This is a genomic window from Rhodococcus sp. AH-ZY2, assembly GCF_030916465.1.
Lineage (GTDB): Bacteria > Actinomycetota > Actinomycetes > Mycobacteriales > Mycobacteriaceae > Rhodococcus > Rhodococcus ruber.
Map to the genome: position 1 here is coordinate 2,857,067 of NZ_CP126458.1, position 56,166 is coordinate 2,913,232.

A 56,166-nucleotide genomic window follows, 5' to 3' on the forward strand; every position below is an offset into this window, starting at 1 on the left:
CAGCAGCGGCCCGGTCGACGTCTTCGCCGCCGGGGCGTGGCCGGGGCGGTACGCCGACGCCCGCAACAGCAGCACCGCGCAGGCCGACGGGCTGCGCGACGTCGCGCCCGCGTGGTCGCGCCCGCTCGGCGGCGCCGTCACCTCCCCTGCGAGCGTCGCCGCCAACGGGCAGATCTTCGTCACGGGCGCGACCACCGTGGGCTGCAACCTCGTCTCGTTCCAGATCGACACCGGCCGCAAGCGGTGGTGCACCCGCCTTGCGCCGGGGGTCGCCGGGGTGACTCCCGCCGTCGACGGTATGGCCAACATCTACGTCGGCGAAGAGGGCGCGATGGTGTCGTTCAACGAGCACGGCCAGCGGCGCTGGCGCATTCCGGTGAGCGGCACGCCGGGAACCGCACAGTTCACCGGTGACGGAAACCTGTTGTTCGTCACACATTTCGGGCAGGTCAACGTTCTCGACCCACAGACCGGCAAGCACGCGGCGCCGATCTTCGACCTCGTGCCCACGCCCGCGGCGACGGACGGGACGAACGTGCCTCGATTGCCGAACGACCACGGTCTGGTCGCCTGCTTCGGCGGATCGGAGGACTGCCCGGTGGCCACCACCCCGGCGGTCGATCTCGGTACCGGCCGGATTCTGGTGACCCTGTGGCGGCCCGGCGCCGATCGGGCCGCCGTCGTGTCGATGCGCTACACCGGCGGCGACGATGCGCGCGTGGTCGAGGAATGGTCGCAGACGGAACTGCCGGGCGGCGCGGCCACCAGTCCCGTGCTGTCCGCGGACGGCGCAACGGTGTACGTGCACGACGGCGAGGGGGCCCTGTGGGCACTCGACGCCGGGACCGGGGCACCCCGGTGGAGTCACGGCCTCGGGTACGTGGCCTCCGCCGGCCCCGCGGTGTCCGCCGAGGGACTGCTGGTCCTCGCGCCGGGGGGCCGGACCGGGGACCTGGTCGCGCTGCGCGACACCGGCGAGGCCGCCGAAATCGTGTGGCGCCGCGACGACGTGCGCCAGTTGGGGGTGCCGGCCCTGACCGCCGACGGCCTCGGGTACACGGTGGCCCGCGCCGACGACGGGTTGGCCGCGCTCGTGTTCGACGCCGCGAGCGGGGAGACGCTCGACGCGGAAACCCTGCCCGGCGCGGCCGGCTTCTCGGTCGGCACCGCGGTCGGGCCGTCCGGTGAGTTCGTCACGACGACCCTGCCGGGCGAGGTGTACGTGCTCCGCTGACCCGAATCGCCGCGCGCGGCGATTCGGGTCAGCCGGCGATCTGGATGAGATTGCCGCAGGTGTCGTCGAATACGGCGGTGGTGACACCGCCCATCTCGAGGGGCTCCTGGGTGAACCGCACCCCGAGGCCGCGCAGCCGCTCGTACTCGGCGTGCACGTCGTCGACCGCGAACGAGGTGAACGGGATGCCGTCGGCGACGAGGGCCTCCTTGAAGGGGCGGACGGCGGGATGCCCGTCGGGTTCGAGCACCACCTCCGGCCCGTCCGGTTGCTGCGGCGAGACGACGGTGAGCCACCGCGCCTCGCCCAGGGGGACCTCGGTCTTCTTCACGAAGCCCAGGACTTCGGTGTAGAAGGCGAGCGCCTTGTCCTGGTCGTCGACCAACACACTGGTGAGGGTGACCTTCACTGCGACTCCTTTCGCTGCGCGACCGTCCATCGGTCGGCGAGGCCGTGCAGTGGTGCAACGTCCACGTGGTGGAACTTCGACCGCCCCTCGCGGCGGGTCCGGACCAGACCGGCCTCCTCGAGGATTGCCAGGTGCTGCGAGATCGCCTGCCGGGACGAACCCAGGCCGTGCCGCGAGATCAGCCGGGTGCACAGCTCGAACAGCGTCTGGCCGTCCCGCTCGACGAGCTCGTCGAGGATGGCCCGGCGGGTCGGATCCGCCAGCGCTTTGAAGACGTCGACCACACCACCCATGATACGCAAGTGTTTGCTTGCATATCAATGGTCGCACGGGATCGGGCCCGGCACGCTCAGCGACTGGGCTCGCAGACGAATGCCGTCGGGGTGCGGCCGATCCGCGTCAGCACGACGCTCAGCGACCGCGAACCGCGGAGCTTGAGCCGCGGCCGGAGCACCGCCGGATCGACGTCGACCCCCCGAACGAGGATCTCCGCCACCCCGCAGCCCATCGACGAAAGGGTTTGCCGCAGAGACTTTTCCGAGTACTTCAACCGGTCGAGGATGCGAAATCCACGCAGTCCCGCGGGGAGTGCGTCGCCGGTGAGATACGCGATGCGCGGATCGAGTTGCCACAGACCGTGTGCCGCCGCGTAGTGCCGCACCAGTCCCGCACGCACGATCGCCCCGTCCGGATCGACGATCCACTCCCCCGGTTCCCGCTCGGGCAGCTCGTCCGGCTGCGCGTCGGTGATCTCGAACCCGGCACCGTCCGAACGCAACACGCTCGCCCGTCGCCGCACACCCGGCGCCGCGAGACCCGGGGAGTACAGGCACGCCTCACGGACACCCCCGTCGAGCGAGACGACCTCGACCTCCCCCGGCCAGTCCAGCGCATCGAAATCCAGCCCCGGGGCACACTTGACGGCCAGGTCGCGCCCGGCATAGGCGTCGAGCAGGTCGGGCAGTGGCGGCATCAGTGCTGCCGGATCGTGGGTGCGCCGGCCCTCGGAACGACGGGCCGGATCGGCGATCACGGTGGTACCACGGGTGACCGGCCGCAGCGCGTCGGCACGGACCAGCGCCACTCCGGGAACGTTGTGCTCGGCCATCGCGAGACGAACCGGGTCGAGGTCGCTGCCGACCACCATCTCGGCGACCCCGGTCAGGGCCGCGAGTTCCGCCCCGATCGAGCACGTCACGTCGTGGACCCGCCGACCGGAGAGCCGGCGTGCCCGGTGCGCGGCGACGGGCGCCGGCGTCGCCTGTTGCAGAGCGTCGTCGGTCGACAGCCAACCGCCCGCGGCGGGCAGCTTCGCGACCGCCTTGCGGCGCACCAGCACCGTCTCGATCAGCGGAGCGGCCCGGTCGCCGAAACGCGTACGCGCCCAGCCGATGTCGACCAGGCGCGTGCGCGTGGACAGCTCCCGGGCGGCCACCTCCGCGAGATCGGCCGCCCCCTGCGCCGAACGCAGGTACGCGACGTCGGCGAGGGTGAACGCGTAACCCACCCTACGGCTTCACGCCGGTGATCATGACGTTGTAGAAGAAGCTGCGCGGGACGACGTGCCGGAGGACCTTCTCGTCCACCCAGCTGAGCGTCCGCCACCCACCGAACGCGAAGCGCGCCCAGCCCCAGCCCAGCTTCTCCGCGGGCACCGCGGCCTCGAAGGTGCGGACCGGCCAGCCCAGCAGCGCGGCCGCGAACTCCTCGCTGCTGGCCTTCACCTGCACCGCGCCGGCCGAGGCCGCCATCCGTTCCAGGTCCGACGGGTCGAAGGTGTGCAGATCGACGACCGCCTCGAGCGCCGCGGCGCGCGAGGATTCGTCGAGTTCGGCCTGCGGCCGCCGCCAGTCCCGCAGGAACGGCAGCTTGGTGACGGTGGTGGTGGCCTCCCACGTGAGCCGGCCGAGCCAGCGCGCGTAGAAGTTTCCGACCGTGCTGGGCTCACCGGCGAACACGAACCGGCCACCCGGCTTCAGCACCCGCAGCACTTCGCGCAACGACTGCTCGACGTCCGGGATGTGGTGCAGCACCGCGTGCCCGACGACGAGGTCGAAGGTGTCGTCGTCGTACGGGATCGTCTCGGCGTCGGCCACCCGGCCGTCCACCTCGAGACCGAGATGTTCGGCGTTGCGCAGCGCCACCTTGACCATGCCGGGCGACAGGTCGGTGACCGAGCCGGTCCGCGCGACTCCGGCCTGCATGAGGTTCAGCAGGAAGAAACCGGTGCCGCAACCGAGTTCGAGGGCCCGCCCGTACGGGAGGGGCTGCTCGCCCGCGGCCGCATCGAAACGGCCCCTCGCGTAGTCGATGCAGCGCTCGTCGTAGGAGATCGACCACTTCTCGTCGTAGGTCTCGGCCTCCCAGTCGTGGTAGAGCACCTGCGCGAGCTTGGTGTCCTGAAGGGCGGCCGCAACCTCCTCGGCAGTGGCGTGCGGGTTCGGCGCGGGGTCGACCCCGTCGGTCCTGCTTGCAGTCATGAAGGGCATCCTACCCATCGGTAAGCTGTGAACAAGTTCCAGTTCCGGGGTGCCTACTCCCCCACGAACTCCGCCTTTCCCGGACCGTTGGCCACGAACGACTCCATGCCGATCGTGCGGTCCTTCGTGGCGAACAGGCCCGCGAAGACGTGCTGCTCGATCTTCAGGCCCGTGTCCAGGTCGGTATCGAGACCCTGATCGATCGCTGCCTTCGCCGCCGCCAGCGCGCGGGTGGCGCCCCGGGGGAACTGCGATGCCCACGTGCGCGCCGCGGCATATACCTCGTCCGGGGCGACGACCTCGTCGACCAGCCCCATCTGCAGAGCCTCGTCTGCCGCGACGAAACGGCCCGTGAACACGAGATCCTTGGCCTTCGACGGGCCGATCAGGCGAGCCAGGCGCTGGGTTCCGCCGCCGCCCGGGATGATGCCGAGCAGGATCTCCGGCACTCCGACCTTCGCGTTGTCGCCGGCGATCCGCCGATCCGCACCCAGCGCGAGCTCGAGACCGCCGCCCAGCGCATAGCCGGTGATCGCAGCGACCGTGGGCTTCGGGATGTCCGCCACCGACCCGAGCGCCGACTGCAGGTCCGCGATGATCTCGCTCATCTGCACGTAGCTCAGCTCCGCCATCTCCTTGATGTCCGCGCCGGCAGCGAACACCTTCTCCCCGCCGTAGACGATCACGGCCTTGACGTCGGAGTTCACGGTCGCCTCGCGAGCAGCGGCCCGGATCTCCTCCTGAACCTGCCGGTTGAGTGCGTTCATCGGCGGCCGGTCGAGCCGGATGGTGCCGATACCGTCGGAGACCTCGAGCGTCACGAATTCAGCCATGAGGCACAGGCTAGTTGGCACCCCGGGCGGCCCACGGATGCGGCCCCGCCTCGTAGTAGCCGTCCTGCTCGGGGAACTCCACCCGAAGCTCCTCGTCTCCCGTGATCAGGGTCGGCAGAATCGGCGTGATCTGCGGCTCCGCAGCGAGGATCTCCGCGACCGAACCGAACCGCGACAATGCCGTCAACTGGCTCCAGGTCGGGGGCAGCAGCACACTTCCACCCTCCTGCCAGTGCGCGATCGCCTCCTGTGGAGTCTGCCACCGCACCGCGTCGGCCTCGCTCGTGTCACCGTCGGCAATCTGCCCCTCCGGGGCCGCCGCCACGAAGAACCTGGTGTCGTAACGACGGCCCTCCCCGACCGGCGTGATCCAGTTCGACCACGGCCGCAGCAGGTCCGCCCGCAGCACCAGACCCTCGCGCTCGAGGAACTCACCGAAGGTGAACTCCCGGGCCTCGAGCTGCCTGCGTGCCGGAGCGAACGCGGTCGTGTCCGCCACCACGGTGTCCGGCGTCGGCCCGGCGAGAAGGACACCGCACTCCTCGAACGTCTCGCGCACCGCCGCGAGAACGAGCGCCTGCGCCAGGTTCTCGGATGTGCCGAACCGCTCCGACCACCACTGCACGGGCGGGCCGGCCCACGCCACCGCTGCAGCGCTGTCCGACGGATCGACGCCGCCTCCGGGGAACACCGTCATCCCGCCCGCGAACGCCATGCCGCGCACGCGCTGCAGCAGGAACACCTCGACGCCACGGTCGCCGTCCCGGACGAGGATCACCGTCGAGGCATCCTTGAGCGGCACCGCCGCCGCGAGTTCTCCCGAACGTTCGATAGCCATACGCACAAGTTACGGCATGACGTGACCCACGACTCATCCACCTGCCGGCGCCACCCCACGACGCGCGGCCGTGCTTTCGGCCGCGGCTCCGCCCCGCTACGCGCGGCTGTGCCGCCTGGCCACGGCTCCGCCCCGCTACGCGCGGCGGTGCCGCCTGGCCACGGCTCCGCTCCGCTACGCGCGGCGGTGCCGCCTGGCCACGGCTCCGCTCCGCTACGCGCGGCGGTGCCGCCTGGCCACGGCTCCGCTCCGCTACGCGCGGCGGTGCCGCCCGGGCTGGTACCTGCGGCGGGCGAAGAACCGGCCGTCCACCTTGTCCAGGGCGATCGCCTGACTGAACGCCTCGCTGAGGTTCTCGCCCGTGATCACGTCGTCGAGAAGGCCCTGCGCGACCACCTGCCCCTCCTTGAGGAGCATCGCGTGGGTGAAGCCCGGCGGGATCTCCTCCACGTGATGGGTGATCAGCACAATGGCCGGAGCGTCCGGATCGGCCGCCAGTACTCCGAGCCGAGCCACGAGTTCCTCACGCCCCCCGAGATCCAGGCCGGCCGCAGGCTCGTCGAGCAACAGCAGTTCCGGGTCTGTCATCAACGCGCGGGCAATGAGGACACGCTTGCGCTCCCCCTCGGAGAGGGTGCCGTAGGTGCGGTCGGCCAGATGCTCGGCGCCGAGGCTCTCGAGCATCTCCACGGCACGCGCACTGTCCACCTCGTCGTACCGCTCGCGCCAGCGCCCGAGCACGCCGTACCCCGCGGAGATCACCAGGTCCACGACCTTCTCGTCGGACGGGACACGGTTCGCCAGCGCCGACGACGACATCCCGATCCGCGGTCGCAGCTCGGACAGGTCGGTCTTCCCGAACGTCTCCGCCAGCACGTGCGCCGTCCCCGATGTGGGGAACGTCTCAGCCGCAGCGATCCTCAGCAGCGACGTCTTGCCCGCTCCGTTCGGCCCGAGGATCACCCAACGTTCGTCGAGTTCCACCTTCCAGGACACGGGACCGACGAGGACGTTGCCGCCCCGCCGTACGAGCACGTCGTCGAATTCGATGAGCAGATCGGGATCAGGTTTGGCCACGCCGACCATCTTTGCGTACGCGCGAGCCCGGTTCACGGCAGGATCACTTCCGTGTCGTACCCCTCGCCCCCTCCGCACCCTTCACCGGTACCCGGCGAGCCGCCGGCGGGTCCTGCCGTCGCCCGGTCCGGCGCCGGTCCTTTTCCTCTGGGCGCCTTCCCCGGCGACGACGGGACCCGGTTCGCGGTGCACGCACCCCACGGCAGCCGCGTCCAGCTCTGCCTGATCGACGACACGGGTCGCGAGGACCGCATCGACCTGCCGGACAAGACGTACGGCGTCTGGCACGGTGAGGTGCCGGGAGTCCGCCCGGGCCAGCGCTACGGATACCGCGTGCACGGCGCGTGGCAGCCCCGGACCGGGCTCCGCGCCAACCCGCACAAGCTGCTGCTCGACCCGTGGGGTCGGCAGCTGACCGGCGACATCGGCGACATGAGCCGCCTCCTCGGCTACGAACGCACCCCGTTCGGTGAGGCGTCGACCGTGGACTCGCTGGGCCACACACCGCTGTCGGTGGTGACCGACACCCCCGCCGGGTCCCGGTACCACCGGCCGGGCACGCCGTGGGAGCAGACGGTGATCTACGAACTGCACGTCGGCTCCTACACCGCCCGCCATCCCGACGTCCCCGAACAGTGGCGTGGCACCTATCTGGGGCTGACGGCGCCCGCCGTCCTCGACCACCTGGTCGGCCTCGGTGTCACCGCCGTCGAACTGCTGCCCGTGCACGCCTTCCTCACCGAGCCACCAGTACGGGTCCGCGGCATGCGCAACCACTGGGGTTACTCCACCGCGTCGTACTTCGCACCGCACCCCGGCTACGCGACCACTCCCGGCAACGAGATCGCGGAGTTCCGGACGATGGTCGACACGCTGCACGAGGCGGGACTGGAAGTGATCCTCGACGTGGTCTACAACCACACCTGCGAATGGTCGGTGGACGGCCCGCACGTGTCCTGGCGGGGCTTCGACGCACCCGGCTACTACCTCCTCGATGCCACCGGCCACGACATCGATCTGACGGGCTGCGGCAACACCGTCGACGGCAGTTCCCCGGTGGCGGTGCGGATGATCTGCGACAGCCTGCGGTACTGGGCGACGGAAATGGGCGTGGACGGCTTCCGGTTCGACCTCGCCAGTGCACTGGCCCGCCCTCGGGGCGGCGACTTCGACGCGCGCGCGGCAGTGTTCACCGCGATCACCACCGACCCTGTCCTCACCCGGCTCAAGCTGATCGCCGAACCCTGGGACGCGACCCTGCCCGGCTACCAGCTCGGCAACATCGGTCCCCAGTGGTCGGAGTGGAACGACCGCTACCGCGACTCGGTACGGCGCTTCTGGGCACGCGGGGCGGGAATTCGGGAGGTCGCCTCCCGGCTCGCGGGCTCGGAGGACCTCTACGGCCGGCACACCCGCCGACCGTGGATGTCGATCAACTTCGTCACGGCGCACGACGGCTTCACGATGTCCGACCTCGTCAGCTATCGCCGCAAGCACAACGAGGCCAACGGCGAGCAGGGCCGTGACGGGAGTGACAACAACGAATCCGTCGACCACGGCGTCGAAGGACCCACGGACGACCCCCTCGTCGTGGCTGCTCGCGCCCGGCACGTGCGTGCGCTCCTCGCGACTCTGCTGCTGTCGACCGGTACCCCGATGCTGCTCGCCGGGGACGAGTTCGGGCACTCCCAGGGTGGCAACAACAATGCCTACTGTGTGCCTGCCGACGTCCCGGTCCGCGACGCCTGGCCCCTCGACTGGGAGCACGCGGACCGGGACCTGGTGGAGTTCGTGCGGCAGGCGCTGCGTCTGCGCAAGGTGGTCCCGGTGCTGCGGCAGGGCCGCTTCTTCGACGGTCGGGCCCGTCAGGTCGGTTACCCCGATCTGGTGTGGTTCGGCGCGGACGGGCGAGAACTGCAGGACGCGGACTGGCTCGACGAAGACCGGCGGACGCTGCAGGCGTGGGTGGACGGCTCGCAGCTGGGCACGGTCACCCGCGCGGGCGTTCCGCTGGCGGACAGCAGCGGTCTGCTCGTGCTCCACGCGGGCGGACCCGCCGCCGTCACACTCGGCCGGGCCGAGTGGTATCGCGGCGATATGGTGTGTGTCTTCGACTCGAGCTCCGTCGACGGCGAACCGGCGGACCTCACACCGCTGCCCGCCGGCACGACGCTGCCCCTGACGGGGCCGACCCTGCTCGTGTTCCGGATCACGAAGTGATCAGCCCGGGACGGCGATCACCGTCACCGACCCCGGAGCCACTTCGGTGAATCCGGCGTCGCGCACCGCCACGGCCGTGCCGTCCGCGACCCGCTTCGTCAGGTGCCGCCACCGGACGGGGTCGGCATCACGCACGGCACACACGAAACCGGATTCGGCCCAGGCGCCGGCATGCTCGGCGTCGAGGGCGCCGGCGAACAGCATCGCGGCGTGGCCGACCTGCGCCGCGGCCTTCCCGACCGTCATGTCGAGCGCGGCATCGATCCACAGCACCGGAACGCCGGCGGGCGGATCGTCCGGAGTGTCGTGTGGCAGGTCCGTGCCCCCGATCTGCAACCGCGAGATGCGCGGATCCAGGTGTCCCACGGGTCCGGGGACCAGCGCCCGGGCCTGCGCACCGCGGTGTTCGACGGTGATTCCGTCGACCTCCTGCGCGGCGCGCCACTGAGCGCCGCGGGCGCGGCGGCTGACCTTGCGGATTCGCGCGTCGGTCCACGCGAGATAGGGCTCGCGCCACGGTCCCGGTTCGCCTTCCGGTCCGGTCCCGACGCGCGGATCCAGGCACAACGCGACCGTCGCCATCGCAGCGGCCTCGAGGAGTGCGCTGCGGGCAGGCGGGTCCTGCTTGGGGATGTGCAGCACGATCGGCATCGCGAGCACCGCCCCCGGGTCGTCCGGGTCGGGTCGATGCCCGTAGCCCCGGGCGAGGACACCGTGGCGAGCCACGAAATCGGCACCGTGGCGAGCCACGACATCGGCACCGGGGCGAGCCACGACATCGGCACCGTGGCGAGCCACGAAATCGGCACCGTGGCGAGCCACGACATCGGCACCGTGCGGTGCGGTGGTTTCAGGCACCGGTGTCGAGGGGCACGCGGCGCAGGGTGCCGTCGACCCGGTCGGCGGCCTCGACCTCGTCGCGGGTGACGCCGAGGACGAACAGCACCGCGTCCAGGTACGGGTGGGACAGAGCCGTGTCTGCGACCTCACGCAGCGCCGGCTTGGCGTTGAACGCGATGCCGAGTCCGGCCGCTCCGAGCATGTCGATGTCGTTGGCGCCGTCGCCGACGGCGACGGTCTGCTCGATCGGCACGCCGGCCTCGGCGGCGAACTCCCGCAGGGCGCGCGCCTTGGCGGCCCGGTCCACCACCTCACCGACGACGCGGCCGGTGAGCTTGCCGTCGACGATCTCGAGGGTGTTGGCCCGGACGAAATCCAGTTCGAGTTCGTGGGCGAGACCGTCGATGACCTGGCGGAAGCCCCCGGAGACGACGCCGCAGCGGAACCCGAGACGCCGCAGTGTGCGGATGGTGGTCCGGGCACCGGGGGTGAGTTCGAGGTTCTCGGCGACCTCGTCGATGACCGATGCGGGCAAGCCGGCAAGGGTGGCGACCCGCTGGTTCAGCGACTCGGTGAAGTCGATCTCGCCGCGCATGGCTGCCTCGGTGACAGCGCGGACCTTGTCCTCCACGCCGGCGTGTGCGGCAAGCATCTCGATCACCTCGCCCTGGACGAGGGTGGAGTCGACATCGAACACGATCAGCCGCTTCGAGCGACGGGCGAGACCGGCGCGTTCCACGGCGATGTCGACCTCGAGGCCGGCGGCCAGCTCGGCGAGCCCGGCCCGCAGTCGGGCGTCGGCCTCGGAACCGGGGTCGGCGGCGGTGACCATGAGTTCGAGTCCGGTCACCGGGTAGTCGGCGATTCCCCGGATGGAGTCGATGTTGGCGCCCTGCCGTGCAAGTTCGCGGCCCACCGAGCGCAGGGCCCGGGCGCTGACGGGGCTGCCGAGGACCACGAGGGCGTGTGTGGACACGGACGAGCCGATACCCGGCTCGACACCGGTCTGGACCTGGGCGTGCATGCCGATGGTCGCCATGGCGGCCTCGATCTCGTCCTGCAGCGCGTCGGGATCTGCGGGGCAGGAGACGAGCACCCCGAGGGTGAGCCGGCCGCGGATCACGACCTGCTCGACGTCGAGCAGATCGACGTCGTGCCGGGTGAGCGCCGCGAAGAGCACCGAGGTCACGCCGGGATGGTCCGGCCCCGTCACAGTCACCAGCATCGCGGTGTCAGACGCCACCTACGTCTCCGATCCTTCGTCAGTCGCGGCACTTGCCCACTCATTGTGGCAGGTGAACGGGGTGCCGAGTGAGCAGGGGTCCCCTCGGCAGAACGCGCGAGGCCCCGCCCGTCGGGGACGGGCGGGGCCTCGGGAGGCGTCGATCCGGGGTACGGATCAGCGGTCGGCGGGGGTCCTTTCGGCACCCTCGCTCAGCGCCACATGGTTGTGCTTGTTGCTGCCCGGGCCGACATGGGCCTCGGCACGCATGCGGTCCACCATGTGCGGGTAGTGCAGCTCGAACGCGGGGCGCTCGGAGCGGATGCGCGGCAGCTCGTAGAAGTTGTGCCGCGGCGGCGGGCAGGTGGTAGCCCACTCGAGGGAGTTGCCGTAGCCCCACGGGTCGTCGACCGTGACGACCTGCCCGTACCGGTAGCTCTTGAACACGTTCCACAGGAACGGCAGCGTCGAGGCGCCGAGGACGAAGGCACCGACGGTCGAGACGATGTTCAAGGTGGTGAACCCGTCCGACGGCAGGTAGTCGGCGTAGCGGCGCGGCATGCCCTCGTTGCCCACCCAGTGCTGCACCAGGAACGTGGTGTGGAAGCCGACGAAGGTCAGCCAGAAGTGCCACTTGGCGAGGCGCTCGTCGAGCATGCGCCCGGTCATCTTCGGGAACCAGAAGTAGATGCCGGCGTAGGTGGCGAACACGATGGTGCCGAAGAGCACGTAGTGGAAGTGCGCGACGACGAAGTACGAGTCGTGGACATGGAAGTCGAGCGGCGGGCTGGCGAGGATGACGCCGGACAGGCCGCCGAACAGGAAGGTGACGATGAACCCGACCGAGAACAGCATCGGCGACTCGAACGTCAGCTGCCCCTTCCACATGGTGCCGATCCAGTTGAAGAACTTCACGCCGGTGGGCACCGCGATCAGGAACGTCATGAACGAGAAGTACGGCAGCAGCACGGCGCCGGTGGCGTACATGTGGTGCGCCCACACCGCGATGGAGAGCGCCGCGATCGCCAGGGTCGCGTAGACCAGGCCGGTGTAGCCGAAGATCGGCTTGCGGGAGAAGACCGGGAAGATCTCCGAGACGATGCCGAAGAACGGCAGCGCGATGATGTACACCTCGGGGTGACCGAAGAACCAGAACAGGTGCTGCCACAGCATGACACCGCCGTTGGCGGGGTCGAAGATGTGCCCACCGAGGTGGCGGTCGACGAAGAGGCCGAAGAACGCAGCGGTCAGCAGCGGGAACGCCAGGAGGATCAGCACGCTGGTGATGAGGATGTTCCAGGTGAAGATCGGCATCCGGAACATGGTCATGCCGGGGGCGCGCAGGCACACCACGGTGGTGATGAAGTTGACCGCACCGAGGATGGTGCCCAGACCCATCACACCGAGGCCGAGGACCCAGAAGTCACCGCCGACGCCGGGCGAGTGCAGCTCGCTGGTGAGCGGGCTGTACGCGGTCCAGCCGAAGTCGGCCGCACCACCGGGGGTGATGAAGCCGGCGGTCACGATCGTGGCGCCGAACAGGTACAGCCAGTAGCTGAAGGAGTTCAGGCGCGGGAACGCGACGTCGGGGGCGCCGATCTGCAGCGGCAGGATGTAGTTCGCGAAGGCGAACACGACCGGGGTCGCGTACATCAGCAGCATGATCGTGCCGTGCATGGTGAACAGCTGGTTGTACTGCTCGTTCGACAGGAACTGCAGACCCGGAACCGCGAGTTCGGTGCGGATGAGCAGAGCCATCACGCCGCCGATGAGGAAGAACGCGAACGAGGTGACCATGTACATGATCCCGAGCATCTTGGGATCCGTGGTCGTGATCATCTTGTAGAAGAACGAGCCCTTGGGTCCCTGCCGCGGCGGGTACGGCCTCGCTGCAGCTATCTCCGGGACTGGCTGGGGCGCTACGGCAGTCACTAATCCTCCTGATTGCGCGCTCGACTCGCAGTGCGAGGCGAACGTTCTCTGGCTTGCGCTGATCGAATCGTAGACGGTGCGACCACCGCACGCTCACCGGGTCCTACTCAGTGTCGTACTCGGCCCTCGAGCATACCCACGGGGGTCTGTGACCCACGCAACCCGGGGGCCGTCCACCACCCCCCGCACCTCCCGTTTCCTCCAGGACATAAGGTAAGCGTCTCCTAAGTATGAAGGTCCCGAGAGACGAGGTTCACCGTGCACCCCCTCCCCCTGCGCCGCGGCATCGCCGCGCTCGCGACGACCCTCACGGCCGTGCTGCTCGCCGGCTGCTCCTCCGGCGAGACGGCCGAGCAGGCCCCGGCCACCGCGGGCTTCCCCCGTACCGTCGAGCACTTCCGCGGAACGACCACTCTCGACTCCCCGCCGCTTCGGGTCGTCGCGCTCGACACCAGCTATGCGGATGCGACGCTGCTCCTCGAATCCGAACTCGTCGGTTACGTCGACTACCGCACCGAGGGCCTGCCCGACTACCTCGGTGACACGCGCGAGCAGTTCGCCGCGGACGCGACGTCGGTCGGCGCGGTGTCCGATGCGAGTCTCGAGAAGGTCGCCGCTCTGCAGCCCGATCTGATCCTGTCCGCGGACGTGCGCGACGGCGAGAACTACGACAAGCTGTCCGCCATCGCACCGACGGTGTTCTCCCAGAGCACCGGACCGACCTGGAAGGACAACATCCGGCTCGCCGCGCGAGCCCTCGGCAAGGAGGACCTCGCCGAGCAGAAGATCGCCGACTACGAGGCCCGGGCGAAAGCCATCGGCGACGAGATCAACGCCACGGCCGGCAACCCCACCGTCTCGGTGGTCCGCTTCGCCGGCGAGCCCACCGCCCGCCTCTACCGCACCACGTCGTTCAGCGGCATCGTCCTCGAGGATGCCGGCCTGGCCCGGCCCGCGAGCCAGGGACCCGATCCGGCCGATCCGAGCAGCATCATGAATGCGATCAGCCCCGAACTCATCGGCGAGGCGGATGCGGATGTGATCTTCGTCAGCATGTACCGCGACGGGGAGGGCAAGTCCGAGGCGGCGGCGCAGCCGTTCCTGTCCAATCCGCTGTGGCAGAACCTGCGCGGCCGGAAGGTCGACGTGGACGACAGCCTCTGGATGACGCCGGTGTCCGTCCAGGGCGCGCACAAGATCCTCGACGACCTCGCCGAGGCTTTCGGGGTCGATCCGCACACCAGTTAACCTGGACCGTCCCCTAGACAGGAGTGGTCGTATGCCCGCAGCGTCCCGGTCCCGCGCCGTCACGTGCACCGTCGCCCTCACTGCCGTGGCGGCACTCGGCCTGGCGGGATGCGCGGAGACGACCGACGATCCGGCGAGCAGCATCGTGCGCACGACCACCCGCATCGCCGGGGCTGCCGTCGTCGGCATCGAACGCGACACCACGACCGCGTGCGCGCTACCCAGTCCCCTCGATCCGGGCCAGCCCGCCGGCGGCACCCGATCGGTGATCCACACCGGCGGCATCTCCGAGGTGCCCGTCGACCCGCAGCGGATCGTCGTCCTCGACGCTGCCGCGATGGACGCGGTGTGCGCACTGGGCCTGTGGGAGCGCGTGGTCGGCACGACCACCGACGTCGCCCGTGCCGAGTACCTCGGCACCGGCATCGCCGAACTGCCCTCGGTGGGCGCGACGTCGGCGCCCGACGTCGCGCTCATCGACGGTGCGGAGCCCGATCTGATCCTCGGCTCCTCGGCCGACCCGGAGCTCTACCGCCGCCTCGGCGACGTCGCTCCGACGGTGCTCGTCGGCTCCGATCCGGTGTTCTGGCGGCAGCAGTTCCTCCGCGCCGCAGAGACACTCGGGCGCTCACAGGCGGCCGGCCGAGTGCTCGACGACTACCGCGCCACCGCAACGGACGTGGGCACGGCGACGACCGCGTCACAGACCCAGGCGTCGATCGTGCGGTTCACCGGTGACGGCGCGGTCGTCGAGGGCACCGCGTCGTTCGCCGGCCAGGTCCTCGCCGACACCGGCGTCGCGCGCCCGCCCGCACAGCGGTTCGGTGTGCAGGACGGGAGTGCCGCCGCCCCGCTCGACGAGGACGACCCGGCCGCCGCGGAGGGCGACCTGATCTACGTCCGATTCGCCGGCGAGGACGGCGTCGCACACGGCAGTGAGGTGATGGACTCCGAGGCCTGGCTCGACCTCGGGGCGGTCACCGACGGCCGGCTGTTCGCAGTGGACGACCTCGTGTGGTCCACGCCCGGCCCGGTGGCCGCGAAAGCCGTTCTGACGGACGTACGCAACACCCTCAACGGCTACTCGAACTGAGCCCGACGACCGAATGTCACATGGGTTCGATCACATCGAACCCATGTGACATTCGGTCACAGCGGGTGGGGGATCAGAAGTCCCAGTCCTCGTCCTCGGTGACGACTGCCTTACCGATCACGTACGAGCTGCCCGACCCGGAGAAGAAGTCGTGGTTCTCGTCGGCGTTCGGCGACAGCGCGGACAGGATCGCCGGGTTGACGTCGGTCTCGTCCTTGGGGAACAGCGCCTCGTAGCCGAGGTTCATCAGGGCCTTGTTGGCGTTGTACCGCAGGAACTTCTTGACGTCCTCGGTGAGGCCGGCCTCGTCGTAGAGGTCTGCGGTGTACTGGGTTTCGTTGTCGTACAACTCGAAGAGCAGCTCGAAGACCCAGTCCTTGAGCTCGTCGCGCTCGGCCTGGGTGATCTGCTCGAGTCCGCGTTGGTACTTGTAGCCGATGTAGTAGCCGTGCACCGCCTCGTCGCGGATGATCAGCCGGATCATGTCCGCCGTGTTGGTCAGTTTCGCCCGCGACGACCAGTACATCGGCAGGTAGAAGCCCGAGTAGAACAGGAACGACTCGAGCAGGGTCGAAGCGGCCTTGCGCTTGAGCGGACTGTCGCCCTGGTAGTAGTCGAGGACGATCTGAGCCTTGCGCTGCAGGTTCTCGTTCTCCTCCGACCAGCGGAACGCGTCGTCGATCTGGCGGGTGGAGCACAGCGTCGAGAAGATGCTCGAGTACGACTTGGCGTGCACCGACTCCATGAACGCGATGTTGGTGAGCACCGCCTCCTCGTGCGGGGTCACCGCGTCCGGGATCAGCGACACGGCGCCGACGGTGCCCTGGATCGTGTCGAGCAGGGTCAGACCGGTGAACACCCGCATGGTCAGTTCCTGCTCGTACTCGGTGAGCGTGCCCCACGACGGGATGTCGTTGGACACCGGAACCTTCTCGGGCAACCAGAAGTTGCCGGTGAGACGGTCCCACACCTCCGAGTCCTTCTCGTCCGGAACGCGGTTCCAGTTGATCGCCGAGACACGGTCGACGAGTTTGACGTGGGCGCCGTGGGACGGCGAATGCGCGCGGGGTGCGGAGGTCATCTGTCTTTCCCTACCTGAGTTTCGATGTGTACCGGCAAGATTCGTCACAGCATGCAGGACACGCAGTTCTCCACCTCGGTGCCCTCGAGCGCCATCTGCCGCAGCCGGATGTAGTACAGCGTCTTGATTCCCTTGCGCCAGGCGTAGATCTGCGCCTTGTTCACGTCGCGGGTGGTGACGGTGTCCTTGAAGAACAACGTCAGCGACAGGCCCTGGTCGACGTGCTGGGTGGCCGCCGCGTAGGTGTCGATGATCTTCTCGTACCCGATCTCGTACGCGTCCTGGAAGTACTCCAGGTTGTCGTTGGTCAGGTAGGGAGCCGGGTAGTAGACGCGACCGATCTTGCCTTCCTTGCGGATTTCGATCTTCGACGCCACCGGGTGGATGCTGCTGGTGGAGTTGTTGATGTACGAGATCGACCCGGTGGGCGGCACGGCCTGCAGGTTCTGGTTGTAGATGCCGTGCTCCTGGACCGACGCCTTCAGCGCGCGCCAGTCGTCCTGCGTGGGAATCGCCACGCCGGCGTCGGCGAAGAGCTGCCGCACGCGGGCGGTGGCCGGCTCCCATACCTGGTCGGTGTACTTGTCGAAGAACTCGCCCGAGGCGTACTTCGACTCGGGGAAGCCCTTGAAGTACGCACCCCGCTCGATGGCGAGCCGGTTCGACGCGCGCAGCGCGTGGTAGAGCACGGTGTAGAAGTAGATGTTCGTGAAGTCGACGCCCTCTTCGGAGCCGTAGAAGATGCGCTCGCGGGCGAGATAGCCGTGCAGGTTCATCTGCCCGAGCCCGATCGCGTGGGAGTCGTTGTTGCCCTGCTCGATCGACGGCACCGAGTAGATGTGGGTCTGGTCCGACACGGCGGTCAGCGCCCGGATCGCCACCTCGATGGTGTGCGCGAAGTCCGGCGAGTCCATCGCCTTGGCGATGTTGAGCGATCCCAGGTTGCACGAGATGTCCTTGCCCACATGGCTGTAGGACAGGTCCTCGTTGAAGGTGGAGGGTGTGGAGACCTGCAGGATCTCCGAGCACAGGTTCGAGTGGGTGATCTTGCCCTTGACGGGATTGGCCCGATTGACGGTGTCCTCGAACATGATGTACGGGTAGCCGGACTCGAACTGCAGTTCCGCGACGGTCTGGAAGAACTCGCGCGCCTTGATCTTCGACTTGCGGATGCGCTTGTCGTCGACCATCTCGTAGTACTTCTCGGTGACGTCGATGTCGGCGAACGGCACTCCGTAGATGCGCTCGACGTCGTACGGCGAGAACAGGTACATGTCCTCGTTGCGCTTCGCGAGCTCGAACGTGATGTCGGGGACGACGATGCCCAGCGAGAGGGTCTTGATGCGGATCTTCTCGTCCGCGTTCTCGCGCTTGGTGTCGAGGAATCGGTAGATGTCGGGGTGGTGCGCGTGCAGGTACACCGCGCCGGCGCCCTGGCGGGCCCCGAGCTGGTTGGCGTAGGAGAAGGAGTCCTCGAGCAGTTTCATGATGGGGATGACGCCGGAGGACTGGTTCTCGATCTGCTTGATCGGCGCGCCGTGCTCGCGGATGTTGCTGAGCAGCAATGCGACTCCGCCGCCGCGCTTGGACAGCTGCAGCGCCGAGTTGATCGAGCGGCCGATCGACTCCATGTTGTCCTCGATCCGCAGCAGGAAGCAGGAGACGGGCTCGCCGCGCTGCTTCTTGCCGGAGTTGAGGAACGTCGGGGTCGCGGGCTGGAACCGGCCCGAGATGATCTCGTCGACCAGGTGGGTCGCGAGCTGCTCGTCGCCGGCGGCCAGGGTCAGCGCGACCATGCAGACGCGGTCCTCGAACCGCTCGAGGTAGCGCTTGCCGTCGAACGTCTTGAGCGTGTACGAGGTGTAGTACTTGAACGCGCCCAGGAACGTCGGGAAACGGAACTTCTTCGAGTAGGCGTGTTCGAAGAGCTGCTTGACGAACGGCCGGGAGTACTGCTCGAGCACCTCGGGTTCGTAGTAGTTCTCCTCCACGAGATAGTCGAGCTTCTCGTCGAGGTTGTGGAAGAACACCGTGTTCTGGTTGACGTGCTGCAGGAAGTACTGGCGGGCGGCGGCGACATCCTTGTCGAACTGGATCTCGCCGTCGGGTCCGTACAGGTTCAACATCGCGTTGAGCGCGTGGTAGTCGAGGCCCTTGAGGGACTCGTCGATCTTGGCGCTCGCTGCCGGCGCGGCATCGGTGACGGTCACGGTGCTTGCTCCCACTGTGAGTAGACGGGTTCGCCGCGCCCGTAGCCCGACGGCGGCGCAGCGTTGATGGAGTGGACGGGTGGGGTCGCGGTCAGGCCGACTGCAACGACTGCGCCCAGAACTGCGTCAGGCCCTCCCGGACGCGCTCGACGTCCTCGGCGGTACCCATGAGTTCGAACCGGTAGAGGTACGGAACCTTGCACTTCTGGGAAACCACATCCCCGGCGTAACAATAGGATTCGCCGAAGTTGGTGTTGCCGGCGGCGATGACCCCGCGAATCAGCGCACGGTTGTGCGGATTGTTGAGGAACCGGATCACCTGCTTGGGCACGAAATTCGTGTCCCGGCCAGTTGCGGTGGTGCCACCGCCGTAGGTCGGCAGGATCAGCACGTACGGTTCGTGCACCTCGAAGGCGCCGTCCCGGTCGTGCAACGGGATCCGGGTGGCCGGCAACCCCAGTCGCCGGACGAATCGGTGCGTGTTCTCCGATGCGCTCGAGAAGTACACCAACGAGGTCATGGATGTCTCACATCACTTCGCTCGGGTCCGGCGACCGGCCGCAGGGGCGGTGGGTCGGCTCGCGACGGGGTCAGGCAGCGACGGCGAGGGCCTTGATCCGGTCCGGGCGGAAGCCCGACCAGTGCTCGTCGCCGGCGACCACCACGGGGGCCTGCAGGTAACCGAGGGCCATCACGTAGTCCCGCGCTTCGGGGTTCTCCGAGATGTCGACGACGGAGTACTCGATACCGGCCTTGTCGAGGGCCCGGTAGGTGGCATTGCACTGAACGCAGGCAGGCTTGGTGTAGACGGTGATGTTCATGGCTTCCCCTTTTCGGCAACCTGACGACTGACTGCACAGCAGTGCCTCGAGGCCCGTCGTACCACTGCGATCCCGCTTCCCCGAGGGACCGGAAACGATCAAGCCTTCCAGCGCTCTAGACACTACACCTAGTGGCCGACAGAATCATAGAACGCGAGATGTTGTGAGTTACAGCCTTGATATTCCCAGGTCGTCACTCGCCCGCAGCGCTGTCGGGCAGGTGCGGGAGCACGTCCTCGAGGCGCGCCGGCAGCCGTCGTACCCGCGCCCCGGTGGCGTGCCACAGGGCGTTGACGACCGCCGCCGCGCTACCGACGATCCCGATCTCCCCGACCCCGCGCGACCCCATCGGTGTCGCGTGCAGGTCGTCCTCGTCGAGCCAGGTCGCGTCCACGTCACCGATGTCGGCATGGGTGGGGATGTGGTACTCCGCCAGATCGTGGTTGACCACGTGCCCGGTGCGGGCATCGCGGATGCTCTCCTCGTGCAGCGCCATGGAGATGCCGAAGCACATCCCGCCGATCAGCTGCGAACGTGCGGTGCGGGGGTTGACCACCCGCCCCACCGAGAACACACCGTGCATCCTCGGCACCCGGATCTCGCCGGTGTCGACGTCCACCCGCACCTCGGCGAAATGCGCGCCGAACGACTGGATTCGGTAGTGCTCGAGGGCGGGGTTCTCCTCGGCCGTCGCCGAGGCCTCGGCGCCCGGATCCGGCCGGTCACCGTGCCGCTTGCGAAAGGCGTGGGCCGCGGCGACGATCGCGGTGCCCCACGACGAGGTGCCGGAGGACCCGCCGGCGACCGTGGCGTTCGGCAGGGCCGAGTCACCGATCTCGAGGTGGATGTCCTCGGGTCCGCATCCGAGCGCATCGGCCGCGATGAGCGTGAGCGCGGTCCACGCACCGGTCCCGATGTCCGCGGCGCCCGTGCGCACGGTGTAGCGACCGTCACCGTCGTGGCGGACCGCGACCTCGGTGCCGGGGTTGAGCAGGTGCGGATAGCTCGCTGCCGCGACTCCGGTGCCGACGAGCCACCGGCCGTCGCGGCGGGTGCCGGGGGTGCGGTCGGCCGGATCCCAGCCGAACACCCGCGCACCTTCACGCAGGCACTCCACCAGCCGTCGCGACGACCACGGACGTCCGGACTCGGGGTCGACGGGCGGGTCGTTGCGCACGCGCAGTTCGATCGGGTCCAGCCCGCACGCCACCGCGAGCTCGTCCATCGCGACCTCCCCCGCGAACATCCCCGGCGCCTCCCCCGGTGCCCGCATCCAGTAGGGAGCAGGCACGTCGAGGGCGACGATGCGGTGCGAGGTACGCCGATACGGCGCGGCGTACATCCCCCGCGACGACACCGCCGTCTGCTCCGCGTACTCACGCACGTGCGAGGACTGCGAGAAGGCCTCGTGTACCACCGCCTCGAGCCGCCCCTCCCGGCTCGCGACCAACCGGACGTGCGAGACGGTGGGCGGGCGGTACCCGACGTAGCCGAACATGTCCTGCCGGGACACCGCGAACTTGACCGCCCGGCCGGGCAGCAGGCGCGCCGCCATCGCCGCCACGACGTCGTGGGCGTGCGGCGCCCCCTTCGAGCCGAAACCGCCCCCCACGTAGGGACTGATCACCCGCATCTGCTCGGGGCGCAGACCCAGCACGGGCGCCAGGGTGGAGACGACGCCGTGGGTGCTCTGCGTGGAGTCGTACAGCGTCAACGACTCCCCGGACCACACCGCGACGACGGTGTGCGGTTCGAGCGGGTTGTTGTGCTCCTCGGGTGTGGAGTACCAGCCGTCGACCACGACGCCGTCGCGCTCCGCGACCTCGGCCGCCGCGGCGTCGCCCTGCTCCGAGTCGGTGGGATAGCCGCCGTTGGCCTGTTCGGGGGCATAACTGCGCGGATGATCGGGCCGGAACGCGACGTCGTGTGGTGCGGACTCGTACTCGACCTGCACCAGTTCGCTGGCGTGTCGGGCGATCTCGGGTGTCTCGGCCACCACGGCGGCGACGATCTCCCCCCGGAAGGCGACGGCCGGGTCCTGCAGGACCGCGTACTCGGCCTCCGAGGTGTCCGCCAGCCGGGGCGCATCCCACGGGGTGAGAACGGCGAGTACGCCGGGCAGGGCCAGCGCCTGGGCGGTCTCGACGCGGGTCACCGTTCCCCGCGCGACGGTCGCCGTGACCGGGACGAGGTAGGCGGGGTCGTCGAACGGATGCTCGTACGCGTAGGGCGCGGCGCCGGCCACCTTGAGCGGGCCGTCCACCCGCGCCGTCGACGTGCCGATCGGGCGCTGGGCCGAGGGGGTCATGCGACTGCCTCCGAGGTGAGTTCGCGCAGCACCGAGACGAGGGTGCGGCGCAGCAGCGGCACCTTGAACTCGTTGCCGTCGAGGGGCCGGGCATCGGCGAGTTCCGCGTCGGCGGCCGCGGCGAAGACAGCGTCGCCGGGGGCGCTGCCCAGCAGGACGTGCTCGGCGCGGTGGGCGCGCCACGGCCGGTGCGCGACGCCGCCGAGAGCGACGCGGCATCCCGTGATCAGCCCGTCGACGATCGTCAGATCCGCCGCCACCGAGACGAGTGCGAACGCGTACGACGCCCGGTCGCGCACCTTGCGGTACGTCGAGACGGCGCCCTCGGGGGCGGGGATCTCGACGTGCAGGATCAGCTCCTCGCGCTCGAGCACCGTGTCGCGCTCGGGGCTGTCGCCGGGAAGCCGGTAGAGCTGCTCGACGGGAACGCACCGCTCCCCCTGCGCGCCGAGCACCGTCACCTCGGCGTCGAGCGCGAGCAGCGCGACCGCCATGTCCGACGGATGGGTGGCGACGCAGTGTTCGGAGGCGCCGAGGACGGCGTGGTAGCGGGTGTAGCCGCCGAGTGCGGTGCAGCCGCTGCCCGGGGCGCGCTTGTTGCACGGGGTCGACGGGTCCCGGAAGTACACGCAGCGGGTGCGCTGGAGCAGATTGCCGGCGGTGGTGGCCATGTTGCGCAGCTGCGGGGACGCCCCGGCCAGCAGGGCCCGGGCCAGGACCGGGTACCGACGGCGGACGATCGGGTGGGCGGCCAGGTCGCTGTTGCGCACGTTGGCGCCCACCCGCAGCCCGCCCTCTGCGGTCTCCGCGACGACGTCGAGCGGCAGACGGGAGACGTCGACGAGCACGTCGGGCGCGGTGACCCCGAGTTTGAGGTGGTCCACCAGGTTCGTGCCGCCGGCGAGGTAGGCGGCGCCCGGGTGGCCGGCGACCGCGGCAACCGCGGCGGCGGGATCGGCGGGCGTCTCGTAGCGGAACGTCTTCACGAGCAGTGTCCTTCCCCGCGCGCGACGTGCCGGAGCGCTTCGACGATGTTCGGGTAGGCCGCGCAGCGGCACAGGTTTCCGCTCATGCGTTCGCGGATCTCGTCGTCGGTCGGCTCGGGATCCTGGGTGAGGTCCGCGGTGACGTGGCTCGGGGCACCCTTGGCCATCTCGTCGAACATGCCGACAGCGGAGCAGATCTGGCCCGGCGTGCAGTAGCCGCACTGGAACGCGTCGCATTCGACGAACGCCTGGGGCAGGTGCGACGGCCCGTCGTCCGAGATCCCGGCGGCGGTGACGACGTCGGCGCCGTCGTGGGCGACTGCGAGCGACAGGCAGCTCACGATGCGCCGGGAGTCGAGCAGGACCGTGCACGCGCCGCACTGACCGTGGTCGCAGCCCTTCTTCGGAGAGTAGATCCCGAGCCGGTCGCGCAGGGCGTCGAGGATCGTGGTGCGCACGTCGACGGTGCAGCGGCGCTCACGGCCGTCGACGCGCAGGGTGATCGTGTGCTCGTGTTCGCCGGGACTGTCGCTCTCGTGCGCCATGGGCTCCTCCGTCGCGATGGGGACTGGCGAGGTATTCCCCGCAGCATGCCCCGGCAATCACGGCCGCGGACGGGAATCGGGCACAGACACCGACGGCCCCGGACCGCGCGCGGTCCGGGGCCGTCCGAGGCGTGATCGGGTCAGGCGTCGACGAGCTCGCGACGCGCGGCGGCAAGCTCGGAGAGCAGCGCGGAGATCTGCCCGGCGACCTCGGCGTTCTCCTTCGGGTGGGCGTCGCCGAACTTGTCGAGGGTGCCGGCGATGGACAGCTGCAGGCCGGTCCGGCCGCCGGCGATGCCGAGCGCCTTGACGGTCTCCTCGAGCGCCCACTTGGCGCCGTTGCCGCTGGGCGAGGCGCTGATCACGGCGACGGGCTTGCCGGCCAGGGCACCGGCGCCGTACGGGCGGGAGAGCCAGTCGATGGCGTTCTTGAGGACGGCGGGGATGGTGCCGTTGTACTCGGGGGTGACGAGCAGGAGGGCGTCGGCCTCGTTCGCCGCGACGCGCAGCGCTTCGGCGGCGGTGGGCGCGCCCGGCTCGCCGTCGAGGTCCTCGTTGTAGAAGGGCACCTCGGCGAGGCCTTCGTACACGGCGACCTCGACACCCTGCGGCGCGACGGCGGCCGCGGTCTCGGCGAGGCGGCGATTGACGGAGGCGGAGCGCAGGCTGCCGACGAGAGCGAGAACGCGGGTCTGGGACATGGGAGTGTTCCTTCGATTCGGGTGTCCGGGTCTGACGCCACTATAAACGGACTGCGGTCCACTTATGTTCCCGGGCGGTACTGTGACGTGGTGGACATTCCGCTACTGCCGCTCGCCGGGGACGAGAGCGTCGAACGATGCGACGCCGCCCGCAACCGGCGCCGGCTCCTCGAGGCGGCCTCGCTCCTCGTCGCCGAACGCGGCGTCGACGCGGTCACGATGGATGCCGTCGCCGCCCGCGCCGGGGTCGGCAAGGGCACCGTCTTCCGGCGCTTCGGCTCCCGCGCGGGACTCATGCGTGCCCTGCTCGACCACTCCGAACAGGCACTGCAGCGGCAGTTCCTCACCGGTCCCCCGCCCCTGGGCCCCGGCGCCGATCCCGTCGACCGGCTCGTCGCGTTCGGCCGGGCCCGCATCCGCCTCGTGGAGGTGCAGGGCGAGGTGCTGCGGGCCGCCGAGAGCTCCGCCGAAGCCCGGTTCAACGCCCCGGCGCGCGCGGTGAGCCTGACCCACATCGAGTTCCTGCTGCGCACCGCGGGGGTCGACGGCGACCTGCCGCTGCTGGCCCAGTCCCTGTTCGCCCCCCTCGAGGCCACCCTGGTCCTGCATCAGTGGCGCGATCTCGGGTATTCGCTCGACCGGCTCGCCGACGGGTGGGCGGACCTCGCGCGCCGTGTCGTCACGGCACCGGCCGCCGCCGGGCGGACGGTACGGTGACCGGCATGCTGCGGACGCTCGGGCTCTCGGTGCTCCTCACCCTGGCGGCGACGACGGCCGCCTGCGCGGGCGACGGCGCCGCCACCGCGCCCCAGGACCCCGCCGTGCTCACGGGACGCGCCTTCGTCTCCACCGCGGTGTCGGGCCCACCGATTCCCGGCGGCGGACCCCTCGTCGTGGAGTTCCCCGAGTCGGGCCGGATCGCCGCGACCGCCGGCTGCAACCGGTCGGTGGGCGCGGTCGATCTCGCCGACGGGGTGCTGCGCGCCGATCGGCTCGCCAGCACCCTCATGTCGTGCCCGCCGCCGATCGACGGCGCCGACACCTGGCTGTCCGACCTGTTCGCCGCGCAGCCGCGCTGGCACCTCGACGGCGACGTGCTGACCCTCGACGGCGGCGACGTGTCCGTCTCACTGCTCGACCGCACGGTCGCCGACCCGGACCGTCCCGTCGTGGGCACGCAGTGGGTGCTCACCGAGCTCGTCACGGCCACCGCGGTCTCGACCTCCCGGGTCCTCGAGAAGGCCGCGCCCACGCTGACCGTCGCCGCCGACGGCACGGTCTCGGGCAGCACCGGCTGCAACCGGTTCACGGGCAACGCCGCCGTCGGAGACACCGCGTTGACGTTCGGGCCGCTGGCCACCACCCGCGCGGCGTGCCCCGACCCGGAGCTCGCAGACATCGAGTCGGCCGTCCTGGCCGTGCTGTCGGGCGAGGTGCGCTACACGGTCGAGGGCGCGCAGATGCGACTGACCGCCGCGGACGGCGTCACCGGTCTCGGGTACACCGCGCGCTGACGAGCCGGTTCAGTACCGCTCCACCAGCCACTGCGCGAGTTCGCGGGCGCTGGCGTCGACCCTGGCCGGCCAGTCCAGCGCGGTCTCGTCCGCGTGGTCGCTGACGTGCTTGACCAGCCGGCACGGCGCGCCCATGCGGGACGCGGCGAGAGCGATCGCGAAACCCTCCATGTCGACGAGGTCGGCGCGGGCGGCGAGCGCGTCACGCACCTGCGCGTCCGAGACGAAGGAATCGCCCGTGGCGAGCACCGTCCCGTCGCCGTCGTCGAGTTCGAGTACGTCCTCGACCGGATAGCCGAGGCTGCGCAGCACCTCGCTGCTGATGTCGTGGTTGATCACCGCCGACGGCAGGTAGAGCCCGCCGTGGTGCACGTGCAGCGCGCCGGCGGTCCCGATGTTGACCACCGTCGGCGGGGTCCCGAGCCGGTGCCGGGCCAGCGCCTCGGTCACCGCGACGGCTGCGTGCACCTTGCCGATGCCGGTGATCACCGTCTCGTAGCGCGCCGGGACGTGCGCTGCCTCGGACTTCGTGGCGGCGACGACGAGGATCTCGGTCAACTCTTCTCTCCCAGCGCGAGGGTCGCGAGCGCCGCCCGGTGCAGCGCCCGCCCGTACCCTGCACCGTAGCCCGCCGCGTGCACCGCCAGCGGATGCAGCTGATGCATCGGCACGCGCTCGCGCCACCCCTCGCGCAGCGGGCACGTGGCGTCGTAGGCCGCGACGATCTCGTCGAAGTGGGGGCAGCCGAACAACTCCAGCATCGCCAGATCCGTCTCCCGGTGACCGCCGTGCGCCGCCGGGTCGATCAGCACCACACCCGCGGCGGTCCACAGCACATTGCCGTTCCACAGGTCACCGTGCAGGCGGGCGGGCGACTCGTCGTCGTCGAACTCGCCGGCGGCGACGCGCGCGCAGGCCTGCTCGATGTCCGGCAGCTGCGCCGCGGTGACGCTGCCGGCGTCGACCGCGATCCGCAGGAACGGCGCGACCCGTTCCGCCACGTAGAACTCGCCCCAGCTCGCGTGGACGGTGCTGCTCATCGGGCGCTTGCCGATGAACAGCCGGCCGTCGAATCCGTCCGGTGGGCAACCGAACCCGCCGGCGCCCGCAGCGTGCATGCGGGCGAGGCGCGCACCGAACCCCCGGGCCGCGGCGACGCTGGGGGCCACCTCGGTCAACCGCTCGAGATCGATGTGGTCCGCCGCGACCTCGCGGACGGCGACGACGGACATGCCCGCGGCCGCGAGCCAGGCCAGCCCTGCGGCCTCTGCCCGGAAGAAGTCGGGGTGGGCCCCGGCCCGGTGCTTGCGGAAGAGGTCGCTGCTCATCGTCACGAGTGTGCCCGCCGCGCGCCGCGCATGTCACCCGAGCACACCGCCGGACGTCCCGCTAGGGTTCGAACGATGACGAACCTTCGCGCGCAGATCATCGAGGAACTCGGCGTCCGGCCGACGATCGACCCCCAGGCGGAGATCCGGTCCCGCGTGCAGTTCCTGAAGGACTACGTCGTGTCGAGTTCCGCCAAGGGATTCGTTCTCGGCATCAGCGGCGGCCAGGACAGCACACTCGCCGGCCGCCTCGCCCAGCTCGCCGCGGAGGAACTGCGCGCGGAGGGCCACGAGGCCGAGTTCGTCGCCGTGCGACTGCCCTACGGCGAACAGTCCGACGAGCACGACGCGCAGGTCGCGATGGAATTCATCGGCCCCGACCGCTCGTTGCGGATCAACGTCAAGCCCGGTGCCGATGCCTCCGCCGCCGAGGCCGGGCAGGCCATGCACGAGATCTACGGCAACGGGTCGCAGCTGAGCGACTTCGTGCGGGGCAACATCAAGGCCCGTGAGCGGATGATCCTGCAGTACGCGATCGCCGGTCAGCTCGGGCTTCTGGTCGTCGGGACCGATCATGCAGCCGAGGCGGTGACCGGGTTCTTCACCAAGCACGGCGACGGCGGGGTGGACCTGACCCCGCTCACCGGCCTGACGAAGCGGCAGGGCGCGGCCCTGCTCCGCGAACTCGGGGCTCCCGACAGCACGTGGCAGAAGGTCCCGACCGCGGATCTCGAGGAGGATCGGCCCGCCCTTCCGGACGAGGTGGCCCTGGGTATGACCTATGCGGAGATCGACGACTACCTCGAGGGCAAGGACGTCACCCCGGCGCTCGCCGAGAAGCTCGAACGGACGTACCTGAACACCCGCCACAAGCGGACCGTGCCGGTGTCGCCGCTCGACACCTGGTGGCGCTGACGGGCACCCGGCACCGGGCGGGCGATCCCGTCAGCCGCCGGCGAACGGGGGCAGCACGTCGACCGCCGGGCCGGCGGCGCGTCCGAGGTCACGGGTGAGTTCGGAGTCGACCAGGAACGCCGCCACCGACAGCACGCGCGCCATCTCGGCGCCGTGCCGGTCGACCAGCGCCGCCTTCAGCGCGCCCAGGTCCGCCGTCGGCGGCAACGCCACCGTCTCCTTCTCCACCCCGGCCGCATCCGCCGCCGCGGCGAAATACCGCACCTCGATACCCGTCGTCGTCTCAGCCACCGATTGCTCCCATGCTGCGCTGCGGCGGCGTGAAGTCCGCCGCGTCGATGCCGTGCCCGGCCCACTTGTTCCACATCGCGCCGCGCCACAGCGCGGCGAGTTCGTCGTCGCCCGCCCCGCCGCGCAGCGCCGCCCGCAGATCGGTCTCCCGGTCGCTGAACAGGCACGAGCGCACGGTGCCCTCCGAGGTCAGGCGGGTGCGGTCGCAGTCGGAGCAGAACGACCGGGTCACCGACGCGATGATGCCGACCGTCGCGGGCCCGCCGTCGACCGCCCAGCGTTCGGCCGGCGCGGACGGATCCTCGCGCCCCACCTCGGTGAGGGAGAAACGGGCGGCCAGCACGTCGAGCAGCCGCTGCGCGGGGACCATGTTCGCGCGGGCCCACTCGTGGTCGGCGTCGAGCGGCATCTGCTCGATGAACCGCAGCTGCACGCCCTCGTCGAGGCACCAGGCCAGCAGGTCCGTAGCCCCGTCCAGGGTCTGCGGCATCAGCACGGCATTGACCTTCACCGGCGCGAACCCCGCCGCCTTGGCGGCGCGGATCCCGTCCAGCACCGAATCGAGCCGGTCACGCCGGGTCAGCTGCGCGAACCGCGCGCGGTCGACCGAATCGAGGGAGATGTTGACCCGGGTCAGGCCCGCCTCCGCCAGCGCCTGGGCACGATGGGCGAGACCGACCGCGTTGGTCGTCACCGCCAGCGGGATGCCGGGGACGGCACGGGCACACCCGGCGACGATCCGCTCGAGGTCCCGCCGCATGAGCGGTTCGCCGCCGGTGAAGCGGACCTCCCGGATACCGAGCCGGTGCACCGCGACGGCCACGAGACGGACGATCTCCTCGGCGCTGAGCAGCCGCTCCCGCGGGATCGCCGGCAAACCCTCCTCGGGCATGCAGTACGTGCACCGCAGCGAGCACTTCTCGGTGATCGACACCCGCAGGTCGCGGGCGACGCGCCCGAACCGGTCCAGCAGCACGGGGGTGTCGGGCCGGTCGGAGACGTCGTCGGCCGCGGCAGGGCGCACCGCCGGGATCCCCACGTGCACCGCCGTCATCGGGCCTCCGTCCTCATGACCCTCAGTATGCCGTCGCGCGCCCCGTCGCGTGGGAGGAGCACGGACACGACCCGGACGAGGCCGCACGGCGCCGTGACCGATGTGCCTAGGATTGGTCCATGGCGGGCGGCAGGCGGTCGGTGGAGGAGCATGCGCGACACGTGGCGACGTTGCTCTCCCCGTTGCTGATCCGCGGCACCGAGCCGGTCCCGCTGCTCGAGGCGCTCGGCCGGGTACTGGCCGAGGACCTCGTCGCTCCGATCGACCTGCCCACCTTCCGGAACTCCCAGATGGACGGCTACGCGGTCGACACGGCGTCGGTCACCACCGCACCGGTGACCCTGCCCGTTCGTGCCGTCCTGGCAGCCGGTGACGGCGAGTCGACGCACGTGCCGGGAACTGCGACGAAGATCATGACCGGGGCGCCGCTGCCCGTCGGCGCCGATGCCGTCGTCCCGGTCGAAGACACCGTGACCGACGGCGGAGGTCACGTCACCGTGCGCACAGCGCCCGCCCCGGGCGCGTTCGTGCGCGAACGCGGCAGCGACATCGGTCGCGGCCGCCCCCTGCTGCCGGCGGGGACCGTCGTCGCCGCCCGGCACGTCGCGGCCCTCGCCGCCGTCGGTCTCACCCACGTGCCCGTCCGCACCCGGCCGCGCGTGGCGGTGATCTCGACCGGCAGCGAACTGGTGCCCGGCGGCAGCGTTCTCGCGACGGGCAGGATCCACGACTCGAACGGGCCGGCCCTGGCCGCCGGCGCGGCCGCCAACGGCGCGCTGGTGGTCTCGGTGGATCGCAGCGGCGACGACGCGGAGGTGTTCGCAGCGAAACTCGCGCACGCTGCCTCCGTGGCCGAGGTGGTGTTCACCTCGGGTGGGGTGTCGAAAGGCGACTTCGAAGTCGTCAAGGACGTGCTCGGCCCGCGCGGTGCCGAGTTCGTCTCCGTGGCGATGCAACCGGGCGGACCGCAGGGCACGGCGCTCGTGGATGCGGTACCGGTGCTGACCTTTCCCGGCAATCCGGTCAGCGCACTGGTCTCGTTCGAGGTGTTCGCGAGGCCGGTGCTGCGCTCCGCCGCGGGCCTGCCCGCGATCGACCCCGAGAAGCGCCCTCTGGCAACGAGTCTCGCCTCCGTTCCCGGCAAGCGTCAGTTCCTGCGCGGACGGCGCGACGGCGACGCCGTGGTGGCGATCCCCGGTGCCGGGTCCCACCTGATCGCCGCGATGGCCACCGCGGATGTGCTGCTCGACATCCCCGCCGACACCACGGGCCTCGAACCCGGAGAACTCGTAAGGGTGCTGCCTCTATGACCGAACCGCACGACGTCACCACGCCCGACAGCGGGCCGCTGAGCCACCTCGACGACCGTGGCCGCGCCCGGATGGTCGACGTGTCCGGCAAGTCCGACACCGCCCGCGTCGCGGTCGCCGCCGGCGAGCTCGTCACCACCGCGGAGGTGGTGTCGCTGGTGCGGGCCGACGACATGCCCAAGGCGGACGTGCTCGCCACCGCGCGGATCGCCGGGATCGCTGCGGCGAAGCGCACGTGGGAGCTGATTCCGCTGTGTCACCAGCTCGCGTTGTCGTCGGTGCAGGTCACCTTCGGGTTCACCGGCAACGCGATCACGATCGAAGCCACGGCAAAGACGAAGGGCCCCACGGGCGTCGAGATGGAAGCCCTCACCGCCGTCGCGGTGGCCGGGCTGACGCTGCACGACATGGTCAAGGCCGTCGACCCCGCCGCGGCGCTGAACGGGGTGCGGCTGCTCTCGAAGGACGGCGGCAAACGCGGGCACTGGCGTCGTCGCGAGGAGGAGACCACCACTGCCGGGGAGGCCGGGACCGTCGCGCCGGAGGACGCCGAGTTCGTCGAGCAGACGGGCGCACCGGCGACGGTGCTCGTCGCGTCCACGGGTGTGGCCGCCGGTACGCGGGAGGACAGGACGGGCCCGCTGATCGCGGAATTCCTCGAGACGCGCGGCTTCACGGTGCGCGGTCCGCTGGTGTACGCCGACGCGGACATCGCGTGGGGACTCGAGGATGCGCTCGCCGGCGATCCCGCACTCGTGATCTCCACCGGTGGGACCGGTGCTTCCCCGACGGATGCGACGCCGGAAGCGACGCTGGCACTGCTGGACCGCGAGCTGCCGGGGGTCGCCGAGGCCATCCGCCTGCGCGGCCTGCAGGTCACCCCGCACGCGTCGCTGTCGCGCGGTGTGGCCGGACTCGTGGGCCGCACGGTCGTGGTCAATCTGCCCGGCTCGCCGGGCGGCGTGAAGGACGGGCTGGCGGTGCTCGAGCCGATTCTCGGCCACCTGCTGGCTCAGGTCGCCGGAGGAGGAGCGCATGAGTGAACTGCTGGCGCGGATCTCGAGCGAACCGCTCGATCCGGGAACCGTGGACGCCGCCGTGGCCGGCCCGGAGCACGGCGCGGTCGTGGTGTTCAGCGGCGTGGTGCGCAACCACGACGGGGGGCGCTCGGTCGAGGCGCTGGAGTACCAGGCCCATCCCGAGGCGGAGCACTTCCTGCGCCGCTGCTGCGAACAGGTGGCTGCCGATTCGGGACTGCCGGTCGCCGCGGTCCACAGAGTGGGCGATCTCACCATCGGCGATCTCGCGCTGGTAGCGGCGGCGGCGGCACCGCACCGGGCCGAAGCCTTCGCCGTGTGCGCCGAACTGGTCGAACGCATCAAACGCGAGGTCCCCATCTGGAAGCGGCAGCGATTCGACGACGGTCTGTCCGAGTGGGTGGGTCTCGACGCGTGCGCCGACGAGCATCCCGGCGTGGGGTAGGCTGCGGTAGTTCGGGCATCACGACGATGCCCACCGTCGTGGGATACCGGCGGGCCGGGATCGTGCCCGGCTCCGCATGCAACACCGGCATCGGCTTTCCTTGCGGCGATCCACTGCGCCCTCCGAGATCGTCTCGGAGTGCGTGCACGCTGCATCGAAAGGCAGTTCTGTACCTATGACCGTTTCCTTCTCCGACCTCGGCGTTCCCCGGACCCTGGTGGCGTCCCTGAACGACAACGGCATCACCAGCCCGTTCCCGATCCAGGTCGACACGCTGCCCGACACGCTGGCCGGCCGTGACGTGCTCGGCCGCGGCCGCACGGGCAGTGGCAAGACGCTGGCGTTCTCCATCCCGCTCACCGCGCGCCTGGCCGGCGGCGCCACCCGCGCCGCGGGCCGCCCGCGTGGACTGGTGCTGGCCCCTACCCGCGAGCTGGCCACGCAGATCGCCGCGGTCGTCGAACCCCTTGCGCGGGTCGCCGGGCTGCGGGTGACCACCATCTTCGGCGGGGTCTCGCAGAACCGTCAGGTCGACGCGCTGCGCCGCGGCGTGGACATCGTGATCGCCTGCCCGGGCCGGCTCGAGGACCTGATGCGGCAGAAGTTCGTCACACTCGACGCGGTGGAGATCACCGTGCTCGACGAGGCCGACCACATGGCCGATCTCGGCTTCCTTCCCGGCGTGACGCGGATCATGAACGCGACACCGAAGGGCGGTCAGCGCCTGCTGTTCTCGGCCACGCTGGACAACGGGGTCGACAAGCTCGTCACGCGGTTCCTGCGCAACGAGGTGCTGCACTCGGTCGACGAGGCGCACTCCCCGGTCGCGGCGATGACGCACCACGTGTTCGACGTCGACAACGCCGACACGAAGAAGGACCTCGTGCGGACCCTGGCCTCCGGCACGGGCCGGCGAATCCTGTTCATGCGCACCAAGCATCAGGCCCGCAAGCTTGCCCGTCAGCTCACCGAGTCCGGCATTCCCGCCGTCGATCTGCACGGCAACCTGTCGCAGAACGCACGCGACCGCAACCTCGCGGCGTTCTCCTCCGGGGAGGCGCGGGTGCTCGTGGCCACCGACGTCGCGGCCCGCGGCGTGCACGTCGACGACGTGGAACTGGTGGTGCACGTGGACCCGCCGGCCGAACACAAGGCGTACCTGCACCGCTCGGGTCGTACGGCCCGCGCCGGGAGCACCGGCGACGTCGTGACCGTGGTCCTGCCGGAACAGCGCAAGGATCTCGCCGTCATCATGCGCAAGGCTGCGATCAAGGTCACCCCGGTACGGGTGACGGCGAAGTCGGAGCACGTGCTGGACCTGGTCGGCGAGATCGCCCCGCACGTGGCACCGTCGGCCAAGCAGGCCGCGGCTCCCTCGGGTGGCGCATCGCGACGGCCGGCCCGACGCGGCGGCAGCGGGGCGACCGCTCAGCGCGGTGCCCGGCAGCACGGCGGCGGTGCCGCCCGACAGCACGGCGGCGGTGCCGCCCGGCAGCACGGCGGCGGTGCCGCCCGGCAGCAGAGCTCGTCGCGGCAGGAGCAGCCGGCGGCACGGCAGGAACGCGGCGCACAGCCGGGCAGCCGCCGTCGTCGCCCGAACCGCACGTCGGCGACCGTCGCGCGGGGGTAGACAAACCCCGGTAGGGGGTCCACGCACCTTCGCTCAGCGCGGCGTGAACCGGTGCACGGCCAGCATTGCATCGGCCGGCACCGGTTCGGTGGGTACGCACGCGGCGAGCCGGGCGCGTACCGCATCGGGGTCCAGGTCGGCACCGATCACGACGAGCCGGGTGGTGGCAGGGATGTCGCCCGTACGCCGCACCGGGTCGAAGCGGATGTGGTCGCCCACGGTGTGCAGCAGATAGGTGCGCGTTCGACCACCGGCGACGACGTGGACGTACCCCTTGATTCGGAACACCCCGGCCGGCTGGTCCTCGAGGAAGCCGACGAGGGCGCGGGGATGCAGCGGTACCGGCGAATCGAAGTCCACGGCGTCGTAACCGTCGTGCAGATGGGTGTGCTCGCCGTCGTGCTCCTCGTACAGCAACCGGTCGAGGCTGAGCTGTTCGCCGGGTTGCGGCTCGGGACGTTCGGGGATGTCGAACAACAGCGCCGGATCGATGCGCCCGTGCACGGTGGACACGATCGCGGCGCGGTCGTTGAGGCGGCACAGCAATTCGAGTAGTTCGTCGTGGGCGTCACCGTCGATGCGGTCGGTCTTGTTGAGCAGCACGAGATCTGCCAGTGCGACGTGCTGGTCGAGTTCGGGGTGCCGCTCACGGGTGCCGCCGAATTCGGCCGCGTCCACGACGAGGACGAGTCCGCCGTAGCCTACGTACTCGTTGCCCGAGCCCACGACGAGCCGGATCATGTTGCGCGGCTCGGCGAGTCCGCTGGCCTCGACGACGATGACGTCGATGTCCGAGGAGCGGTGTGCGAGCCGGTCGAGCATCGCGTCCATGTCGGCGACGTCGACGGCGCAGCACAGACAGCCGTTGCTCAGCGAGACCATCGAGTCGACCTGTCCCGCGACCATCATCGAGTCGATGTTGACCGCGCCGAAGTCGTTGACGATCACTCCGATTCGCGCACCACGGTTGTTGCGCAGCAGGTGGTTGAGCAGGGTCGTCTTCCCGGAGCCCAGGAAGCCTGCGACGATCACCACGGGGATCCGCTCGTTCGCCATGAGGCGAGCGTAGCGGTGCGTCCCGTCCGGCGGTCCGGCGACGGGACGCACCGCGGCCGGGTCAGCTGCCCCGGCGGATCCACTCCTCGAGGTGCGGGGACTCGGTGCCGATCGTCGTGCCGTCGCCGTGACCGGTGTGCACCTTCGTCTCGGCGGGCAGCGCGAACAGCTTGTCCCGGATCGAGCCGATGATGGTCGGGAAGTCCGAGTAGGAGCGCCCCGTCGCCCCCGGCCCGCCGGAGAACAGGGTGTCGCCGGTGAACAGCTCACCCGCCTCCGGCAGATACAGGCACGTCGAGCCGGGCGAATGCCCGGGAGTGTGGATGGCCTGGATGTCGGTGCCCGCCACCGTGATCCGATCACCATCCTCGAGCGGCCGGTGCCGCACCCCGGGGTGGGTCATCTCCCAGAGCACGTCGTCGGCCGGGTTGAGCAGGATCGGCGCGTCGAGCGTCGCGGCCAGTTCCGGGGCGACGGTGACGTGGTCGTTGTGCCCGTGCGTGCACACGATCGCCACCACCTTCCGGCCCCCGACGGCGTCGACGATCGGCTGTGCGGTGTGCGCGGCGTCGATCACGACCACCTCGTCGTCGTCACCGACGAGCCAGATGTTGTTGTCGACCTCCCACTCGCCGCCGTCGAGGGCGAAGGTGCCGTGGGTGACGACCCGGTCGATACGCAGACGGTGCCGATCCCCCGTCGCTCCGCTCGCCCCGGTCACATCCCCCGTCGCTCCGCTCGCCCCGGTCACATCCCCCGTCGCTCCGCTCGCCCCGGTCACATCCCCCGTCGCTCCGCTCGCCCCGGTCACATCCCCCGTCGCTCCGCTCGCCCCGGTCACAGGACCACCACCGAGCGCAGCACCTCGCCGCGGTGCATGGTCTCGAACGCCTTCTCCACCTGATCGAGGGCGATGCGCTCGGTCACGAACTTCTCGAGCGGCAGCCGGCCCTGCTGGTAGAGATCGACCAGCATCGGGAAGTCCCGCTCGGGCAGGCAGTCGCCGTACCAGGACGACTTGAGCGACCCGCCGCGGGAGAAGAAGTCGATCAGCGGCATCTCGAGGGTCATGTCCGGGGTGGGCACGCCGACGAGGACGACGGTGCCGGCCAGGTCACGCGCGTAGAAGGCCTGCTTCCACGTCTCCGGGCGGCCGACGGCGTCGATGACGACGTCGGCGCCGAAGCCGCCGGTCAGCTCCGCTATCGCCTCGACCGGGTCGGTCTCGGCGCCGTTGACGGTGTGGGTCGCGCCGAGGTCGGTGGCCCACTCGAGCTTCTTCGCGTCCCGGTCCACCGCGATGATCTTGTCGGCGCCGGCGAGGCGGGCACCCATGATCGCGGCATCGCCGACACCGCCGCAGCCGATGACCGCCACCGAGTCGCCGCGGGTGACCCCGCCGGTGTTGACCGCGGCACCGAGTCCGGCCATCACCCCGCACCCGAGCAGGCCGACGACGGCCGGGTCGGCGCTGGGGTCGACCTTGGTGCACTGCCCGGCGTGCACGAGGGTCTTGTCGGCGAACGCGCCGATGCCCAGGGCCGGGGTCAGCTCGGTGCCGTCCTCGAGGGTCATCTTCTGCGTCGCGTTGTGGGTGTCGAAGCAGTACTGCGGACGGCCCCGCTTGCAGGCGCGGCACTGCCCGCACACGGCCCGCCAGTTGAGGACGACGAAGTCGCCGACCGCGACCGAGTCGACGCCCTCTCCAACGGACTCGACGACCCCGGCGGCCTCGTGGCCGAGCAGGAACGGGAACTCGTCGTTGATGCCGCCCTCCCGGTAGTGCAGGTCGGTGTGGCACACTCCGCACGCGGCGATCGCGACGACGACCTCGCCCGGCCCCGGGTCGGGGATGACGATCGGCACGACCTCGACGGGAGCGCCCTTCGCGCGGGCGACGACGCCCCGGACCTGCTGTGGCATGACGGTGTCTCCTTCTTCTCGTGCGGTGCTCGCGCAACGTCGGCGACGTATCGCGATATGCGCACACGCTATCGGCGGCGAGACGCCTCGGTACCTGATCGAAGGACGGGCTTCACCTGCCCGAAAGACCAGCCCCGCCACTTTTGCCTGAAGAATGCAGAAGTGTCGTTGATCGAGTACGAAAGTCGGGTTAGGCTTAGGTATGACCGCCCTCACAGGGCGCAGCGTCCAGGCGAGGCGACCCCTCGCAGGCCCGAGGAGTGCAATGTCGATCGCCAACACGGTGACCCTCCCCCACCCCCGCAGCGAGAGCTGGGATTGGCAGCTGCACGCTGCGTGCCGCGGCCACGAGTCGTCGGCCTTCTTCCATCCCGACGGCGAACGTGGGCACGCGCGCGAGCTGCGCGAGTACCGCGCCAAGCTCGTCTGCGCCCGATGCCCGGTTCTCGAGCGCTGCCGCACCCACGCCCTGGAAGTCGGGGAGCCGTACGGTGTCTGGGGTGGAATGTCGGAGTCCGAGCGTCGCTCGCGCCGGGCCGCCGTGAATCGGTCCACCCGGTGGGGCATGCTGGGGCGCTGACGAGCGCCCCGGCGTCGACCGACGGAGGCACAGATGGACTCACCCGGCCGCTCCGGCGCACCGGTTCTCGTGATCATGGGAGTGTCCGGCTCCGGTAAGTCGACCGTCGCGGCACTCGTCGCCGACACCCTCGGATGGGACCTGCTCGAGGGCGACGACCTGCATCCGCGTGCCAACGTCGAGAAGATGGCCGCCGGCCGGCCACTCGGCGACGCGGACCGAGCGCCGTGGCTCGCGGCGATCGGCGAGTGGATCCGGCACCACACCGCGCGAAACCGACCGGGGGCGGTGACGTGTTCCGCACTGCGCCGCAGCTACCGCGACGACCTGGCCGGTGAGAACGTGGTCTTCGTGTACCTGGCGGGCACGCGCGAACAGATCCGGGAACGACTGCGCGCACGGCGCGGGCACTACATGCCGGCCGGCCTGCTGGACTCGCAGTTCGCCGCGTTCGAGCCGCTCGAACCCGACGAGGCGGCGATCGTCGTCGGCATCGACGCCGAGCCCGCCGAGATCGCCGCCGAAATCGTCAGGCGCGCGGCCGAGTGGACGCCCGGGACGGACGTCAGCCCGCGGCCTTGATCCCCGCCTCCGCGCCGAGCGCGGCCGCCTCTCCGCGGGTGCTCACGCCGAGCTTGCGGAGCACCGACGCCACGTGGAACTTGACCGTCGATTCGCTGACGCCGAGCCGCTCGGCGATCACCCGGTTCCGCCGGCCGGCGACGAGGTGCTCGAGCACCTCCACCTCACGGGGCGCGAGCACCGCCAGCGCCTCGAGTGCGGAGCTACCGGCCACCGGAGCGGGCATGTCGAGCGGTAGCCGCGCCGCGACGCGGCAACCCCATCCCGGTGTGGACTCGGCCTCCACGGTGCCGCCGAGGGTCTCGGCCCGGTCCCGCAACTGCCGCGCGAGGTCGGCGGCGTCGGCCTCGCCGTCCCCGTCGTCCCGGATGTCGATCAGCAGGTCGCCGCCGTGACAGTGCCAGGCGACCCGGACGCGGCCGAGGTCCGCCTGCGCGGACATCGCGAGCACCGCGCCGCGAGCGAGAGCCCGGGCGGCATGCGCGACCTCTCCGGGCAGCGCCCGCCCGTCCACGGGTGGGGCGACCATCTCGAGAACCACCTCGCGGTGCCGGAGCAGACCACGCAGCTCGCCGTGCAGCCGAGCGAAGGCCGTGGTCACTGCCTCCTCGGCGAGCTCGCGGTGACGGTCGACGGCCGAGCGGAGCCCGATGAGGGCATTGGTGGCGGTCTCACGCGCGGTGATGCGCGCCCGGGTGTCGTCGAGGTCCTTCGACCGCAACGTCGCGAGGATCGACTCGAGTGTCATCGCATGGGCCTCGGTGAGCTCGGCGACGGTCCGTGCGCGTTCGGACGAGGCGGCACGCGATTCGGCGAGATACGCCGGGCTGGCGTTGCGGACCTGGAGCTGGATGCCGGTGGCCACGACGGCGAACAGTGCCCGGACCAGCTCGAGGGGAATCGCGGCGGTGCGGGCACCGTCCGGGACGAGCACGAGCAGCGTATCGGTGGCGTCGAGGATCACCCACACGTCGCGGTCCCGGCCCGCGATCCGGGCCGGGCCGCGACGGATCTGCCCGGTGGCGAGTTCGCTCCGGATGCGGTCGAGTTCGGCGATGGTCACCCGGTCGACGACACCGGGGTCGCCGGCCACCTTGCGCGGCCGCCCGGTGCATTCCCGCGTGAAGATCACCAGGGCGGTGTGCGGGACCAGGTCGGTGAGCAGCGCCGAGAAGCGCTGGCCGATCTCGGTGAGCGGCCCGACCAGCACGTCCCGTAGGTGCGTGATCAGCGTGTCGGGGGCCGGGATCGCGGTGCTCACTCCGGCCACGATAGCGCGGACGCCCGGGGAACCGGCTCCCCGCTCGGTGGGCGCTCCCCCGGGCGCGCAGGTCGGCGGGCCGGGTGCACGTCCCGGGGCGGCGGTGCTGCTCACCGCGCCGGATCGACGCGACCGGGATCCGATGCTGCAACCGAACAACGCGCTCGAGTGCTGGACTAGCATTCCGCTCAGAGTCGTACCGGCCCGGCCGGAGCAGTTCCCGAGGAAGGGGTGAACACACCGTGACCCCTACCGGCGCCGCCCGCCCGGCCACCGGTTCCGTCACGGTACGGGCGCTCACCCTTCTCGAGGCGTTCACGCGTGAGCAGCCCAGCCTGACCCTGAGCGAGATCTCCCGGCGCACGGGTCTGCCGCTCACCACAGTGCACCGGCTGGCCGGGGATCTCACCGAATGGGGCGCGCTGGAGCGCGACTCGTCCGGCCGCTTCAGCGTCGGGCTCCGGTTGTGGCAGGTCGGGGCCCTCGCGCCCCGCGGTGCGCTGCTGCGCGAGCTGGCACTGCCCGTGTTGGAAGACCTGTCGCAGATCACCCAGGAGAACGTGCAGCTCGGCGTGCGCGAGGGCACAGAAGTGGTGTTCGTCGAACGGCTGGGGGGTCAGCGGGCGGTGAAGACCCTCGCCCGGGTCGGCAGTCCCTTTCCCCTCCACGCGTCCGGCCTGGGACTCGTGCTGCTCGCGTTCGCCCCGCGCTCCGTTCAGGAGGAGGTGCTGTCGCGGCCGTTGGAACGGTTCACCGAACGCACCCTCACCTCACCGGCCGAGCTGCGCCGGGTCCTGGCCGAGGTGCGCCGTTCCGAGATCGCGGTGAGCGACCGCCAGGTGACGATGGAGGCAGTCTCGGTGGCCGCACCGATCTTCGAGCGGCCCGGGATCGCCGTCGCGGCACTGTCGATCGTCGCGGCCGCCGACACCGCGCAGGTCACCGCATTGACCCAGCTCGTGCGCACCGCGGCGCGTGCGATCGGCCGCGCCCTGCGACCCGGCGGATTGACGAGCAGCGATGGCTGAACCCGCCCGCACTGTGCCGCGGTTGCTGTTCGACCGGGTCGCCCGCACGCCCCATGCGGAGGCGTTCCGGCATCCCGCGGGTGACGACTGGTCGAGCGTGTCGTGGGGCGAGGTCGGCAGCCGGGTCACTGCGCTGGCCGCCGGGCTGATCGGACGGGGCATCGCCCCGGGCGCGCACGTCGCCGTCTGCGCCGTCACCAGCTACGAGTGGATCCTCGCCGACCTGGCGATCGTGTGTGCGGGGGCGGTCACCGTGCCGATCTACCCCGCTACCCCGCCGGCGGACGTGGCGGCACTGCTCCGGCACTCGGGCAGCGTGCTGACGTTCACGGACCGGCCGCTGCCCACCACGCCACTGCTGTACCTGAATCGGCTCGGGGAGCTCGAGGACGAGGGCCGGCGCCTCCTGGCCGCCGATCCTGAAGCGGTGGCGGCCCGCATCGCGGGCGTAACCCCCGACCACCTGGCCACCTTGATCTAAACCTCCAGTTCCGACGGCACCGCCAAGGGTGCCTGTCTGTCGCACGCTGCCGTCGCCTACGAAGCCCGGGCGATGGCCCGCCTGGGGATGCTCACCTCCTCGGACCTGCAACTGCTCTGGTTGCCGCTCTCCCACGTCTTCGGGCGCGCCTTGCTGTTCGTGGGCGTGCACCTGGGGTTGCCGACGTTCGTCGACGGCCGCGCCGACCGGGTGGTGCGGCACCTCGGCGACGTCCGGCCCACCTTCCTCGGATCCGTTCCCCATGTACTGGGCAAGATCCGCACCGGCGTCGAGTCCGGCGCCGCGGATCTGGGTCGATTGCGATTCGTGCTGTCCGGGTCGGCCCGGCTCGCCCGCCCGCTGGCCGAGTGGTTCGACGGGGCCGGTGTGCCGGCCCTCGAGGGCTACGGCATCACCGAGACGGCGGGACCGTCCTGCGTCAACCGCCCGGACAGCCGGCGTCTCGGCTCCGTAGGCCGGCCCCTGCCCGGCACGCAGGTTCGTATCGCCCCCGACGGGGAACTGCTCGTCCGCAGCCCTGCGGTCATGGCCGGGTACCACGACGATGTCGAACGCACCGCGGCCGCCATCGACCGCGACGGCTGGTTCCATACCGGCGACCGCGGCGCCGTCGACGACGACGGATTCGTCACCTTGCGTGGCCGTAAGAAGGAGGTGTTCAAGACCTCCACCGGCAAGTACGTCGCGCCTGCTGCCGTCGCACGCCGGTTCCGGGCACTGCTGCCCGACGCGGACCTCGTCGTGGCAGGTGAACTCCGGCCCTACTGCGTGGGACTGGTCGTCCCCATGTCGGACCGGCCGATCCCACCGGCGGAGGCCGCGGCCGCCGTCGACCGGCTCAACGCGGACCTCGGCCGCTGGGAACGCATTCGCCGGTTCATCGTGCTGCCCGCACCGCTTCCGCCGACGGACGTCGACGCGCACGGGCACCCGCTGCCGGAGCGGGTGCTCGTGCGCTGCGCCGACGTCGTGCAGCGTTTGTACGAGGATTGATCAGGGACGGTAGCCCGGCTCGGTACGACCGGCGTCCCAGGTGCGATCGGCGTCCCAGGTCGACACCGCCCAGATCACCACCACGTCGATCGCGATGATCGCGAGCGACCAGCCCGGGTAGTAGGGCAGCCACAGGAAGTTCACGATGATCGACAGCGCCGCGATGACGATCGCGGCGACGCGCGCCCACGTCGCCCCCGTGACGAGCGCGAGACCGACCACGGCCACCAGGATGCCCAGGATCAGATGCACCCAGCCCCACGCCGTGACGTCCCAGGAGAAGGTGTATTCCTGCCCCACGACGATGATGTCGTCCTTGGCGATCGCGGCGATGCCCTGCAGGAACTGCAGGACACCGACCGTGGCCAGCAGGATGCCGGCCGCGATCGACGTGCCGGCGGCGAAACCCTGCTTCAATCCCGAGCCGGTCGCCGGCCCCGATCCGTGGCGGACAGCGGCGGCGGGGCCGCCACCCTCGTGGGCACCACCCGCATGGCGCGCAGACGCACCCGCTGCCGCAGTGGCACCCATACCGGCAGTGGCACCCGAACCGGCAGTAGCACCCGAACCGGCAGTAGCACCCGCACCCGGTGCGGCACCGGCACCGGCAGAAGAACCCGGGGTAATGTTCGAACCTTCGGACACGACAGCTCACCTCTCCCGTTTTCGAAGCGATCCATCACAGTGTGCGCCGCTACGAGAGAGCATGAAGCAGGTTCCGAGGGGGAAAATGTCGGCATTGCCCGGGATACCGGTCCGGCCGCACAACGATCGGGGCGTCCCGGAGGGGGTGGAGAGGGTGCGGGAGTGGAGCTAAGGGGACTCGAACCCCTGACCCCCACACTGCCAGTGTGGTGCGCTACCAGCTGCGCCATAGCCCCTGAACAACCGGACCACCCGAGGTGGCCTCTCACGACAAGAGGCGAGAGCATTCACTCTCGCCTCGTGTCGCGATGGTGGAGCTAAGGGGACTCGAACCCCTGACCCCCACACTGCCAGTGTGGTGCGCTACCAGCTGCGCCATAGCCCCGTACCGTCACCCGGGATTTACTCCCGGTGCGAAGAGAAAATTACACCATCGCCGTCGACGACAACAAATCGCCTGGTCAGTGCGGACCGGGAGGCGACGGCGGTCGTCCGTCCGACCACCGTCGCCGCCACCTCAGCCGAGCTCGGCCACCCAGTTGTCGTTACCGAGTGCGTCGATCACGGTGCCGTTGTGCACCACCGCGGGGGTGCCGGACGCGCCCGCCGCCGCGAGCGCCTGCCGTCCCGCCTCCGCGTCGACCGCAGCCTGCTCGACGCGCGCGCCGTCGGCGACACACTGCGCCGCCTCGTCGGACGCCCCGGCGTCCCGTGCCATCTGTGCCAGCTCGGCATTGGTGAGGTCGCTGTCGCCCCGCTCGGCGGGCTGGTTCTCCGGCGAGAGCAGCGCACCGTGGAACGCGGAGAACGCCGTCGCGTCCCCGGCCTGCGCGACGCACTGACCGGCCGCGACCGCGCGGGTCGAGTAGTCGCCGCTCGCCGAGAGCTGATCGAGGAACGCGAGCATGTGGTACCGCACAGCGACGTCGCCGGCGTCGATCGCCTGCGCGAGTTCCTGACCGTGCTTGTGCTCGAGCTCGGCGCAGTACGGGCACAGCGGGTCCTCGAACAGGTCGATCGTCGTCGCGGCGTCGGGGAGGCCGAGGAGGACGACCCCGTCGTCCTGCAACTCCACCTGCACCGCCGCGTTCTGCACCGTCCCGTAGCCCTCGTTGCGCGCCTTGCTCCGGTTCGCCTGCCACAGCACCCCCCCGATGACCAGCACCGCGATCACCACGACCGCGATCCCGCCGAGGATGAAGGTGGACTTGCTCGACGTCGGCTCCGGCGTGTACTTGACCGGTTTGACCTTCTTGGCGCTCACGAAATCTGCCCTTCGCTGTCCGGGTATCGATGCGGGATCACTCTGCCATCGCGGGCTGAGTGCGTGCTGAGAGCCTCGCCCGGGAGCCGGGACCGAGCGCGAGCGGACTGCGGGGGAACACGGTCAGCCATGCGGCCAGGGCGAGGAAGCCGAGGTCTCGTGCGATTTCTCCGGCGTAGTCCCAGCCGTCCACGTCGGCGGCCCCACCGCCACCGAAACACCCGCAGTCGATCGACAGCCCGCGCGCCCACACCGACGCGATCACGCCGATCAACGTCAGCAGCGCGGCCGCCCCCACGACCGCTGCCGCGCGCACCGCGAGCCCGATCAGCAGCAGCAGTCCGAGCACGAGCTCGAGGATCGGCAGCCCGGCCGCGACGGGCCGCACGAGGACCTCGGGCAGCAGCTGGTACGCGCGGACGGCCACCACGGTCTGCGACGGATCGACGAACTTGATCCAGCCGGAGATCAGCCACACGGCGGCGAGACCGAGCCGGGCGATCAGACTGAGCAGGGGAATCCACACGTCATCGACAGTACCGAGGTCGACGCTCAGCGCTCCGTGGCTTCGGTCACCGCGGGTTCCCGGGTGAGCCGCGGCGCCAGCGCCCAGGGCACGGCCACCAGCAGCATGACGGCACCGGTCACGGCGAAGGCGGCCCCGTACGACAGGTGCTGCGCCAGGACTCCGGCGGCGACCGGTCCGATCACCGCGCCCACGTCGGCGGTCATCTGGAACGTCGCCAGCACCGGGCCGCCGCGCGCCTTGCTGCCGACGACGTCGGCGACGGACGCCTGCTGGGCCGGGTTCATCAGGCCCGACCCGACGCCGGCCAGCAGTGAGGTCGCGAAGAACAGCGCGAGGTTCGTGGTCAGGCCCATCGCGATGGTGCTGGTCCCGCACACCACGAGCCCCAGCAGGACGAACGGGCGGCGGCCGAACCGGTCGGACAACCGCCCGGAGACCATCAGGACCAGGGCGTTGCCCACGGCGAACACCGTCAGCGCCACCCCGGCGAGCCCGGCGTCGCGTCCGAGCACCTCTACGACGAACAGCGGCACCATCGCCACCCGCACGCCGAAGACGACCCAGCCGTTGGCGAAGTTCGATCCGAGTGCGGCCCGGTACACCGGCGACCGCAGGGCCTCCCGCAGCCGCATCGCGGGCATGCCGGCGCCCGAGTCCGGCGCGGCGAGCGCGGAGTGGCGCAGGCTCACGAACACGACGGCCGCTGCGACGAGGAGGGCCACCGCATAGATCAGGAACGGTGCCCGCAACCCCAGTCCTACCAGCGCGCCGCCGACGAGCGGACCGCCGATGTTGCCGAGCAGGAAGCTCGTCGCGTAGAGCCCCGACACCCGGCCCCGCGCGTTCGGTGGGGAGATGCGGATCAGCAACCCGAACGCCGAGACGGTGAACATGGTCGAGCCGATCCCGCCGAGCGCCCGGAACAGCAGCAGCTGCCAGTAGTCCGTCGCGAAGGCGCAGGCGCCGGTCGACAGCGCCACGATGAGCACACCGGCGGTGTACACCGGCCGCTCCCCCAGCCGCTGCACGAGTTTTCCGCTGGCGGGAGCGAACAGCAGCCGCATGGCCGCGAACGCGGAGATCACGACGGACGCCGCGGTGACCCCGACGCCGAAACTGCGCGCGAACTGCGGCAGCGCGGGCGCGACGAGACCGAAGCCGAGAGCGATGACGAAGGCCGCGCTGACCAGGACCCAGATCTCCCGCGGCAAGGCGGCGTCGCGTGTTCGCATGATGGGCCTGATGTTAGCGACGCGCACGACCGGTCCGGCAGGCGCGTCCCGCCGGTACGGACTCAGCCGAGAACGTGGGACACCAGGTCGCGGGCCGCGTCCTGGACCTGCGCGAGATGGTCGGGGCCGAGGAACGATTCGGCGTAGATTTTGTACACGTCCTCGGTGCCCGACGGCCGGGCCGCGAACCACGCGTTCTCCGTGGTGACCTTCAGTCCGCCGATCGCGGCACCGTTGCCCGGCGCGGCGGTGAGGGTCGCGGTGATCGGCTCGCCGGCCAGTTCGGTGGCGTCGACCTGTTCGGGCGAGAGCTTCCCCAGCACCGCCTTCTGCTCCCGCGTGGCGGGTGCGTCCACCCGGGCGTACGACGGGTCGCCGTAGCGCTCGGCGAGCTCGGCGTAGCGCCGGGACGGGGTCGTGCCGGTCACGGCGGTGATCTCGGACGCGAGCAGGGCCAGCAGGATGCCGTCCTTGTCGGTGGTCCACACCGAGCCGTCGCGCCGCAGGAACGACGCGCCGGCGCTCTCCTCCCCGCCGAATCCGAGGGTGCCGTCGAGCAGGCCGGGAACGAACCACTTGAAGCCCACCGGAACTTCGAGCAGCCCGCGGCCCAGGCCCGCGGCCACCCGGTCGATCATCGACGAGCTCACGAGGGTCTTGCCGACCTTCGCCTCGGCGGACCACCCGGAACGGTGCCGGTACAGGTAGTCGATGGCGACCGCGAGGTAGTGGTTCGGGTTCATCAGCCCCCCGTCGGGGGTGACGATGCCGTGCCGGTCGGCGTCGGCGTCGTTGCCGGTGGCCAGGTCGTAGCGGTCGCGGGTGCCGATCAGCGACGCCATCGCGTTGGGCGACGAGCAGTCCATCCGGATCTTGCCGTCGGTGTCGAGGGTCATGAACCGCCACGTGGCGTCGACGAGCGGGTTGACGACGGTCAGGTCCAGCCGGTGCCGCTCGGCGATCTCGCCCCAGTAGTCGACGCTCGCACCGCCGAGGGGGTCGGCGCCGACGCGCAGCCCGGCCTCGCGGACGGCGTCGAGGTCCACGACGTTCGGCAGGTCGTCGATGTAGGCGGCGAGGAAGTCGTGCCGGCCGGCTGCGGCGAGCGCCCGGGCGGCAGGGACCCGGCGCACCCCGTCGAGTCCCGCGGCGAGCAGCTCGTTGGCGCGCGCCGCGATCGCCGACGTCGCGTCCGTGTCGGCCGGCCCACCGTGCGGGGGGTTGTACTTGAATCCGCCGTCGCGGGGCGGGTTGTGCGACGGGGTGACGACGATCCCGTCGGCGCGGGCCCCGGATCCGGCGGCGGCGTTGTGCCGCAGGATCGCGTGGCTCACGGCCGGGGTGGGTGTGTAGCGGTCGCGGGCGTCGACGACCACATCGACGCCGTTGGCGGCGAGCACCTCGAGTGCGCTCGTCCATGCCGGTTCCGACAGCGCGTGGGTATCGCGGCCGAGGAACAGCGGCCCGGTGACCTGCTGCGCCGCCCGGTATTCGACGATCGCTTGGGTCGTGGCGAGGATGTGCTGCTCGTTGAAGGCGCCGTCGAGGCTCGATCCGCGGTGACCCGAGGTGCCGAAGGCAACCTGCTGCAACGGATCCTGCGGGTCCGGCGTCACCGTGTAGTACGCGGTGACCAGGTGCGCGAGATCCTCCAGATCCGCGGCTGCCGCCGGTTGTCCCGCTCGTTCGTGCGCCATGTGACCTCCTCGTCCACCCGACCTTGCCCTGCTCATCTTGCCCGGCCTGCGTGCACCGCGCGCGTCGATCGCCGGCGGTCAGGACGTGAGGGCGAACCCGGCCCAGGCCGCGGCCGTCCCGGCCAGCACGCTCACCACCGCATATGCCGTCGCGGTGGCCGGGCGGCGCACGCGTACGAGACCGACCGCTTCGACGGCGAACGTCGAATAGGTGGTCAGGCCTCCGCAGAATCCGGTGCCGAGCAGCGCGAACGTCGCCGGTGCCAGCGCGGCGCCGGACAGCAGGCCCAGCAGCAGGCAGCCCAGAACGTTGACCGTCATCGTCGCCACCGGGACGCTGCGATAGGAGCGGACGTGCCGGCCCGCGAGGTAGCGCAGGACCGCACCGGCACCGCCGCCGACGGCGACGAGCAGGACGGTCATCGGGTCGCCGACCGGTGCCGCCACGCCTCACCGGTGGCCATCCCGACGCGTGCCGCCGTGAGTGCCCCGACGAGGGTCACAGTCACGTACAGGACGGCCGTCGCGGGGTGGCGGACGGTGTCGACGGCGAACGTGGAAAAGGTGGTGTAGCCGCCGAGTACGCCGACACCCAGGAACAGGCGCCACAGGCGATCGGGACCGAGCAGCGCGGCGACGAGGCCGAGCAGCAGCGAGCCGGCGACGTTGATCGCCGCGATCGTCCAGATGCCGGGGAACTGCACGGCCAGGGCGTACCGGGCCACGGCGCCCACCGCTCCGCCCGCGGCGACCACGGCCGTCGGCTTGTACTCCATGCCGGTAACCGTAGAGGTCCGGCAGATGCGAAGGACCCCGGCCGGGTGGCCGGGGTCCTTCGCGTTCCGGTGGAGCTGCCGGGAATCGAACCCGGGTCCTCCGCCGCCTCGCCAGGGCTTCTCCGTGTGCAGTTCGCTATGTCTCTACTTGGATCTCCCGGTCCCGCGAACAAGCCGAGATGACGATCCCAGTCGCTGTTTGCTGTCCCGTCCGGCTCCGCGACCGAGCCGTACGGTGAAGCTCCCTAGTCGATGCCAGGATCCGGGGCGGGAGCACACCCGGTCTGACAGAGACGCACTCGCTTAGGCAGCGAGGGCGTACTCGCGCTGAGTAGACTCGGCGCTTATTGGTTTGCAGCGACGCTTACGGTGGTCTCTTGCCTGCACCGACACGCTTCCCCTAGCTCAACGTACGCAGTCGAAACCGTTCAGCCCCGTACGTACCTGCGACCTTCGCAGGACTACCCACTCTAACGCGCGGACCCCCCTTCGTCATTCCCATTTCCGCCGCGCCGCGGATGACGTGGATCACAGCCGTCACGCGGCCGCGGTGATCATGCCTACGGCGGTGAGGGCGAGCAGCATGCCGGCCGTCTGACCACGCCCGATACGCTCGCCCAGCACGATCATCGCCAGCAGCACGGTCGCCGCCGGGTACAGCGCGCCGATGACGCTGACCAGCGACAGCATGCCGCCCTGGAAGGCGAACATCAGCGCACCGTTGGCGATCACGTCCAGGACCGCGACCGCGACGATGTGCGGGTACACCCGCCCCGGCGGCCGGATCAGCTGCCGCACCCCCAGAGCCACGGCCCACACCACGAGCGTCGCGGTGAGCCGCGACATGCCGAGAGGCCACAGGCCGGTGCCCTCGGGGACTCGGTGCAGCGCGACGAACATCAGCGCGAACGCGACCCCGGAGCCGACGGTCAGCCACGCCACGTTCGCGGTGAAGCGTGGCTGCTCGTCCCCGGCGACGCTCTCCCTCGATTCCCTGCTGACCAGCACGACGGCGACGAGGGCGATCGCGATTCCGGCGTAGGCGACCGGTCCGGGCCGCTCCCCCGCCGTGATGCCGACGAGCACCGGGATCCCGGCCACGAGCACGGCGGTGAGTGGGGACACCACCGACATCGGACCGGCGGCGAGCGCGAGATAGAACCACCAGATCGCGACGCCGCCGGCCACACCGGCCGCCGCACCCCAGCCGAGCGACCCGGCCGTGACGTCACCGCCGACGAGCGGCGCGACGGCGAGCACCAGCAACAGCGACAGCGGGTACGACACGAGCACGAACCGCAGCGCCGCCACCTGCCGGGACGCGACTCCGCCGAGGAAGTCGCTCACCCCGTAGCCGACCGCGGCCACCAGGGCGAGCACGATCGCCGTCAGCGCATGCCCTTCACCCGCCGGCCGAGTTCGCGGGTCACCTCACGCTCGGCGGTGCGACGGGCCAGATCCTGGCGCTTGTCGTAGTCCTGCTTACCCCGGGCCAGCGCCAGCTCGACCTTCACCTTGCCGTCGGAGAAGTACATCGACAGCGGCACCAGGGTCTGGTTGCCCTCGCGGGTCTTGCCCACGAGGTTGTCGATCTCCCGGCGGTGCAGCAGCAACTTGCGGGTGCGCCGCGGGGCGTGGTTGGTCCACGTACCGTGTCCGTACTCGGGGATGTGCAACCCGCGCAGCCACACCTCACCGTCGTCGACGGTGGCGAACGCGTCGACGAGCGAGGCCTTGCCCTCGCGCAGGCTCTTGACCTCTGTGCCCAGGAGTGCGACTCCGGCCTCGTACGTGTCCAGAATGGTGTAGTTGTGCCGCGCCTTGCGGTTGGTCGCAATGACCTTGCGGCCCTTTTCCTTCACTTTCGGGCCCCTCCGGTCCTCGATGCGTCCGACAGATCTGTGTACAGCATAGGTAGCGGAGACAACCGGATATTCCCGCGCACCGGCGCGGAGCTATTCGCGCACGTACAGGCGCAGGGTGACGTAGGCGGTCAACGCCGCCATGCCGACGCCCACCAGCACCAGGATCGGCGAGACGAGCAGTACGTCGCTGTTGGAGATGCGGGCGACGATGTTGGCCTCGTAGACCTCCGAGAGCACCTCGTCGACGAAGGCACCCTTCGCGGCGAACAACCCGGCGATGGCCAGCGCCGCGCCGATCACGGCCGCCACGACGGCCTCGAGCAGGAACGGCAGCTGGGTGTACCAGCGGGTCGCGCCCACCAGCCGCATGATGCCCACCTCGGTGCGGCGGGTGAACGCGGCGATCTGCACCATGTTCGCGATGAGCAGGATCGCAGCGACCGCCTGGACCGTGGCGATCGCGAACGCGGCGTTGCGGACGCCGCCCAGCACGCTGAACAGCCTCTCGACGAGGTCCTTCTGGTTGAGGACACTGTCGACCCCGGGGCGGACGGCGAACTGGTCCTCGATCACCCCGAACCGGTCGGGGTCGGAAAGCTTGATCTTGAACGAGGCCGGGAAGCTCTCGGGGCTGACGAGTTCGGCGAGTTCCGGCTGGTCCTTGAAGACCCGCTCGGTCGCGTCGGCGACGGCGTCCTCGCGGTTGAGGTACTGCACCGACACCACTGCCGGGGTGTTCTCGAGGTCCGAGCGCAGGGTCCGGCAGATGTCCTGCTCGCAGTCCGGGTCGAGGGTCGAGATGTCCTCGGTGAGGAACACCTGCACCTCGACCCGGTCGAGGAAGATCTGCTGCGTCTTGTCCGCCATCTGCACGACGAGCAGGCCCGCGCCGAACAGGCCGAGGGAGATCGCGGTGGTCAGGATCATCGCGACGGTCATGGTCAGGTTGCGGCGCAGGCCGGTGGCGACCTCGCTCAGGATGAAGCTGGCACGCATGGAGTGTCGAAGTCCTTCGGTTGCCGGAGGGGGCGAGTGCGGTGGAGCGGGAGAACGCGGTCAGCGGCCGACGCCGTAGACGCCGCGCGCCTCGTCGCGCACGACCCGCCCGAGGTCGAGCTCGACCACCCGGCGCCGCATCGAGTCGACGATGTGATGGTCGTGAGTGGCCATCAGCACGGTGGTTCCCGTTCGGTTGATGCGTTCGAGCAGCATCATGATGTCCTGGCTGGTGTCCGGGTCGAGGTTGCCGGTCGGCTCGTCGGCCATGAGCACGAGCGGCCGGTTCACGAACGCCCGCGCGATCGCGACGCGCTGCTGTTCGCCACCGGACAGCTCGGTGGGCAGGCGGTCGGCCTTGCCGGACAGGCCGACGAGGTCGAGCACCTCGGGCACGGTGCGCGCGATGACCGAGCGGGGCTTGCCGATCACCTCGAGCGCGAACGCGACGTTCTCGGCCACCGTCTTGCGCTGCAGCAACCGGAAGTCCTGGAACACGCAGCCCAGGTTCTGCCGCAACCTGGGCACCCGGCGCGCCGACAGGCGGTTGACGTGGAAGTCCGCCACGTGGATGTCACCCGAGGTGGGCGTGTCGTCACGCAGGAGCAGCCGCAGGAAGGTCGACTTCCCGGAACCGGACGGGCCGATGAGGAAGACGAACTCGCCCTTGTCGATCTCGACGCTCACCTTGTCGAGAGCCGGCCGGGTCGACGTCTTGTACGACTTGGACACATTCTCCAGGCGGATCACGCCGCCATGCTAGCCGTTATCGGACGGTGACCTAAGGAACCGACTCGCCGGTAGGTTCGGTGGGGGACGAATCACCGAGGCCGGGAATCGGGATCTCGGGCAACCGCAGGCCGGGCTGGGTCGTCGTGGTCGTCGGGGCCGGGGCACCGGGCACCGCCTCCGAGCCGCGTCCGCCGGGAGTCGATCCGGTGCCCGTCGGCGTGGGGTCGGCCGTCGTCGGAGCCGGTTCGGTGGTGGTGGGGACGGTGGTGGTCGGAGTGGGCTCGACCGGGGCCTCCGGCACGTACGGCACGTACGGCACGTCGCTGACGACGACCGCGCCCGGCGGCGCCGCCGCGTTCTGCTCGTCCTCCGGATTCAGGTACACGTACAGCAACCACAGGCCGACCCAGAGCACGCACAGGCTCAACGTGGTGGTGCGCACCCGGCCGCCGAGGACGTGGTCCGGGATGTGGAATCGGCGTCGCTCGCTCACTGCACCGCCTCGATACCGTGGATCGGGGTGGAGGTGTCCAGCTGGGGGTTGACGCTCATCCCCCTGCGGCGCAGCGCCAGCGCGACGCGCACCCGGAGTTCGCGGCCCACCTGGAACTGCTTGCCGGGCAGGGTCCGGGCCACCATACGGACGCTGACCTGATCGACCTCGAGACTCTCGACTCCCATCACGGTCGGCTCGTCGAGCAGCAGTTCCCTGAGCTTCTCGTCCTCGAACGCCGCGACACCGACCTCGTGCAGGATGTCGTTGACCTCTGCGATGTCCGCGGTGACCGGGATCGGCACGTCGACGACGGCACGGGCCCAGTCCTTCGACAGGTTGACAGCCTTGTTGATCTGCCCGTTGGGCACGGTGATGACCTCGCCGGCGGCGTTGCGCAGTTTCGTCACCCGCAGGGTGACGTCCTCGACCGTGCCGACGGCATCGGCGGAGGCACCGGTGACCGAGATCTGGACGGTGTCACCGAACCCGTACTGCCGCTCGGTGATGATGAAGAATCCGGCGAGGATGTCCTGGACGATGCGCTGGGCACCGAAACCGAGCGCGGCACCGAGCACCGTGGCCGGCGCCACGAGGCTGCCGATGGGGAGCGCCAGGTAGTCGAAGACCTTCAGGGTCGCGACGATGTAGACGAACGTGATGACCACCCAGGTGATCACCTGCGCCACCGAGTGGCGGTGCTTGGTGACCTCCGAGCGCACCAGGGCGTCGGACTGCTGGTAGGTCTCGTCGATGCGCCGCGTGATCCGGCCACCGACCCAGCTCACGAATCGCGCGACGAGCGCGGCGCCGAGCACCGTGAGCGCGATCTGCAGACCGCTGCTCGACAGCCAGTCGAGAATCCTGCTACCGGGAAACAGGGTTCGATCCTCCGTGTCGCTGGTTCCGGACTACTGGTTCTGCTTCTGGTTCTCGCGCATGCGCCACCGGATGCCCTCCTCGAGGAACCCGTCGATGTCGCCGTCGAGGACGGCCGACGGATTGTTCACCTCGTGCTCGGTGCGCAGGTCCTTGACCATCTGGTAGGGGTGCAGGACGTAGGAGCGCATCTGGTTGCCCCAGGAGCTCCCGCCGTCGCCCTTGAGGGCGTCCATCTCGGCGCGCTCCTCCTGCCGCTTGCGTTCGAGCAGCTTGGCCTGCAGCACGCGCATGGCCGAGACCTTGTTCTGCAGCTGCGACTTCTCGTTCTGGCAGGTGACGACGATGCCCGTGGGGATGTGGGTCAGTCGCACCGCGGAGTCGGTGGTGTTGACGGACTGCCCGCCCGGGCCGGACGAGCGGTACACGTCGACGCGGATGTCGTTCTCGTCGACGTCGATGTGGTCGGTCGTCTCGACGACGGGCAGCACCTCGACCTCGGCGAACGACGTCTGGCGCCGGCCCTGGTTGTCGAAGGGGCTGATACGCACGAGCCGGTGGGTGCCCATCTCGACCGAGAGGGTGCCGTACGTGTAGGGCGCCTTGATCGCGAAGGTCGCGGACTTGATGCCCGCCTCCTCCGCATACGAGGTGTCATAGACCTCCACCGGATAGCCGTGCTTGTCGGCCCACCGGATGTACATCCGCATGAGCATCTCGGCCCAGTCGGCGGCGTCGACGCCGCCGGCGCCGGCGCGGATGTTGACCAGCGCGTCGCGCTGGTCGTACTCGCCGGAGAGCAGGGTCCGCACCTCCATCGCCTCGATGTCGGTGCGCAGGGCGGCACGCTCGGCGTCGGCGTCGGCCAGCGCGACGGTGCGGTCCTCCCCCTCCTCGCCCTCGGCGAGTTCGTAGAGCACCGGCAGGTCGTCGAGCCGTGAGCGCAGCTCCTCGACGCGCCGCAGTTCACCCTGGGCGTGCGAGAGCTGGCTGGTGACCTGCTGCGCATGCTCCTGGTCGTTCCACAACTCCGGGTCGGCGGCCTGGTGCTCGAGTTCGTCGATGCGCCGGCGCAGCTCGTCCACGTCGAGGACCGCCTCGACGGTCTCGAGGGTGGTCGCCAGTTCGGCCAGGTCTGCGGAAACATCGGGATGCACGATTCTCAAGGCTACCGGGTGTGCGGCGTGACCTCGCCACCGCTGGGGGCCGGGTGGGCCTCGACTAGCGTCTGGGGCATGAGCACGGACTTCTCGGCCGATCTGGATCTCGCCCTGCGCCTCGCCGACGAGGCGGACGCCATCACCCGCACCCGGTTCGGCGCCCTGGACCTGACCGTCACCGACAAGCCGGACCTGACCCCGGTGTCGGATGCCGATCTCGGCGTCGAACGCGCCGTGCGCGGCACGCTCGGCGCCGAGCGCCCGGGGGACGCGATCCTCGGCGAGGAGTTCGGGGGCGACGCGGTGTTCACCGGCCGCCAGTGGGTGGTCGATCCGATCGACGGGACCAAGAACTTCGTGCGCGGTGTGCCGGTGTGGGCCAGCCTGATCGCCCTGCTCGACGACGGCGTGCCGGTGGTGGGGGTGGTGAGCGCCCCGGCGTTGAACCGCCGTTGGTGGGCCGCGGCCGGCGCGGGATCGTGGCTGGCGTACGACGGCGGGCAGCCGCGCCGCATCTCGGTCTCGCAGGTCGCCGAGCTGTCCGCCGCGTCGCTGAGCTTCTCGAGCCTGTCCGGCTGGCGCGACCGCGGCCGGCGCGACGAGTTCGTCGCGCTCACCGACGAGGTGTGGCGGGTGCGGGCCTACGGCGACTTCTACTCGTACTGCCTGCTCGCCGAGGGCGCGGTGGACGTCGCACTGGAGCCCGAGGTGTCCCTGTGGGACCTGGCTGCGCTGGACGTGCTGGTCCGGGAGGCCGGGGGCCGGTTCACGAATCTCGACGGTGCGGCCGGCCCGCACGGTGGCAGCGCGGTCGCCACCAACGGAGCGCTGCACGACGGTGTGCTCACCCGTCTGCAGCACGCCGGATAGGGCACGCACCACCAACTTACTCGATAGTAGACAGCAATCTTACTCCGCAGTAAGATTGTGGGCGTCCGTCCCCACATCGAGAAACCTCTGGTGATCATGAGCAAGCAAGACAGTGTGGCCCGGAACACCCCCCGCGATACGTCCGCCGTGGGCCTGAACCCCCTCCGGCGGGACGCCATGGGCGCGGCGATGCGTGTGCTCACCCGGATCACCGGTTCGGAACTCGCGGACCGGTACAACCTCCGGCAGGCCATCGACCGGGTGACCTACCAGTCCACCAAGACCGGCTTCAAGACGCTCGGCGCCGCCACCCGCACCTTCAAGAAGGTCACCGGCGGATCCGGCACACCGCAGCGCCTCGACACCGCCGTCCGCACCGACCTGTTCGACCTGACCCCCACCGACGATCAGCAGATGATCGCCGAGACCGTCCGCGAGTTCGCCGCCGAGATCCTGCGGCCCGCTGCGCACGATGCCGACGAGGCAGCCGCCGCCCCCGCCGACCTCCTCGCCCGGGCCGCCGAACTCGGCATCACCCTCGTCAACGTGCCCGAGGCATTCGAGGGAGCCGCCACCGAGCGGGGCGCCGTCACCAACACCCTCGTCGCCGAGGCACTCGCCCACGGCGACATGGGGCTGGCGCTGCCGATCCTCGCGCCGAGCGGCGTCGCGGTCGCCCTCACCCAGTGGGGCACCGAGGAGCAGCAGCGGACGTACCTGCCGGCGTTCGCCGGCGACGACGTCCCCCAGGCCTGCGTCGTGATCACCGAGCCGCGCGCCCTGTTCGACCCCTTCGCGCTGCAGACCAAGGCGGTGCGCTCCCCCAGCGGCTACCGGCTCACCGGCGTCAAGTCCCTGGTGCCGGCCGCCGGCAGCGCCGAACTGTTCGTCGTCGCCGCCGAACTCGACGGAAAGCCGTCGCTGTTCCTGGTCGAATCCGACAGCAAGGGCCTGGTGATCGAGGCCGACCCGTCGATGGGTCTGCGCGCCGCCGGGCTCGGCCGGCTGCACCTGACCGACGTCGCCGTGCCGCAGTCCGCCCTCCTCGGCGACGCCGACGCCGACGTGCGCGCCGAGCAGTACGCGGACGCCGTCCGCCTCGCCCGGCTCGGCTGGTCCGCCCTCGCCGCAGGGACCGGACAGGCCGTGCTCGACTACGTCGTCCCCTACGTCAACGAACGGGAAGCCTTCGGCGAACCGATCAGCCATCGGCAGGCCGTCGCCTTCATGGTCGCCAACATCAAGATCGAGCTCGACGGGATCCGGCTGGTCACGCTGCGCGGCGCCGCCCGGGCCGATCAGGGCCTGTCCTTCACCCGCGAGGCGGCGCTGGCCCGCAAGCTCGCCACCGACAAGGGTATGCAGATCGGCCTCGACGGTGTCCAACTGCTCGGCGGCCACGGCTTCACCAAGGAACACCCCGTCGAGCGCTGGTACCGCGACCTGCGCGCCGTGGGCGTCGCCGAGGGCGTCGTCCTCGTCTGAGCCGCCCGATCCGGCA

Annotated in this window: 57 protein-coding genes, 2 tRNA genes, 1 other RNA gene and 1 pseudogene (1 of these 61 running past the window's edge); 18 read left to right on the forward strand and 43 right to left on the reverse strand. The window is 70.4% G+C overall.

Going from position 1 to position 56,166, the window contains the following annotated elements; translation table 11 throughout:
- On the forward strand, positions 1-1,234 hold the 3' portion of the coding sequence (locus tag QNA09_RS14150; protein WP_010596601.1) for a PQQ-binding-like beta-propeller repeat protein. 68 nt of this gene lie to the left of the window's left edge; the window shows 1,234 of its 1,302 coding nt (coding positions 69-1,302); the start codon falls outside the window, past its left edge; it ends in the stop codon at positions 1,232-1,234.
- A 28-nt stretch (positions 1,235-1,262) separates the two neighbouring features.
- Here the strand turns inward: QNA09_RS14150 and QNA09_RS14155 are convergent, their stop codons facing one another.
- From QNA09_RS14155 to QNA09_RS14185, 7 genes are all read right to left on the reverse strand, one after another.
- Complete coding sequence (locus QNA09_RS14155) at positions 1,263-1,643, reverse strand: VOC family protein (protein ID WP_010596602.1); 381 nt, start codon at positions 1,641-1,643, stop codon at positions 1,263-1,265.
- The gene (locus QNA09_RS14160) at positions 1,640-1,936 is read right to left on the reverse strand and encodes a helix-turn-helix transcriptional regulator (protein ID WP_017680832.1); all 297 of its coding nucleotides are present in this window, start codon (positions 1,934-1,936) and stop codon (positions 1,640-1,642) included. Before QNA09_RS14160 ends, QNA09_RS14155 begins: the two co-directional genes overlap by 4 nt.
- Before the next feature lie 56 nt (positions 1,937-1,992).
- Positions 1,993-3,150, reverse strand: a complete 1,158-nt coding sequence (locus QNA09_RS14165) for a class I SAM-dependent methyltransferase (RefSeq protein WP_119699868.1) — start codon at positions 3,148-3,150, stop codon at positions 1,993-1,995.
- A 1-nt stretch (position 3,151) separates the two neighbouring features.
- The gene (locus QNA09_RS14170) at positions 3,152-4,123 is read right to left on the reverse strand and encodes a class I SAM-dependent methyltransferase (protein WP_119700317.1); all 972 of its coding nucleotides are present in this window, start codon (positions 4,121-4,123) and stop codon (positions 3,152-3,154) included.
- Positions 4,124-4,176: 53 nt separating this feature from the next.
- On the reverse strand, positions 4,177-4,956 hold the full coding sequence (locus QNA09_RS14175) for an enoyl-CoA hydratase/isomerase family protein (protein ID WP_119699869.1): 780 nt from the start codon (positions 4,954-4,956) through the stop codon (positions 4,177-4,179).
- A 10-nt stretch (positions 4,957-4,966) separates the two neighbouring features.
- A complete protein-coding gene (locus QNA09_RS14180) occupies positions 4,967-5,794 on the reverse strand; it encodes an NUDIX domain-containing protein (protein WP_010596607.1) in 828 nt (275 codons plus the stop codon).
- Between the two features lie 252 nt (positions 5,795-6,046).
- Positions 6,047-6,880 (reverse strand): ABC transporter ATP-binding protein, encoded by an 834-nt coding sequence (locus QNA09_RS14185; RefSeq protein ID WP_026137783.1) that lies wholly within the window; start codon positions 6,878-6,880, stop codon positions 6,047-6,049.
- 42 nt (positions 6,881-6,922) lie between these two features.
- Here QNA09_RS14185 and glgX point away from each other — a divergent pair, with 42 nt between their 5' ends.
- Positions 6,923-9,091, forward strand: a complete 2,169-nt coding sequence (glgX, locus tag QNA09_RS14190) for a glycogen debranching protein GlgX (RefSeq protein WP_374121861.1) — start codon at positions 6,923-6,925, stop codon at positions 9,089-9,091.
- On the opposite strand, the gene QNA09_RS14195 is transcribed toward glgX, so the two are convergent.
- From QNA09_RS14195 to ctaD, 3 genes are all read right to left on the reverse strand, one after another.
- The gene (locus QNA09_RS14195) at positions 9,092-9,865 is read right to left on the reverse strand and encodes a peptidyl-tRNA hydrolase (protein WP_051009418.1); all 774 of its coding nucleotides are present in this window, start codon (positions 9,863-9,865) and stop codon (positions 9,092-9,094) included.
- Positions 9,866-9,941: 76 nt separating this feature from the next.
- Positions 9,942-11,156 carry a phosphoserine phosphatase SerB gene (serB, locus tag QNA09_RS14200; protein ID WP_017680837.1) on the reverse strand — a complete coding sequence of 405 codons (1,215 nt, stop codon included), beginning with the start codon at positions 11,154-11,156 and terminating at the stop codon, positions 9,942-9,944.
- 174 nt (positions 11,157-11,330) lie between these two features.
- Complete coding sequence (gene ctaD / locus QNA09_RS14205) at positions 11,331-13,085, reverse strand: cytochrome c oxidase subunit I (RefSeq protein ID WP_308071958.1); 1,755 nt, start codon at positions 13,083-13,085, stop codon at positions 11,331-11,333.
- A gap of 258 nt (positions 13,086-13,343) precedes the next feature.
- Between ctaD and QNA09_RS14210 the strand changes: the two genes are divergently transcribed.
- Both QNA09_RS14210 and QNA09_RS14215 read left to right on the forward strand, forming a co-directional pair.
- Positions 13,344-14,333: an ABC transporter substrate-binding protein gene (locus QNA09_RS14210; RefSeq protein WP_010594633.1), complete on the forward strand. Its 990-nt coding sequence runs from the start codon at positions 13,344-13,346 to the stop codon at positions 14,331-14,333.
- Between the two features lie 31 nt (positions 14,334-14,364).
- Positions 14,365-15,426, forward strand: coding sequence for an ABC transporter substrate-binding protein (locus tag QNA09_RS14215; protein ID WP_010594634.1), 1,062 nt, complete (start codon positions 14,365-14,367; stop codon positions 15,424-15,426).
- Positions 15,427-15,499: 73 nt separating this feature from the next.
- Here the strand turns inward: QNA09_RS14215 and nrdF are convergent, their stop codons facing one another.
- From nrdF to QNA09_RS14255, 8 genes are all read right to left on the reverse strand, one after another.
- Positions 15,500-16,507, reverse strand: coding sequence for a class 1b ribonucleoside-diphosphate reductase subunit beta (nrdF, locus tag QNA09_RS14220; RefSeq protein WP_017680839.1), 1,008 nt, complete (start codon positions 16,505-16,507; stop codon positions 15,500-15,502).
- 44 nt (positions 16,508-16,551) lie between these two features.
- Complete coding sequence (nrdE, locus tag QNA09_RS14225) at positions 16,552-18,717, reverse strand: class 1b ribonucleoside-diphosphate reductase subunit alpha (protein ID WP_029540053.1); 2,166 nt, start codon at positions 18,715-18,717, stop codon at positions 16,552-16,554.
- Between the two features lie 91 nt (positions 18,718-18,808).
- Positions 18,809-19,237: a class Ib ribonucleoside-diphosphate reductase assembly flavoprotein NrdI gene (gene nrdI, locus QNA09_RS14230; protein WP_010594637.1), complete on the reverse strand. Its 429-nt coding sequence runs from the start codon at positions 19,235-19,237 to the stop codon at positions 18,809-18,811.
- Positions 19,238-19,307: 70 nt separating this feature from the next.
- The gene (locus QNA09_RS14235) at positions 19,308-19,538 is read right to left on the reverse strand and encodes a redoxin NrdH (RefSeq protein WP_003936942.1); all 231 of its coding nucleotides are present in this window, start codon (positions 19,536-19,538) and stop codon (positions 19,308-19,310) included.
- A gap of 193 nt (positions 19,539-19,731) precedes the next feature.
- Positions 19,732-21,846 carry a xanthine dehydrogenase family protein molybdopterin-binding subunit gene (locus QNA09_RS14240; protein ID WP_010594638.1) on the reverse strand — a complete coding sequence of 705 codons (2,115 nt, stop codon included), beginning with the start codon at positions 21,844-21,846 and terminating at the stop codon, positions 19,732-19,734.
- Positions 21,843-22,832, reverse strand: a complete 990-nt coding sequence (locus QNA09_RS14245; protein ID WP_010594639.1) for a xanthine dehydrogenase family protein subunit M — start codon at positions 22,830-22,832, stop codon at positions 21,843-21,845. Before QNA09_RS14245 ends, QNA09_RS14240 begins: the two co-directional genes overlap by 4 nt.
- A complete protein-coding gene (locus QNA09_RS14250; RefSeq protein ID WP_010594640.1) occupies positions 22,829-23,377 on the reverse strand; it encodes a 2Fe-2S iron-sulfur cluster-binding protein in 549 nt (182 codons plus the stop codon). Before QNA09_RS14250 ends, QNA09_RS14245 begins: the two co-directional genes overlap by 4 nt.
- Before the next feature lie 140 nt (positions 23,378-23,517).
- The gene (locus QNA09_RS14255; protein ID WP_010594641.1) at positions 23,518-24,078 is read right to left on the reverse strand and encodes an NAD(P)H-dependent oxidoreductase; all 561 of its coding nucleotides are present in this window, start codon (positions 24,076-24,078) and stop codon (positions 23,518-23,520) included.
- Between the two features lie 87 nt (positions 24,079-24,165).
- Here QNA09_RS14255 and QNA09_RS14260 point away from each other — a divergent pair, with 87 nt between their 5' ends.
- Together QNA09_RS14260 and QNA09_RS14265 are read left to right on the forward strand one after the other, a co-directional pair.
- Entirely contained in the window at positions 24,166-24,795 is a 630-nt protein-coding gene (locus QNA09_RS14260; RefSeq protein WP_010594642.1) for a TetR/AcrR family transcriptional regulator, read from the forward strand.
- 5 nt (positions 24,796-24,800) lie between these two features.
- Positions 24,801-25,592, forward strand: a complete 792-nt coding sequence (locus tag QNA09_RS14265; protein ID WP_026137785.1) for an META domain-containing protein — start codon at positions 24,801-24,803, stop codon at positions 25,590-25,592.
- A gap of 9 nt (positions 25,593-25,601) precedes the next feature.
- Here the strand turns inward: QNA09_RS14265 and QNA09_RS14270 are convergent, their stop codons facing one another.
- Positions 25,602-26,150, reverse strand: a complete 549-nt coding sequence (locus QNA09_RS14270) for a nucleosidase (protein ID WP_010594644.1) — start codon at positions 26,148-26,150, stop codon at positions 25,602-25,604.
- Positions 26,147-26,920: a fructosamine kinase family protein gene (locus tag QNA09_RS14275; RefSeq protein ID WP_010594645.1), complete on the reverse strand. Its 774-nt coding sequence runs from the start codon at positions 26,918-26,920 to the stop codon at positions 26,147-26,149. The genes QNA09_RS14270 and QNA09_RS14275 overlap by 4 nt, the downstream gene beginning before the upstream one ends.
- A 75-nt stretch (positions 26,921-26,995) precedes the next feature.
- Between QNA09_RS14275 and nadE the strand changes: the two genes are divergently transcribed.
- Positions 26,996-27,835: an ammonia-dependent NAD(+) synthetase gene (nadE, locus tag QNA09_RS14280; protein ID WP_010594646.1), complete on the forward strand. Its 840-nt coding sequence runs from the start codon at positions 26,996-26,998 to the stop codon at positions 27,833-27,835.
- A gap of 30 nt (positions 27,836-27,865) precedes the next feature.
- On the opposite strand, the gene QNA09_RS14285 is transcribed toward nadE, so the two are convergent.
- Positions 27,866-28,126, reverse strand: a complete 261-nt coding sequence (locus QNA09_RS14285) for a MoaD/ThiS family protein (protein WP_010594647.1) — start codon at positions 28,124-28,126, stop codon at positions 27,866-27,868.
- Positions 28,119-29,180 carry a GTP 3',8-cyclase MoaA gene (gene moaA / locus QNA09_RS14290; protein WP_010594648.1) on the reverse strand — a complete coding sequence of 354 codons (1,062 nt, stop codon included), beginning with the start codon at positions 29,178-29,180 and terminating at the stop codon, positions 28,119-28,121. Before moaA ends, QNA09_RS14285 begins: the two co-directional genes overlap by 8 nt.
- 119 nt (positions 29,181-29,299) lie before the next feature.
- On the opposite strand from moaA, the gene glp reads away from it, so the two are divergent.
- From glp to QNA09_RS14310, 4 genes are all read left to right on the forward strand, one after another.
- On the forward strand, positions 29,300-30,490 hold the full coding sequence (gene glp / locus QNA09_RS14295) for a gephyrin-like molybdotransferase Glp (RefSeq protein WP_043805479.1): 1,191 nt from the start codon (positions 29,300-29,302) through the stop codon (positions 30,488-30,490).
- Entirely contained in the window at positions 30,487-31,533 is a 1,047-nt protein-coding gene (gene moaCB / locus QNA09_RS14300) for a bifunctional molybdenum cofactor biosynthesis protein MoaC/MoaB (protein WP_017680847.1), read from the forward strand. Before glp ends, moaCB begins: the two co-directional genes overlap by 4 nt.
- Entirely contained in the window at positions 31,526-31,972 is a 447-nt protein-coding gene (locus QNA09_RS14305; protein ID WP_010594651.1) for a molybdenum cofactor biosynthesis protein MoaE, read from the forward strand. The genes moaCB and QNA09_RS14305 overlap by 8 nt, the downstream gene beginning before the upstream one ends.
- Positions 31,973-32,147: 175 nt before the next feature.
- On the forward strand, positions 32,148-33,602 hold the full coding sequence (locus tag QNA09_RS14310; RefSeq protein ID WP_119699871.1) for a DEAD/DEAH box helicase: 1,455 nt from the start codon (positions 32,148-32,150) through the stop codon (positions 33,600-33,602).
- A gap of 33 nt (positions 33,603-33,635) precedes the next feature.
- Here QNA09_RS14310 and QNA09_RS14315 read toward each other — a convergent pair whose 3' ends face one another.
- The 3 genes from QNA09_RS14315 to QNA09_RS14325 form a co-directional block, all read right to left on the reverse strand.
- Positions 33,636-34,658, reverse strand: coding sequence for a GTP-binding protein (locus QNA09_RS14315; RefSeq protein WP_026137788.1), 1,023 nt, complete (start codon positions 34,656-34,658; stop codon positions 33,636-33,638).
- 61 nt (positions 34,659-34,719) lie between these two features.
- Entirely contained in the window at positions 34,720-35,379 is a 660-nt protein-coding gene (locus QNA09_RS14320; RefSeq protein WP_017680850.1) for an MBL fold metallo-hydrolase, read from the reverse strand.
- A 116-nt stretch (positions 35,380-35,495) separates the two neighbouring features.
- Positions 35,496-36,581, reverse strand: coding sequence for an S-(hydroxymethyl)mycothiol dehydrogenase (locus QNA09_RS14325; protein ID WP_010594655.1), 1,086 nt, complete (start codon positions 36,579-36,581; stop codon positions 35,496-35,498).
- A 265-nt stretch (positions 36,582-36,846) separates the two neighbouring features.
- On the opposite strand from QNA09_RS14325, the gene QNA09_RS14330 reads away from it, so the two are divergent.
- Positions 36,847-37,161 (forward strand): WhiB family transcriptional regulator, encoded by a 315-nt coding sequence (locus QNA09_RS14330; protein WP_003938109.1) that lies wholly within the window; start codon positions 36,847-36,849, stop codon positions 37,159-37,161.
- A gap of 33 nt (positions 37,162-37,194) precedes the next feature.
- Positions 37,195-37,743, forward strand: coding sequence for a gluconokinase (locus QNA09_RS14335; protein WP_064066103.1), 549 nt, complete (start codon positions 37,195-37,197; stop codon positions 37,741-37,743).
- Here QNA09_RS14335 and QNA09_RS14340 read toward each other — a convergent pair.
- On the reverse strand, positions 37,727-39,004 hold the full coding sequence (locus tag QNA09_RS14340; RefSeq protein ID WP_010594657.1) for a LuxR C-terminal-related transcriptional regulator: 1,278 nt from the start codon (positions 39,002-39,004) through the stop codon (positions 37,727-37,729). The genes QNA09_RS14335 and QNA09_RS14340 overlap by 17 nt on opposite strands.
- Positions 39,005-39,246: 242 nt before the next feature.
- Here QNA09_RS14340 and QNA09_RS14345 point away from each other — a divergent pair, with 242 nt between their 5' ends.
- The 3 genes and pseudogenes from QNA09_RS14345 to QNA09_RS14355 form a co-directional block, all read left to right on the forward strand.
- A complete protein-coding gene (locus tag QNA09_RS14345) occupies positions 39,247-40,032 on the forward strand; it encodes an IclR family transcriptional regulator (RefSeq protein ID WP_017680852.1) in 786 nt (261 codons plus the stop codon).
- Positions 40,025-40,513 carry an AMP-binding protein gene (locus QNA09_RS14350; RefSeq protein ID WP_244213165.1) on the forward strand — a complete coding sequence of 163 codons (489 nt, stop codon included), beginning with the start codon at positions 40,025-40,027 and terminating at the stop codon, positions 40,511-40,513. Before QNA09_RS14345 ends, QNA09_RS14350 begins: the two co-directional genes overlap by 8 nt.
- A gap of 12 nt (positions 40,514-40,525) precedes the next feature.
- Positions 40,526-41,527 (forward strand): annotated as a pseudogene (locus QNA09_RS14355) (AMP-binding protein); the annotation flags it as partial.
- Here QNA09_RS14355 and QNA09_RS14360 read toward each other — a convergent pair.
- From QNA09_RS14360 to prfB, 17 genes are all read right to left on the reverse strand, one after another.
- Complete coding sequence (locus QNA09_RS14360; RefSeq protein ID WP_010594660.1) at positions 41,528-41,944, reverse strand: hypothetical protein; 417 nt, start codon at positions 41,942-41,944, stop codon at positions 41,528-41,530.
- A gap of 391 nt (positions 41,945-42,335) precedes the next feature.
- A tRNA-Ala gene (locus QNA09_RS14365) sits at positions 42,336-42,408 on the reverse strand.
- A gap of 73 nt (positions 42,409-42,481) precedes the next feature.
- A tRNA-Ala gene (locus QNA09_RS14370) sits at positions 42,482-42,557 on the reverse strand.
- Between the two features lie 132 nt (positions 42,558-42,689).
- Positions 42,690-43,436, reverse strand: a complete 747-nt coding sequence (locus QNA09_RS14375) for a thioredoxin domain-containing protein (RefSeq protein ID WP_010594661.1) — start codon at positions 43,434-43,436, stop codon at positions 42,690-42,692.
- A gap of 37 nt (positions 43,437-43,473) precedes the next feature.
- Positions 43,474-43,962, reverse strand: a complete 489-nt coding sequence (locus QNA09_RS14380) for a MauE/DoxX family redox-associated membrane protein (RefSeq protein WP_010594662.1) — start codon at positions 43,960-43,962, stop codon at positions 43,474-43,476.
- A 26-nt stretch (positions 43,963-43,988) separates the two neighbouring features.
- Positions 43,989-45,197, reverse strand: coding sequence for an MFS transporter (locus QNA09_RS14385; protein WP_017680855.1), 1,209 nt, complete (start codon positions 45,195-45,197; stop codon positions 43,989-43,991).
- Positions 45,198-45,259: 62 nt separating this feature from the next.
- On the reverse strand, positions 45,260-46,894 hold the full coding sequence (pgm, locus tag QNA09_RS14390; RefSeq protein WP_010594664.1) for a phosphoglucomutase (alpha-D-glucose-1,6-bisphosphate-dependent): 1,635 nt from the start codon (positions 46,892-46,894) through the stop codon (positions 45,260-45,262).
- A gap of 78 nt (positions 46,895-46,972) precedes the next feature.
- Positions 46,973-47,317, reverse strand: a complete 345-nt coding sequence (crcB, locus tag QNA09_RS14395; protein WP_026137790.1) for a fluoride efflux transporter CrcB — start codon at positions 47,315-47,317, stop codon at positions 46,973-46,975.
- Positions 47,314-47,670 carry a CrcB family protein gene (locus QNA09_RS14400; protein ID WP_010594666.1) on the reverse strand — a complete coding sequence of 119 codons (357 nt, stop codon included), beginning with the start codon at positions 47,668-47,670 and terminating at the stop codon, positions 47,314-47,316. The genes crcB and QNA09_RS14400 overlap by 4 nt, the downstream gene beginning before the upstream one ends.
- Before the next feature lie 67 nt (positions 47,671-47,737).
- Positions 47,738-48,106: a transfer-messenger RNA gene (gene ssrA, locus QNA09_RS14405) on the reverse strand.
- Positions 48,107-48,207: 101 nt separating this feature from the next.
- Complete coding sequence (locus tag QNA09_RS14410; protein WP_010594667.1) at positions 48,208-49,050, reverse strand: DMT family transporter; 843 nt, start codon at positions 49,048-49,050, stop codon at positions 48,208-48,210.
- 8 nt (positions 49,051-49,058) lie between these two features.
- Positions 49,059-49,532, reverse strand: coding sequence for an SsrA-binding protein SmpB (gene smpB / locus QNA09_RS14415; RefSeq protein ID WP_010594668.1), 474 nt, complete (start codon positions 49,530-49,532; stop codon positions 49,059-49,061).
- A 93-nt stretch (positions 49,533-49,625) separates the two neighbouring features.
- Positions 49,626-50,531: a permease-like cell division protein FtsX gene (ftsX, locus tag QNA09_RS14420; RefSeq protein WP_010594669.1), complete on the reverse strand. Its 906-nt coding sequence runs from the start codon at positions 50,529-50,531 to the stop codon at positions 49,626-49,628.
- Positions 50,532-50,591: 60 nt separating this feature from the next.
- The gene (ftsE, locus tag QNA09_RS14425) at positions 50,592-51,281 is read right to left on the reverse strand and encodes a cell division ATP-binding protein FtsE (protein ID WP_010594670.1); all 690 of its coding nucleotides are present in this window, start codon (positions 51,279-51,281) and stop codon (positions 50,592-50,594) included.
- 31 nt (positions 51,282-51,312) lie between these two features.
- Positions 51,313-51,756, reverse strand: a complete 444-nt coding sequence (locus tag QNA09_RS14430) for a hypothetical protein (protein ID WP_010594671.1) — start codon at positions 51,754-51,756, stop codon at positions 51,313-51,315.
- Positions 51,753-52,607: a mechanosensitive ion channel family protein gene (locus QNA09_RS14435; RefSeq protein ID WP_167522837.1), complete on the reverse strand. Its 855-nt coding sequence runs from the start codon at positions 52,605-52,607 to the stop codon at positions 51,753-51,755. Before QNA09_RS14435 ends, QNA09_RS14430 begins: the two co-directional genes overlap by 4 nt.
- A 60-nt stretch (positions 52,608-52,667) precedes the next feature.
- Positions 52,668-53,792 (reverse strand): peptide chain release factor 2, encoded by a 1,125-nt coding sequence (gene prfB / locus QNA09_RS14440; protein ID WP_010594673.1) that lies wholly within the window; start codon positions 53,790-53,792, stop codon positions 52,668-52,670.
- Positions 53,793-53,870: 78 nt separating this feature from the next.
- Between prfB and hisN the strand changes: the two genes are divergently transcribed.
- Both hisN and QNA09_RS14450 read left to right on the forward strand, forming a co-directional pair.
- Positions 53,871-54,665, forward strand: coding sequence for a histidinol-phosphatase (hisN, locus tag QNA09_RS14445; RefSeq protein ID WP_017680856.1), 795 nt, complete (start codon positions 53,871-53,873; stop codon positions 54,663-54,665).
- Between the two features lie 90 nt (positions 54,666-54,755).
- A complete protein-coding gene (locus QNA09_RS14450; RefSeq protein WP_308071959.1) occupies positions 54,756-56,150 on the forward strand; it encodes an acyl-CoA dehydrogenase family protein in 1,395 nt (464 codons plus the stop codon).
- Positions 56,151-56,166: the final 16 nt, after the last annotated feature.

Coding starts and splice junctions, on each gene's coding strand:
- QNA09_RS14160 (WP_017680832.1), bottom strand. CDS start 1,936: ATGGGTGGTGTGGTCGACGTCTTCAAAGCGCTGGCGGATCCGACCCGC.
- QNA09_RS14170 (WP_119700317.1), bottom strand. CDS start 4,123: ATGACTGCAAGCAGGACCGACGGGGTCGACCCCGCGCCGAACCCGCAC.
- QNA09_RS14175 (WP_119699869.1), bottom strand. CDS start 4,956: ATGGCTGAATTCGTGACGCTCGAGGTCTCCGACGGTATCGGCACCATC.
- QNA09_RS14180 (WP_010596607.1), bottom strand. CDS start 5,794: ATGGCTATCGAACGTTCGGGAGAACTCGCGGCGGCGGTGCCGCTCAAG.
- QNA09_RS14185 (WP_026137783.1), bottom strand. CDS start 6,880: ATGGTCGGCGTGGCCAAACCTGATCCCGATCTGCTCATCGAATTCGAC.
- serB (WP_017680837.1), bottom strand. CDS start 11,156: ATGCTGGTGACTGTGACGGGGCCGGACCATCCCGGCGTGACCTCGGTG.
- QNA09_RS14215 (WP_010594634.1), top strand. CDS start 14,365: ATGCCCGCAGCGTCCCGGTCCCGCGCCGTCACGTGCACCGTCGCCCTC.
- nrdF (WP_017680839.1), bottom strand. CDS start 16,507: ATGACCTCCGCACCCCGCGCGCATTCGCCGTCCCACGGCGCCCACGTC.
- nrdI (WP_010594637.1), bottom strand. CDS start 19,237: ATGACCTCGTTGGTGTACTTCTCGAGCGCATCGGAGAACACGCACCGA.
- QNA09_RS14235 (WP_003936942.1), bottom strand. CDS start 19,538: ATGAACATCACCGTCTACACCAAGCCTGCCTGCGTTCAGTGCAATGCC.
- QNA09_RS14240 (WP_010594638.1), bottom strand. CDS start 21,846: ATGACCCCCTCGGCCCAGCGCCCGATCGGCACGTCGACGGCGCGGGTG.
- QNA09_RS14250 (WP_010594640.1), bottom strand. CDS start 23,377: ATGGCGCACGAGAGCGACAGTCCCGGCGAACACGAGCACACGATCACC.
- QNA09_RS14255 (WP_010594641.1), bottom strand. CDS start 24,078: ATGTCCCAGACCCGCGTTCTCGCTCTCGTCGGCAGCCTGCGCTCCGCC.
- QNA09_RS14265 (WP_026137785.1), top strand. CDS start 24,801: ATGCTGCGGACGCTCGGGCTCTCGGTGCTCCTCACCCTGGCGGCGACG.
- QNA09_RS14275 (WP_010594645.1), bottom strand. CDS start 26,920: ATGAGCAGCGACCTCTTCCGCAAGCACCGGGCCGGGGCCCACCCCGAC.
- nadE (WP_010594646.1), top strand. CDS start 26,996: ATGACGAACCTTCGCGCGCAGATCATCGAGGAACTCGGCGTCCGGCCG.
- moaA (WP_010594648.1), bottom strand. CDS start 29,180: ATGACGGCGGTGCACGTGGGGATCCCGGCGGTGCGCCCTGCCGCGGCC.
- glp (WP_043805479.1), top strand. CDS start 29,300: ATGGCGGGCGGCAGGCGGTCGGTGGAGGAGCATGCGCGACACGTGGCG.
- moaCB (WP_017680847.1), top strand. CDS start 30,487: ATGACCGAACCGCACGACGTCACCACGCCCGACAGCGGGCCGCTGAGC.
- QNA09_RS14305 (WP_010594651.1), top strand. CDS start 31,526: ATGAGTGAACTGCTGGCGCGGATCTCGAGCGAACCGCTCGATCCGGGA.
- QNA09_RS14310 (WP_119699871.1), top strand. CDS start 32,148: ATGACCGTTTCCTTCTCCGACCTCGGCGTTCCCCGGACCCTGGTGGCG.
- QNA09_RS14315 (WP_026137788.1), bottom strand. CDS start 34,658: ATGGCGAACGAGCGGATCCCCGTGGTGATCGTCGCAGGCTTCCTGGGC.
- QNA09_RS14325 (WP_010594655.1), bottom strand. CDS start 36,581: ATGCCACAGCAGGTCCGGGGCGTCGTCGCCCGCGCGAAGGGCGCTCCC.
- QNA09_RS14330 (WP_003938109.1), top strand. CDS start 36,847: ATGTCGATCGCCAACACGGTGACCCTCCCCCACCCCCGCAGCGAGAGC.
- QNA09_RS14335 (WP_064066103.1), top strand. CDS start 37,195: ATGGACTCACCCGGCCGCTCCGGCGCACCGGTTCTCGTGATCATGGGA.
- QNA09_RS14350 (WP_244213165.1), top strand. CDS start 40,025: ATGGCTGAACCCGCCCGCACTGTGCCGCGGTTGCTGTTCGACCGGGTC.
- QNA09_RS14385 (WP_017680855.1), bottom strand. CDS start 45,197: ATGCGAACACGCGACGCCGCCTTGCCGCGGGAGATCTGGGTCCTGGTC.
- pgm (WP_010594664.1), bottom strand. CDS start 46,894: ATGGCGCACGAACGAGCGGGACAACCGGCGGCAGCCGCGGATCTGGAG.
- crcB (WP_026137790.1), bottom strand. CDS start 47,317: ATGACCGTCCTGCTCGTCGCCGTCGGCGGCGGTGCCGGTGCGGTCCTG.
- QNA09_RS14400 (WP_010594666.1), bottom strand. CDS start 47,670: ATGGAGTACAAGCCGACGGCCGTGGTCGCCGCGGGCGGAGCGGTGGGC.
- ftsX (WP_010594669.1), bottom strand. CDS start 50,531: ATGCGTGCCAGCTTCATCCTGAGCGAGGTCGCCACCGGCCTGCGCCGC.
- hisN (WP_017680856.1), top strand. CDS start 53,871: ATGAGCACGGACTTCTCGGCCGATCTGGATCTCGCCCTGCGCCTCGCC.